This is a genomic window from Microbulbifer maximicatervae (SeqCode) (assembly GCF_056232625.1).
On the sequence record NZ_CP174324.1, the window covers coordinates 925,245 to 982,915 of the forward strand.

Genomic DNA, 57,671 nt, shown 5'->3' on the forward strand with positions numbered 1-57,671 from the left:
GTGACGGAATAGAGAGGGAGTACCTATTTGAACTGCTAAAAGACGTCACTTAGGTGGTTTTCCCATCAGAATTTAAGCGCAGCTTCTGTTGTTTCTTGGATAGAATAGATCTTTCCATAAGACGTGGAGCATCGTCATTAAATATAAATTAGGGCAATTTCCGAATTATGAATGTCTCAATTTACATTGAGTGCTGAACGTTTGTGCTAGTTAAAGAGCAATCTTAGTTCCTCTAGATTTTACTTCATCAGACTGGCTAGCTTTGGAATTCTAGAGAAGCGTGATATATAGATGCTTCACTTGAATTAACCGCCAAGAGTTAATAATTGCCACCTAAGGATTAAAAATGACAAAGTACTTGATAGTTATAATTGCGATACTTGTTACAGGTTGCGCTACAGTAGCTACATCTCATCGACCAAGCGATTACTATAAGGCTGGGGGTAATGAAGCGAATAATGAGCCTCTATTTGGCTCCACTGGTGAATCGTTAGGGGATATAGACATAGACCGCATCCTCAACTATGAGTTAAAGCTTCCTGCACAAAATAGAATTGCAATACTTAAGTTGTCCAATGATAGCTACTGGCGCCATTACTCTAATGATTTTACGCAACTAAACGAAACTATTGCTAGGGACTTTGTAGGGCAGTTGAGAGAGTCTGAAAGGGTTTACGATGCTTCATTCTTACCAAGCATGCTCGTTCCAGAGCAACGTACAGTGCCTTATCTTCGAGAAGCTGCTGCACGCTACCAAGCTGATTTACTATTAGCCTACCGTTCAAGTTGCCGTACTTTTGAGAAGTATAAGTTTATTGATCCGAATGAAACAAAGGCATACTGTTCAGTGGAAGTAGTCTTACTTGATGTTCGGTCAGGTATAGTGCCATTTACGGTTGTGTCAAGTAACGAGTTCTCTGCCCGCAAAGAACTCGGTGATACTAATTTCAATGAAACCATAAAGAAGGCAGAGATCGCTGCCGTAGCCGAGTCATTAAAGGATTCCGCAACTCAGCTAACGTCATTTTTAAGCAGTATTGGCACACTGCAGCAAGAACTCTAACAACTATATTCAGGTGGCGCCTGCTTCGCACCTGAAATAAAGATTAGGACTTTCGTCGTATGCGAGAGCCAAAGGATAATTACTGATGGATAATACACAATCATCACTTAGCTTATATGCGAAGTACTTAGGTGCCGCATACTTAATTTATATCGTTTTAGGGGTGCTCAATTCATTACTTGTCAAGAAAGGAATATATGATTTTGCGGCTTTTGCTGAGACAGAGGTGAGGTTCAGGTTCGCTCAGATTATAGATATAGTTATGTTTATCGCCGTTATTTGGGCATCTTGGGCGCAGTACTTGGTTACAAAAACAATTAACAAAAATGTTGCTTTTTTGGCATTGCTTTTTAGGTTTGGAGAAGGGCTTCTTGGCTTTGTAGCAACAATTATTACATTGACGGTTATAGTAGTTTTAAGAAACCAGGAATATTCGAATGTATTTCAAGAAGAGCAGCTACATGCGTTAGCGAGTATATTTGTGAATATGAGTGGTTCGATGTGGGATGTTCTTTTAATTATAATGGGCATAGGCGCTACTATTTTCATGTACTTATTTTACGTTTCAAATTACGTGCCTAGGTGGTTAGTTCTTTGGGGGGCTTTCACGTATATATCGATGGTGGTTTATGGGTTTTCAAATATTTTGTTACTCGAGCCGCCCCAAATATTGAAACACTTCATGCTTCCAGGTGCGTTTTTTGAAATCACATTTGGCCTATGGCTGTTAATCAAAGGAATTAACATCAAACCTAGTTCAGTCGATGCTCCAGGTTTATACAAAAGTAATGTCTGAGTAAGCACTAATGCATGACCGACAAGGCTGTGCAGTTTTTGTACAGTAATCGTATCTTGTTACCAAGCAAAGTTTAATTTCACCAGAGAGGGTTTGGCTAGGGCCTCCTCTCTTGGGGAACTTGCCTTTAATGTCCCATTGTCTAATATTTGGTCGATTCTGATATGGGCATAGATCTCTTTTCTTTGGACGCGGAGGGGTTTGGGGATGCCAAGCCTAACGTGACTTCTTTTCATCTCTATTGTCTTGACTGAGGCATGCTCTCAAACTTTTAGACGTGCGCCAGTAGTGCTCTTTGTGAAATTTGAGCGTAGGTGAGTATTCCTGATTGGGAAAGACTGATAAATTAAGTTTGATGGAGGAATGGGGTACGGGGTCGCAGAATAGGAAAAAGCAAATGCCAAGCTGCAAGAGACTTGGGAATCCCTCTATTTGCTAACTTCTGGGAGTCATCGGGCTGACTAACTTTTAAGTTATGGGAAAGTGTGATATTTAGATTGTGCTATTGAACAAACTGCTATCACTTATAGTGTTTCAATACTGGGATTCAGCTTATGTTTCATTTACTGGATCAAGTCCAATGGCTGTATGAAAAACGGACTGCGAGTTGCCCTCACTGTCGAGCTGCACACGAGGAGCGTAGATTTGATTGCCATATTTGCGGTACTGATTTCAGCAGCGAAGAAATTGAAGCAATGGATGAGCAAAGGATAGAAAATTTCAGGCGTTCGGCAATTTTTGGTTTGCTATTCTTCCCTATTTTTATTGCCTGCTTGATTTTATTAATAGCGAGTTATCGATAGCTTGTGTTGCCGACTTGCTTAAATCTTTGTCGGCCAAAAAAGCTACGTTCTCGACTGAGATTGCCTCTACAGGTTCTGAGTGCTGTTTAGAAGAGAGTGGAATGTCTTTAAGAGATTTATGAATAATTTAGAAAAATTTGGAAAGATTATCTCTCAAGAGTTATGGGATAGATCATTAAATCGATATCTTGACTTAGAGGCAGGAAATCTCAAATCTCCAGAGTTAAAGGAGCTAATATCAAAGCTTAGTGAGTTCACTGAAGAACAAAAAATAGTAATAAGAAAGCTACTTACAGAATGTGTAAATTCTGGAATTCATGGTTTCCTATTTGCTATCGAAGAAGAGAAAGAAGGTATTAGCATAGCAGTAAATGGCCAAATTGCAGCCAATCAGTCAGATGGTTTGAGTGGTGAACTCTATTCTGAGGATGGCTGGCTTGAGAAGTATAGCGAGCATGGACAAAATGGAATTTAACAAGTGACCAGGCCCCTCCACGGTGTCATTTTGTGAATTTTTCAATTCAAAGGGAGTACTCTTATCAGTAAAGTGCTAGAAAAGCTTAAGTTGACGAGTGACTGATGTCTAAGCTTTAGATGGCCTTATATGTTGCGCTCATCCCTGAGCTTATTATCTATAGACTTTTCAAGCTGGCTGATGTTGCACAGGAATAGTTAGTTACTCAAGAAGCGCCAATAAATAAAGTAAAAGCTAAAACCTATCATTAGGCACAGGCAGGCATAAGTGTAAACTAAGTACCATCCCTTTAAGTGATGTTCTCTTGGTACCCATTTCCCGTTCATAACAAGAATGTTGAGTAAAGCAAAGATTGGAGCACAAACGAAAGATAGAGTAGTTACAAAGTCGATTAAGTTCTTTAGCTGGTTGGCAAATAGGGAAATAATAAACCAGCTTATGAGGCTTAGTATAATAAGAGTGGATACGTAGACTCTATTTTCGGGAATCTTAATACTACTCGATGACCTCAAGGCACTTCGCCAAACTTGAGGAAACCCATCGGAGACTGCAAAGGTAGTTGAGAAAAGCGCGATAAAGCAGATAATACTGATTGTTAAATGGCTCCAGTCACCTAGAGATTCGGTATAAATATTGATTAGCTGACCAGCAAATATGCCTGCAGATTGAGATAGTTCAATATCTTTCCCAAACATTACTAATGCGCCTAGCCATACAAATACAATAGCTAGAATCAAGCTGGTGAAATAACCAACCTTAAAGTCAAATACGAGGGATTTCTTGGCAAGCCCTCTATCCGGTCTCTCCTTTATCCTTCGCTCCGACCAAATAGAGTGCCAAACAGAAACTTCAATTGAAGTTGGCATCCATCCGACTAAGGCGACAACAAATGCGATACTCACAGCTGGTGCCATATCGGCTGTTAAATAGGATTTAGAGGGAAGAAGCCCATATTGACTTATTGCGGCAATGAGAGTGATCAAGCTGGCAATAGCCAGAATGAGGACCATCCACTTTAAGCTTTCATTCAGCCATTTAAATTGGCCAGCAATCAATATTGCACATGTAATGACCAAAATGATGGCAGACCACTCTGAAACATTTAAGATATCGCCAAATAAATTGAGAGCTAAAGCAGCTGTGACAATCGTAACCGCAGCTTGAACAAAGAACATTGTTAGAAATGTGAGAGCCATATAACTATAAAAACCAAGTCGACTGTGTTTTTTATAGCCTTCTAACAAACTCTCGCCGGTGATAGCAGCGTACTCTGGTCCGATTTTGAAAAAAGGGTATTTGACTAAATGAGCCAGGAAAATAAAACCAATCAAAGCGAAAGCGTAATCTGCACCTGCGCGAGTAGACTGCACGATATGAGATACGCCAATACTGCTTGCAGCCCAAATGATACCAGGGCCTAGATTTGAGAAAGTACGTTTGAATACATCCATTGAATCAGAACTGCTCGGAATGATTTTGCTCAAAATAGCTCTTAGCCACATCTATAAAGGTTTTAACCTTCAGGGAAAGTTCGCAGCGATGAGGGTAGAGCGCAAAAATAGTTAGTGGCTTTATTGTGAATCTAGGTAGAATCTCAGTGAGCTGGCCAGAGTCGACATAAGATTTGACAGAGTAATAAGGGGCTTGGATTATTCCTTGTCCCTCAGCAGCTGCCTCATTCAATAGCCTCCCATTGTTAGATTGCCAGGCCCAGGGAAGTTTGATTTTTTTTGTTTCTTTTTTGTCTTGAAATAGCCAATGATCCCCTCGAATACTGTGGTTAAAGAAGAGTAATTGATGCTTCTTTAATGACTCTATGCTTTCAGGGAGCCCATTCTTCTCTATGTAAGAGTCACTTGCCCAGAGTGCTAGCTTAGTTTTTGCGATAGATTGGACGATATAGCTAGAGTCTGGCAATTCTGGTGCGATTCTAAAAACGAGATCGATTTTATTATCGAGTAAATCGAGTGGGTCATTGCTGAGATGAAAATCCAAGAATACTTGAGGATATAGATTACGGTAATTGGCAATCAATCCTGAAAAATATTGACTGCCTAGCTCTATACTGGTCGATATCGATAGTCTGCCTCTAGGCTCTTGATTGTATTCTGACATCGCCTGGTCGACGGAGTGGAGTTTTTTTAGTATTGGTGAAACCTGTTTATAGTAATTTTCGCCAGCTTCGGTTATGGATACTTTGCGTGTATTGCGCATTACCAATAGGCAGCCCAGCTCCTCTTCTAACTGCTTAATGTACTTACCGACCATTGCTGCTGAAATGCCGAGCTCGCGAGCAGTAGCTGCAAAGTTTTGCTTTTCGCACACTAAACAGTATGCCTCAAGGGCGTGTAACTTGTTCATTGACTCCCCTGATGGCTAATCCGCTTCTCTTCTTACGGTGGGCATTAGCTGGAGTATACAGACAAACATAATAAACAAATAGTTTATACACTATAAACCAAATCTACATTTAAAGTGCATCCTAAATGACGCAAAATTTTGCTAGTAGATTAAAAGTCCCACGGTCTCACATTAGATAAGTACATGAAAATAAAACAAATTTTTATTCTGGCGGTTCTACACATTGCTACCAGCGGCGTTGTATCAGCAGAGGATGGAAAGCTAGAGCAAGTTTTGCTTATTAACGCCAATATAGTGGACGTTAATGCGCTTAAAGTTGATGAAAACCAGTCGATTCTTATCGAAGGAGATAAGATCAAGAGAATTTCTTCAACGAAAAATCTCTCCAAGGTAAGGGGGGCCAGTGTTGTCGATTTAAAAGGGAAGTTTGTAATCCCTGGCCTGATAGATGCGCATGTCCACCATGCGACAGATCCGGATAGCTGGGATAATTTGTCTATCACTACTGAGCGACTTCGATACCTGCTTCGTGGTGGTGTCACATCTGTGAGAGATATGGGCGGTGATGCACGAGCGTTGGCCTACTTAAAACGTCAAGCAGAGATCGACTCCATCGCTTCGCCAGACATCTACTTTTCAGTCATTATTGGTGGAGAATCCTTCTTCTCGGACCCGAGAACCATTGCCTCAGCTAAAGGGCGTACTCCAGGCCACACAACATGGATGAGAGCGGTAGATCAAAATTCAGATATGGATTCAATAATGCTCCAGGCCATAGGCGCTGGTGCAACAGGCATCAAGATATATGCTGATGTTGAGGCCGAGACGGTGCCATTACTCGCAAGTGCAGCCAAGAAACATGGTTTAAAAGTCTGGTCGCATGCATATATAGGGCCCTCCAAACCTTTGGATGTTGTCAATGCTGGTGTTGAGACTATTTCACATGCCTCAGATATGTCTGCTCAGCTAGTTGATAACTTCAAGGCGTGGCGCAGAAAAACTGCTGAGTTCGATGATTTAACCTGGGAAAAAATGCTGCAAAAAGATAGCTATTTAGACCTTTTTGATGCAATGAAAGAGAACGGTACAATTTTAGATGCGACGCTTACAGTATTTGAAAGAAGGAATACCTTAAACGAAAAGTACAGGCAACTTGATCAGCTCAGTACACAAATGACACAATTTGCCTATCAAAACGGCATCACTATTGCTGCTGGCACGGATGCATTTAGTGACCTTGAAAATGACACTACACCGATGATTCATCATGAGCTTAAGCTGCTCGTAGATGAAATTGGTATGACACCTCTTGAGGCAATTCAAGCTGCAACTATAAATGCTGCGAAAGTGATAGGGATAGAAGGTTCTGTCGGTAGTATTGAAGAGGGAAAGAAAGCAAATATTGTTGTACTTTCAGCAAGTCCCGAAAAGAATATCGAAAATAGCCAATCGATAGCTCATGTGGTTAAGAACGGTCGTTTTATTTTTATTGGCGACGATCCACAGTTGCCTTTCTCCTCTTCACGTGAAGTGAATGGAACCATTTGGTTATCTGGGCAGATCGGTAATTACCCTTCAACATTAACCTTGGCAGGTGAAAGTCTGGAAGCTCAGATGCATCAAACAATGAAGAATATTGGCCAAGTTCTAGAAAGCAAAAACCTGGATTTTGACGATGTGGTTAAGTGTACTTTGATGCTCGCTGATATTGATGATTGGCCAGCGGCGAACGAAGTCTACCTCCAGTACTTCAACGGAAAGAAACCTGCGAGGAGTGCTTTTGCAGCGAGCGGCCTGGCACTTGATGCAAAAGCTGAGGTGGAGTGTATAGCTTCACGAAGCGCTGATTAATTCTGGAGTGGGGGACTTATGAACGATATAAATAGAAGAGCACTGATTAAATCTCTAGTATCAGGTAGTGTTGGTTCATACTTGGCCATTAACTCGGGTATATTAAATGCCTTTTCTGGAGTTGATGCAGGAAAATCAACCTGGAATCAATACGGTTCATCGATTGTAATTGATGGCCTCAGCGGAGCATTCTCACTCAGGGAGCCAGTCTCTGAAGAAGTCCTGGGAATATTCAAGAACTCGGGGATTAGTGCCTTGAATATGACAGTCCCCTATCCAGGTGATGACTATACAGAGACTTTAAGGAAGGTTGAAAAAACCAAATCTATCATCGAACAGAACTCAAACTACTTAAGCTTAATCAATTCTGCACCAGATATCCTGAAAGCGAAGCAGGAGAGTAAGCTCGGTATCATAATGGGATTCCAATCAACTGAAATGCTTGATGAGTCACTTTCAGGTATTTCAGAATTCGCCAAAATGGGCGTCAAGATAATGCAGGTATCCTACAATGGGCCCTCTATCCTTGGTAGCGGCGGTCTCGTTAAGGAGGATACAGGGATAACTCCTCTTGGTAAGAAAGCCATAGAGATTATGGAGGCGGAGAAGGTTTTGATCGACCTCTCGCATTCTGGAAAGAAGACAGTGTCTAGTGCAATCAGTCAATCAAAAAGACCGATTGTGATCTCTCATACTGGCTGCAACGCAATTTATGACCACCCTAGGAATAATGACGATACCGAATTAAAAGCTGCTGCAGACACCGGTGGCTTGGTTGGAATCTATTTAATGCCATTTTTGGAGGGTGGGGAGCATGAAATAAAGGCCGATGTGGTGATAGAACATATACTGCATGCCTATAAAGTATGTGGTGAAGATCATATTGCCATAGGTAGTGACCAAGGCGTAGTGCCGGTCAATGATGGCCCTGAGTATCGAGAAAGTATCCGTAAGGAAGTTGAGCGTCGTATTGCGGCTGGAATTTCTGCGCCCGGAGAAACGCCAAGTCGTCCACCGTTTATTCCTGAGCTGAACTCTGAGCGGCGGATGGAGCTTATTGCCTATAGGCTAAGCCAAAAGGGAATTCCTGATCGAGTGGTAGAAAAAATAATTGGTAAAAACTGGTTGCGTGTTTTTGCTTCTGTATGGAATTAAAGGAAAGTAAGATTAAATGGATAATTATCTAAAGCTTGATGGCGTTCTAATTCGATTGGTTGCTTGTATTACTCTCCTATTTTCACCTTTGCTTTTTGCTGAAGGACTTAGTACTTATTCTGAATTCCCAAAGAGTTCAAAGACTGAAGTGATTCCTTTCCCGATCGAATTTGCTTCAGATATCACCTTGAATGGTGTTGAAGAGCTTGTGTTTCTGCCTGGTATGTATAAACAAGAAAAAGAGGATTTCTTTAGTTATGCTTTTTCATGGACTCACAAGCCAGAGAAAAACCAAGTTTTTGGGAAGGTCGAAATCCAGGATTTTATAGCCTCCTACTATAGGGGGTTGTACAAGGCCGTCACTCAAGGCAAAGAATATGAGCCGGCTATTACAATTGAATGGGATGATAGCAAGTATACTGGTCAGATAAAGTGGATTGAGCCATTTGTAACCAATAAAGAGCAGACCCTTTACTTTAAAGGCAATCAAGTTAACTGTGAAAAAACTGATGAGCTTCGTTGGTACTTTATTGTTTCTCCACAAAATTCCTCTCACCCTGTATGGGCGGAACTCCAGTCGATAAAACCCAAAAACTGTTAGTGATAGAATCCAGTTGCTATCAACATTTATAAATTACATTGCCTTGGGGGCATAGAACTCGTACAGTTTATGCCCCTTGGTTTCAAGTAAGAAGTGCAATTCCCTTATGCCGGGGTTCCTTAGAGCTGCTGTGTTCCAGAGATTAATCAGTGGTTAGATAAGTTATTCCATATAAATTCATTTACGCTTTCTCTTACTGTAGGATTTCTCATGAATATAGTCTTTCAGTCTCATAGCCGAATCATCCATACTTTCAAATAAAACATATTCGCGTAATCCTGCTTTTAGGCAGAGCGTATTGAATTTTGCGGCTGGTATTTGCCTGGTTTTCATAATATAGCTGGAAATATACAGGTCTTTTATCCCCCATTTTAATCTGCAAATGGGTTTCCACCTCCATGGAATTAGACCTCTCATGAATACAACCTGTCTATTAAAGTCTATTTTGGTCTGCATAGGAAAAAGAAGCCCCTTTAGACCAACTAAGGCGGAAAACAATATGGGAGATACGCAAAGAACAACCCACTCAGGACCGAAATCTATAGTGAGGCTAGCTATATATAAAATTAGCAGGCTTAAACCCGCTAAACAAGTAAATATTTGTAAATATGAATTCCTAATAATGATTACTGTGCCATCAGCAATGATACATTTTTTTGATAAATTCATGATCTTAAAACTACTAAGATTTAAAGTGTAAAGTCTTCTGCAAAAGATTTTTAGCCATTTCTACTCGTAAATAGACATAAGTAGCTGACCCGATTAGGCCTGCCACTATGTTTTAACGGGTTATAAATTCGCTGGACAATTTTAACTTGCTAAACGTGTGTTATACATCTTTGTGATATTAGTACCGAATGCTTGTCCTTAAGCATAATGCAGCTCCATAATCGTCTCATCGAATTCATCCTGATCTACGATTTTAAATCCAAAACGCTCGAAAAAGGGTTTCATGATATCATGTCCTTCAACGTAACAGATGGATATAGAGTTAAAGCCTTTAAGTTTCTTTATTTCTGCTAAAACAAGTTCCACTGCAGCAGAACCATAGCCTTGACCTTGCAAGTTAATATCGATCAATAATTGATCTATAAAGATCTCGTTTGGCTTTCCGTTGTTGTGATTTGGGTAGTATTGGATGAATCCAATTGGTTTATTCCCAAGATAAATACCTCGATTGATATAATGATCATAAAACTTAGATGCGGCAATAGCCTCTGATGGGAGAGCCGCGAACCTTTCCTGTTCTTTTGTAATATCAAGATCAATCATATCGACCCAGTTATCTTTTGTTATTTCACGTAAATTAACGTCCAATGATTATTTCCTTTTTACGTTCAATAGGGGAACCAATATAATTTCGCAGAGATGGAATACAGAGTGGAGAATACTTCTGTTTTACCCCCGAATTTTGATCAAACGGCCAGATTTCATTATATGGGCTAAATACTTTCTTTGGCTATTAGATTTTTCGGAAGCCTTACCATTCAACTTAAAATTATCACAAGTCCTAAATCAATTTGTTTGAATAAGTATCAGTCCTGTGCCTGCTACATTAGGTTAGTGTCCAGAATTTCTGTTAACTGTCAGATCAATCCTGAACCACTTCACTTAAAAAGAGGTCACATCCAATCGATATGCTTAGTTTTAGTAGGCACGTATCTTACTTGATGTGCTTCCCCTGGCATCTTCAAAACCATTAATAAGCATATAGCCAGAAAATTTGTTAAAGAGTTAATGGATGTTGGCATTATCCTGTATGTAGTAGCCTTGAGTTGGGGGCTCCTGCTTGCTTAGAGGATGGTATTGGTTATTTTCAAATATTTAGCTGTGGATTTGAGTTTGGTTTCGATGCTGAACCATCGGCATCCGGTACAAAAATTGACTCTGTCATTGGTAATTGGGAAGTTAAAAGGCACCTTAAATTGCAATATTTATCTACCAAATCCGATCAATACAAAGAACTGCTAACAAATTTAAAGTGTATTTGTATTGAGCAAAACACATAGCAAAGGCATGCGTCTGGCTTTCGTCGGGTGACTCCGACGTAGTGTATCTTAATTGGTACCAACATTTGACCTAAAACAGACTGCTTAGCAGATCTTCAGCGTTTGTGTGCAGTAACTTGAAACGAGCTATGGAGCCTATCAAACCAATAGTTGAATACATAGGTATATATCACGATGTAAATCACCATGACTATCTCAAGCATAAATGCTTCTAGGATAGTCAGATTAAAGCTCCAGGCGATTACTGGCAACGTCAGTACCAACATACCCCCTTCAAACAATAACGCATGCATGGCTCTAACGATAAATGTCTTCTCAGGGTTTTTACGTATATTCAATAAGTACCAGTCAAAGGCGTGATTGAAAACCATATTCCAGACCAGTGCAAACAGTGATAGTCCAGCAGCAAGTACTAGCGATTGGTGTACCTCCAGATCAAACACTGGCACCACCAGTAAGCCACCTGTCAGCAGCAGAAAAAACTCGTAGGAAACCGCATGGAATAAACGATTCTTCAATGATTTAGTCATCAGCCATACTCACTCTGGTTGAGAAAATATGCCTGAATGATATATAGTTATTTTAGGTGGGATAAGTTAGATACTATACCTTAAACAGATAGGTTGGGCGCGTGGCAGTTTCTATTGAGCAACTGGAAGCATTTGTAGCAACCGAGCAGGCTGGCTCGTTCTCAGCGGCTGCACGTAAATGTGGAAAGGCGCAGTCGGTAATCAGCTCACTGGTATCGAACCTGGAGGTTGACTTGGGAGTCAATCTATTTGATCGAAGTCAACGATACCCGCGATTGACGGACGCTGGTGAGTCACTGCTGGAACGCGCACGGAATCTTATCGAGCAACGCGAGCGTTTGATGGCGATCGCACAGGGGTTGTCTCTGGATGTCGAGGCCCGGTTGACGTTAGCTATTGCCCAGCATGTGCGGATTAAAAACCTGGGTGGACTCTTTCAAGAGTTTCAGACCAAATATCCAAATGTTCAAATTACGCTCAGAGCGGGAAGTGTTCAGGATGTACAGACCTGGGTCGAACGGGATGTGGCCCAACTCGGGATTATTACGCAGCAAGAAGATGTGCCCACTGGGTACGATTTCAGAGCCCTGGGCCATCTGATGCTCACTGGCGTCGCCTGTGCTGAGCACCCGATAGCACAACTTACTGAAGTAACCTGGGAAGACCTGAAACAATACCGACAAATCTTATTGCAGGAGTTTGAGATATCCAGCCAAACTCGCTGGCTGGTGTCTCCCGACGTGTGGAGTGTGTCACGTGTCGATGATGCACTTGACCTTGTCGACGCCAATTTGGGCTGGGCAGTATTGCCACTACACGTGGTTGCGAAGGGGATAGCGGCGAAAAAACTGATACAGCTCCCTCTGGTATTTGAGCAGGAGAAAGAGCTGTCACACGGCGTAGATATTATCTGGTCCAGTAAGCGTCCACTGGGTCCTGCAGCCACTGACTTGATGAAGCGGCTGAGCACAGAGGACGCAATACTGAACAAGGATCAGTCGCTATGAAGCGTTTGACAGATCTCGGGCAAAATCTGTGATAGTTGTATCTGGCTTACCTAACACCTGCCAAGTTTTTTGACTCACTGGTTGCTCCTTTAGCTGTTCTACGTAAGTCAGCATATGTTCCATAAATACTGCCTGCTCCTCGGGCAGTCCCATTTCTGCAATGGCCGCGATAGGGTGAACGGCAATTTCTGTTCCCGGAGAATATGCCTCTACAAACGTTCTGGCCGCCTCTGGTAAAGACATCCCCTCAGTACCCTGAACTGAAAAACTCTGGTTGTAGGCCATCTCATTCCCGATAGCATTACCGATCATCTCTGCCAGATCTGTTGTATTGGTGTAGTAGATAGGGTGGACATGATCGCCGATGATAGAAAATTGGTCGTTCTCGATGAATGTGGGGAAAGAATCCAGGAAGAATGAACAGAAGAAGAAAGTGAAATTAATGCCCGAATTGCTAATGGCCTCTATGCCCGGTTTACGGATTACATTGGTCTTGTACTCAAGCCCCTTGCCCGCAAACTCTGGGTGGAGATAATCAATACCAGCAATCTGCATGATGTGTTGCACACCATTGATCTTTGCAGCCTCCACGATATTAATCACACCTTCACGCTCACTATGAAAGGGTAAAGTCGGGTCGAGTGACGTGGTATTCAGGGTGATATAAAGTGTTTTGGTACCAACTAGTGCAGACACAAGGTTCTCTTTATCCGAGACATCTGCCTCGATAAGCTGGATACTCTCTGGGAGGATAGTGCGAGCACTAATTACGTCCCTCACGATCGCAGTTACCTTTACACCTTTATGATCCAGTTTTCGTGCTACCTGACGACCTAAATGGCCTGTGGCGCCAATAATCGTAATAGTTTTCTGCATGGTTCAACCTTTAAAGCAATGAAAGAGGTAGCCCATACTTTGCCCAAGAGATAGAAACTCTTACAGTTATGTTCCATCTATCAAATAGATACTACAGCAGGGCTCTCTAGTCCTACTTTTTGTTCATGATTGATACGCACGTAGATGTCTCCTCGATAGATGACAAGGGGTTATGGGTGGGAGGCATAACTTAAGATGCTGAAAAAATTGTCGATTTTGCTCCGTTTTTAAGGTATTGATGACAGTTTACTTCTATGAGTACTAAAGTCTTATTCGCTTCTCCATTTGGTGAGTATTCAGAATTATCACGATAAGTAAGACTCTAGTATCAATTTTTAGTCTAGGGATAGAAATACCCTTCGGCTACTCCTTTTTGTCCTTCAGAAGCCACACCTGTAAAGTTGATAATGTTGGATAAGTCAACTAATAATTATCAAATCTTTAAAATGAAAGCATGTGAGTCTTTAAACAGAGGTCTTAATTAGTGATATATTCAATAGTTGAGAGACGCTCTTGTGCGACTATTCTCCATAAAATCGATAAAAATAAGAGGTAACATGAAAAAGTTAATATTCGGTGTAGTTCTGTCAGCTTTTAGTTTAAATGTATCATTTGCAGATATGTTGGAAGTTGAACAAAAAATTATGAAACTATTTTGGCAGAAAATATTGATATAGATGAGCCTGGTGTGGCCGTTATTGTTAGTAAAGATGGACGAGTGGTTTTCAAGGGGGCTCGTGGCCTTGCAAACTTAGAACACAATATACCTTTAACAACTGACAGTATTTTTCGCTTGGGCTCTTTAACTAAGCAGTTTACTGCAGCAGCAATAATGATACTGCAAGAGCAAAATAAACTTTCATTAAAGGATAATATTCACAAATATGTATCGGATTTTCCAACCGAAGGTAACGATGTAACTATTGAGCACCTATTGACCCATACTTCTGGTATTGCAAATTATACTGAAGATGAGGAGATTTTTGCTAAAGAAATACAGGTGCCGACCACCATAGATGATATGCTGATTCGGTTTTCCAAGCACCCAATGAAGTTTAAACCAGGCGAGCAAATGCGTTATTCGAATACGGGCTACGTTCTTCTGGGGAAAATCATCGAAGTTGCTAGTGGGCACTCATATGCTGATTTTATCAATGAAAATATTTTTAAGAAAATCGGTATGAAATCTAGTCACTATGGTGGATCTAAGATTATTCATAATAGAGCTAATGGCTATGATATGTCGCCCAGTGGTGTAGTTAATGCCATGTATATTGACATGATGTGGCCTCATGCCGCAGGAGCTCTTTTGTCTACTGTGGAAGATCTGAATGTGTGGTTTACAGCACTTCGTAATGGTGCGCTTGTATCAAATGCTAGCTATCAAAAAATGACTGAGCCGTTTAAATTAAGCGATGGCTCAGTATCAAATTATGGTTATGGATTAGGCATCGGAAAGATTAATCAACATGTTGTTATTGCACACAGTGGCGGTATTCCTGGTTTTGCTACCGATGCATTTTATATTCCATCAGAAGATCTATATATTGCTGTTTTAAGTAATTTCAGCGGCACTAATCCAAACTTAATTAGTAAGCTTTTGGCAGCTGAAGTGCTTGATATACACGTTCCCAAGTTTGAGCCATTCAAATTAAATGAAAGAAAAGTTAAGAGCTTCTTGGGAGATTACAAGGTGGATGAAAGCACCGTCCGAACCTTGTCTATGGAAAATGAAAAAGTTTATTATCATAGAAATGATGGGCCAAAGTTTGAAATTATTCCGATGTCTGAGAATAGCTTCTATTTTGAAAACACATTGACTTATATTGTCATTGATGAGGATGAAGAAGGTAAGCAGCTAAAGAAATTTTATAGCGATCTTGCTGTATCTCCACAACACGCAACCAAGCTATAGTAGTTTTTTACACCCTTTCTCAGGTGAGTGAAGAGAGGGTGTAGTTTTTTCAAAGTAGATCTTAATAACGGAAAGTTTACTTTGGAGGTCTTAGAAATTCTGTGATGGTTCTAGATATCCCAACAAATGATACCTGAGATCTCCATAGCGACATTATGGTGATATTCAGGAGCTGTCTAATAAGATCTCACCTTGTATTGATGTGAAGCCTCGGAATTACCTGGGGCCGCTTCTCGAATAATCTGAACCAACGCCTTCCGCAGCCTGTATTTTGTACAATTTTGATGCACATATAGATCCTCTTACTAGGATTGAGAGAGGGTTGGGAGTGTATGTATCTATCTTTACTCGATTGCCTTCTACTACCAGCACTCTGATTGGGACACTTGTTCCAATTCTTGGGTTTGGCTGTTTCAATGCTTTGTGGTTAACCTATTTGCTTCACGATGATTCCCAGGCCGTGGGTGGTATTCCTTAATGGACGAGTTTGGTAAGTGACGCTTTTCGGATTGAGAAGGTTTGTGGCGGAGCAGAATAGGGGGCTAGTCCCCCGGAGCTAGCGAACCGAATTAACTTGTTGAACTTACATCGTCTTGTTAGTTTCAATAGAAATTCTCTCATATGGCTACTGCTGTCCTTCTCGCCACTCTATTAGGTGGGGGGCAGAATTGTTGACCCTAATTTTGAGGGATAATAGGGATTCCCAACTGCCACGTATGCCGCAGGCAAGTATTTTGTGATGGCAGGTTTTAATAAGTGATTCTTGTGGATAAATATCAGGTTGTAGATTAAAAATACGTACTTCTAAATTGATAAATCTATACCAATAAAAAGAGAGAATCTATATGAGTAATAAAGTTTATTTGTATGTCGCAAGCCTATTTTTCTTTATGTTGGTAGGCTGCGCTGCCCCCACCTATAAACCGAATTTAAATGAAGCTGGGGAAATATCAGACGATATCGCCCTCGTAGTGTTAACTCATGGAAGAAAGGACAAAGGAATAGGGGGTGTTTTTGTGAGCTATGATTTACTCCGCCTTGATGATAATAATCAGCTAGAAAAGGTGGCTTTCCTTCAAGCCGAAAAAGTTCGCCTATATAGGCCCACGGGTGATTTAGATAAAGGCTACTATGGCTTTATGCATATATTGGAAGTTCCTGAAGGAATCTATTACTTATCGGGTCGTAGTGGACGCGGTTATAACTCAATGGTCGCGGGAGGCGGGATGTTTGTTTCGCTCCCAGATAGCAATGAAGAAACCCCAATTATGATGAAGATAGAGCTGGAGGGAGGAAAGCTAAACTACCTAGGAGAAATCGTAGCTTTGGATAAGCCATTGATTAATGAGAATGTAGTACTTGCTAATAGATGGGATAGGGACGTCAATACTGCGAAAAAAATGATTCCAGGACTAGAAGAGTTTGAAGTTGTCTACTACCAACCCCTGAAAGTGGATGCAGATAAAACGAATAGCCCCTAGTTTTACCTTGAGTTCTACCTTGTGTTCGCATGAAATTTCCCATTCAGGTAGAAGCTGAGCAATGCATTAGAGCGATGACCACAGATGTACATTTTGCCGTCCAAAAGGTCAGCTACCACAGGAGTGATTGCACAGGTGGTAGCCTCCTTCCTTGGAGAGCCTATCCTCAACGCCTTCAATTGCCTAATTTGTGCTCTCTTTTAATGCGCATATAGATCTCTTCACGATGGACGGGGAGGGATTTTGGGGTTTGGATGTCTATCTGCCCTTGATTGCCTTTCACTTCCAGGGCTGTAGTTGAGATGCCTTTTCCAATTCTAAGACTCTCGTCGATTTAGCGAACCTACTTACTTCCTGAAAATACTCAAACCGTGGATGGGTATTCCTTGATGGGGAGCTAGGTAAGTTGCACTTTTGAGATGGGAAACGGTTGTGGTGGTGCGGAATAGGGAGGAGGGGTAGTCTTCCTGAGTTCGTATTTCACTACAAGGTGTTGAATTTAAATTACTTTTATAGTTCCAATACTAATTTTTTCATTGTGCTGCAGTTGCCCTGCCAGCCTCTCAGTTCAGTGGGTGTCGAGAATTGTATTGAGGTGCTGCAATCAAACCTCTACCTGAGCATTCCATCAGAGAGGTTTCCTGTAAGCTGGTACTATAGTTTGGCTCCAGTGATTTCACTTTAAATCAACAAGCTCTACAAGCCTACTGCACTATTGTGAGGATCAATAAGAGAGTTGATCGGTGGTGAAAGTATGGTATTTTGCCCTGTCAATTTATTGGCTGGTATACAGGAGGCTATCTGGCAGAGAGAAGTTATCCTGTTCAGTGCGCGCCAGTTATAGCTAGATCAAACAAACTCGCCTAATCCCTCCGTGGCTAGGCTAGACAGCCTACGTGGCGCACTTTGCACGCAAGCGCTCCTAGTGGCAACCCTGGCACTATTAAGAAGATAGGATAAATAGAGTGAAGTTAGAAAAGGCATTCTCGGACGATATTAAATCAAATATTACTGCCCAAAAAGCAGATAAACATTTTGCTGAAGGAAGTATAAAGTCCAAGTTCAACTTCCAGTGCCCAAGTGAAAACTGCGACGCACAAGTTACCTGTGCGAATCTTGATCGCCCAAAGGAAAAAAGGAAGCGCGAGCCTTATTATAAGGTTGTTGGCAATCATAGTTCTGAGTGTGATTTAGCAAAAGATATCGATTTTCAAAGAAGAAGATCAAGCGCGATTATAGATATTTACAGTGACAGTGATGAATATTTTGAAAATGCTATCCGTTTGAACCTGCAACCGCCGTGTACCAAAAGACCTGAATCAATTGATGGTATTCAAATTTCAGATGAAACAGTCGGTAGATCTCAACTGGGTAATTATCCTGAATCAGGTAAACGTAAAGTCCAACGTTCAAAGACATTGTCATCGTTAATAGACTCCTTTAGAGCAAAAGAGTCGCACATGGTACAGTTACCTGAAGTTGGCTTAGTTGAAATTAGTGATTTATTTGTCGAAATATATGGTCAGGATTTATCGGATCTTGATGATGAGTACAGGATTTATTATGGAAAAGCCTGGTTTAACGAAAAGGAAAATGGCTATTCCATTGTTTTTGATAGTAATCTCAGATCGGGGGATATTTCTAAAAGACCTTCAACTTATATATCAATGGATAAGCTTAAAGAATCTGGCTTCAAACGTTTTAATGTCAACACACTAAAAAAAATAGCCGATGTAAAGCCAAAGATGGTATTTATACTTTCGGAAACAGGGCCATATCTGAGAAATGGATATATCAATATTTGGTGTGAAGGCCCAGAGTATTTGGATTATCGCTTGTGATCCAAAAAAACAATCTTTTGGGTGTGTGCTAGCAAAGTATTACAGTGGGTATTCGCTGAATACGTTGTTAGCGAAAAATGAAAAAAACCGCATCAAGAAAATGAATAATTATATTAATATTGACTCTGCACAAAGAAACAGAAAAATCTACCGTATATTAACGGTAGATCGACTGCTTGAAATGTTTGAGACAAATAAAAACGCTTTGGTAAAACCAAGTCTATGGGATGACCCCTTCGAAAATTTTTTATTCAATACCCCCATTCCCCAAAATAATGGGGGAGAATACGTTTCAGTGCTGAGAGACAGGGCATACGGACAGTGTTGGTCACTAAATGTTGAGAGTGATGCCATGTGGAGAATATACTCGCCCGGAAAAGATGGGGTTAAAATTCAAACAACTATAAGCAATTTATATAACTCACTATATCGAAGTACGCCTGAATATCCAAAAATATCATGCTATATAGGTAAGGTTGATTATCACCCTAAAAGTAATTTAACCGCTTTGGCCAAAGAGGTTCGGGATAATGGTAAAAGTATGACTGGAAGCTATCACCAAGCCAGATCTCTATTGATGAAACGTGTTGCTTTCAAGCATGAAGAAGAGATTCGCTTAATTTACCTTGACCCGAAGAACTGGCCAGACAGCAAAATACACCAGTATCAATTCGATCCACTGGAACACGTAAAGGCTATGACATTTGATCCTAGAATGAGTGAAAGCTTATATCGGGTATATAAGAAGCATATCGAGAGCATGGGATTTGCAGGGAAAATCATTCAGTCTGGGCTGTATAGAGAGATGAGGTTCTTTTGAATTACCTTAAAGACAATCATTATAAATATCTCAATTGCTATAATCGCGCCTGCGTTTTTTACGCGGACACTAAGTGTGGAACAATATAAAGGTATTCCTAGATAGTAACGTGATTCAACATTCTACGACGACATATCGAACGTTGGATATACAGTTTGGTGGAGTTAAGCCAGGCGAATCATTAGTAAGAGAGGGGCCTGTCCAAATATTTGATAAGAAGCCGATAGAAAATAAAAATCTTAAGGAACAAATTGATTGTTTGAGGGAGTTAGCCTATAAGTTGAATGCCATAGAAGCTACTCTTGTCGTAGATTTCGATAATATCTACTCCGAGGTACGTAGAGCAGGGCGATTTAGGCAAGATTACTTTTATGGTAGTGATATTGAATACGCGGAACGACCACCTGAATTTAATACACTTTTGGGTGCGCCAAATTGGTTGAATCCAAGTCCTACCGACAAGCAATTCCATAATTTTCTTCATTGCTTAAAGAACCCTAGGTTCTTAGAGTTGGCGAAATTTGCGGGTGCATTGCAAGGAAAGAAAGCTAATTATAATCAACTTGCCGATGCATACTTCTTGTGGTGCGCAGAGATAAATGATGCGGACTATTTTCTTACATTGGATTTAAAATTAGAAAGATCAATAAAACAATCTAGAAGTCTCGTGTATAGCCCCAAAGTACTATCAGCCAAAAGATTATTAGAAGAATTAGAAAATGCCTAGTAAAGCCAAGCATAACTATCAAAACAATAAGTGCTCTGGCTGGGCCTTGCCAATGTCTGGCTTGAGGTGGCGGCTTTAGTGCGATAATCAAAGCTTGAATTATTTAAAGTTTAGCTTCTATAACGTAATCAAAGCTAGGAGCTCCTTCCATGGAGAATTTTTCCTCAATGCCTAGTTTTTGTTCCTCTTTATGCGCACATAGATCTCTTCCCGATGGACGGGAAGAGATTTGGGGGCACGGATGCCTATCTTTACTTGATTTCCCTTTACTTCCAAGACTGTGATCGAGACATTCGTCCCAATTCTTAGGTTCTCGCCTGTTCGACGCTTTAGGATCAACATGTTTTCTTCCTACCGATACTCAAACTGTGGGTGGGCATTCCTTGCTGGGAAAGCTTGGTAAGTGATACTTGATGGAAGAGTGGGGTGGGGCGCGGGGGCGGTGGGCGCAGAATAGGAAAAGGCGGGCGCTAGGCTCCCAGCGCTTGGAGAATCGCTCCAAACTGTTGATTGTGCTCCACTTTATTGAAGACGAGCGGGTTTCTAGCGTAGTATGCATACAGCCATCTTGATATCGTGTTTATCAATTTGGTTAGCTGGCCCCTGGTGTTGCAGCACCTTGGGTCAGCGCCTTTCTCTATTCTTACTTCACGCTGTTGTTCTCCTGTTGAAGAGGTGGCTCTTTTTAGAAAATTCTTGGGTCTATTTTTAGGGTAGACCTTACAGAGTTTGCCTGCCCGCAGTCCCAATTTTTGATAATTATCAGTCAATTCTACGCAGAATTGATGCTTAGAAAAACCTAATTAATTTTAATAAGACAATTTTTGCGCCTATAATTTCTATGTGTTCATATTGGAACTATCAATTTCTCATTGAATAGTTAGTGTTTTAATTGCACGATTCGACTAAGTTGAAATATGCCTGTTTCCACATTTTGTATATTGCTTGATAACCTAGCAGAATGTTTACAGAAGCTATTATTGTGCTTGATATCGCCGATGTTTTAAACTTGATACGCCTGAATGAAATCGAGTTACAAAAAATATAGGAAGAATTAGAGTCTGAAGGCGCAGAAACACGAAACAATGCCGGTCAAATTATAATTTAGACTGAAAATTTTGGGAAAAATCTCAAGCAGATGTATGAAGATAAGGGGCCTGACTACTCTGTATGTCTAAAATCTGTTGAGCGTTATAATACCAATCTAAACCAAGTAGCCACATTTAGCGAGTCACTACAAGATGCTTGTTTAATAATCAGTACTAAGCCGTAGGGATTGGAGAGATCCTAATTGAAATTAAAGCTAAATAAAATTACAGAATGACAATCGATTTTCTATTCAGGAGGGAGCCCCCCTGAATAGAAAGGCTAATTACAATCGGTCCCAGCATCTTGGGTCCCAGAAAGGTGGCGCTGAGCCACAGGCTGCGTTAGTGGTTGGTTCAGTAGATTCGCTAGACTCCTCAGCATAAGTCATTTGCGAAAGCGTAAAAACAAGTGCGCACAATACAGATATATTTTTTATTTTCATAATGCATTCCTTTTGATTTATTATGCGCCAACCAACTTATACATGCCTCGTTTCTTTGTCAATGAACTAAATATTTATTGGCATCTAAAGCATCCCCTGATAGGTATAATTAGGATTTAGCCAAGAAAATAAACCGCTATTTTTCATGGCTAAATGAGCTTAAGTCCTGTGCAAATATCGTAAAGTATACAGGTTTTCTGATATATATCTTGAGTTTGAGGCTCAATACCCAAAAAATAATTAAGCTCCTGGGTTGTCAACATAAGCAAAGCATGCTTGCTCATCAAGAATTTCAGTTGGATAAACTAATTTAGCATTCTCTTTGGTTGAGAGTTTATTCGACACTTTGTATAACCAATACGGCTTTTGGGTATCTTGCCAATTTCCACTCTATTCGGAAAGGAATGCAGTAATAAGCCGTTAGTGTTTTAATTCAGTCCTTGCTCTCAAGACTGATAGGGTTTCGTGGACGGATTAATAATGCTCCAACAATTTGCATGACTATCCTTTTACTCTTATTTGGTACTCTGTGTGCAAGTACTAATTTTGATGCGCACTCAACTAGTGAAACCAGATAACCATTTTGACACATAGGCTTTATTGTAACTACGGGTGTCAGATCTTGCCATTTCTGGAATAAATTACTAATGGATTTTTTTGGGGAAATATTTAAGAAATGAAGTCATTGACGGTAGGGCCACAAAGCTCTTGCGGACAATTTCTGCTAAAACTGAGTAGCTTTAAATATAAATTACTTTTAGTTGCTTTATAAAAAGTACAGGTGCACGCCCTGTACTTTACTAAATTCGCTCTAATCCAACTCCACCAACCTCTGCATCAGCGGAAAATACAAAGCACACCGAATATTCCGCTCCCCCCGCGCATAGAAAAGCTTGCGGTAATTCTCCAACTGATTCCGATACTGCTCCAGCTGAGCTGCAATAAACTCTTCCTGGCTTTCTTCACCACTGGGCTCCGCCGTTTTGTAATCGACAATCCAGCGGGTACCTTCATTATCGATAAAAGTGCGGTCCACAATGGAGCGTCTTAACTGTCGGCCACCGCTGTGCAGTTCCAGCTCGCAGGCGGACTCTCTCAGTGAGCCATCCAATAGCCAGCGGCCGGTGGGGCAGCTGAGGCTGTTGCGTACGGCGATCTCCACTTTCTCGGCAGCGCGGTCCAGGCTGGTGGCGGATAGCCCTAATTGTTTCAGGCGCAGTTGCCATAGGGGGCGTTGGGCTTCCAGTTTGGTGGGTGTCCAGTCGTTATTATTGGTCTCGGCAATGGTGGCCAGGGTTTCGTGGGCTACGGTGCCGGCGTGTTTTAACCAGCGCAGGGCTACCTGGCCCAGTTCGGGAATATTGTCTTCTTCCTCTGTTTTGGGTTGGTAGTCTGGCATGCGGTATTGGGCCAGCCATTCCTGCCGGGGCATGGCTTGGGGTTGCCATTGGTTGGGTAGGCGCAGTAGGTAGTCGTGATCTCTGCTGGCTTCTTCCTGGTTGAGCAGGGGTTCTTCCGCTTCCAGCCAGTGGCACCAGTCGCTTTCCTGATGGTGCAGAACGCTGGGCCAAATGCCGGCGAGTAGGGCGGCGCTGCCGGGGGCTTTTAGGTGACCCTTTTTTTCATCCCGGTTGATACAGGCCAAAAGGTGCAGCGAGCGGATGGCGCGGGTGCAACCTACATACAGCAGTCGGGTGCCTTCCAGGCGTTCGCGCTCGCTGTTGTCGTGCTTCAGGTATTCAAATACCGGGTCGCGGCCGCCGCGCGCATTTTTGGGGGCGAGCAGGAAGCGGCTTTCGCCTTCGCGGTTGAGCCATTCGCTCCAGCGCAGCAGTTGGTCGCTGCCGGGTTTGCCGCCTTGGTCGAGGCCTGGGATCAGTACGTGTTCGAACTCCAGCCCTTTGGATTTGTGAATGGTCATCACCTGCACTTTGGCATCCTGGGCGGGGCGGGCGTAGAGCTGTTCCAGGGCGAGGGTGAACTGTTGCCAGTCGGTAATGGCTCCGCCGGTATCGAAGGCTTCTAATAATTGCAGAAAATCCTGCACATTATTTAAGTCAGATTTTTGCGCAACGGTGGCGGGGCCGCCCAGTTCCAGCCAGAGGCCTTCAATCCAGGTGCGCAGGGGTTTGCGGCCGCGCTGTTGCCAGGCGTGCAGCAGTTTGGGGGCCACTTGGGTCAGGCGCGTGCGCCCTTCATTGCTGAGCAGGGCGATATCGTCCACTTCCTGCAAGGCCATTAATAGTGGGCGCGCGCTGGTGTCGGTTACGGTGATATCCCCATTGCCCCAGTTGGCCAGGGTGTAAAGGTCTGGCAGTTGCAGTCCGCACCAGGGGGCGCGGAGTACGGCCAGCCAACTGATTCGGTCGCTGGGGTCGAGCAGGGCGCGGGTGAGGCTGAGTAAATCTAACACCACCATTTTACTGGCGAGTGGCGCCAGCTCTGGGGCCTGGAAGGCGATATTGGCGGCGCTTAGGGCCTGCAGAATTTTTTGCAGGTGTTTTTTCTTGCGCACCAGAATGGCGATACGGCTTTCTGGATCTTGCGCTTGTAATTGCTGCACCAGTTCAACCGCTTGGGTGGCTTCACGGTTGCGGTCTTCGTCATCAATGCAGCCGTAAAAATTCACCGAGGGCTCGGCCCATTTGCTGCCTTTAAAAGCTTCGGATTGCAGATAGCGTACGGCGCCGCGACCGATATTGTCCGCTTGCGGGAAGGCCCTTTGGAAAGTCTCGTTGACCCAGTTCACCACTGCGCTTTCGGAGCGGAAATTTACCTGGAGATCGAGGGCTTCCAGGGGCACTTCACCGATACCGCGTTTGCGCGCATCCAGGAAAATACCCACGTTGGCATTGCGGAAGCCGTAACAGGACTGCATGCCATCGCCGACAATAAATAAGGTACGGCCGTCTCCCTGCTGCCAGCCGGCAGTGAGTTTTTCCAGCAGTTGTAGCTGGGTATGGGAGGTGTCCTGGAACTCGTCCACCAGAATATGCTGGGTTTGTAGGTCCAGTTTTAGGGCCAGGTCTGTGGGGTTATCGCTATCGCCCAGGGCGATCAGTGCGGCTTGGGCCACTTCGGTATAGTCGGTGGCGCCCAGCTGTTGGAATACCAGCTTTAATTCGGCGACTAACTTGGGCAGTACCTGGGCGAGCCCTTGCAGCAGTTGCCATTGGCTCTGTTGCAGTCCGCTGGGGAGCTTGCCCACTTCTCGCAGGGCGGAGAGCAGTGGTTCGTTGCCGGCCAGTTCTGCCAGCAGGTCTTTCATGCGCTGTTTGTATTCTTCGGCGATGGGGCGCTCGGGATCTTTTTTATCCGGCAGGCCAAAACCGAGTTTTTTATTGATGCCGCCGCCTTTGCGCAGATCACCGGTGGTGGTGAGGAGCAGGCTGCCGAGGGCGAGCCAGGCGGGCAGACCGCTGCTATCTGTGCTGGGGAAATCGTCCAGTTCGGCGAAGAGGCACAGGCCGTGGCTGGGGTTTTCCTTTTGTAAATTGCCGCCGGCATAACTGGCCAGCTCCAGCAGTTCCCCGGCGTAACTGCCGAGGGCTGTGGTGAGATCTTGCAGTTTTTCTGCTACCAGTTCGTCGATGACAAAATGGAAATAGTCCTGGGCGCCATCGAAGTTAACGCTCAAAAGTGGGCCGAGCCATTGCTCGCGCTTGTCCAGCAAAATACGCAGCAGCTTATTGAGTTGGCCCAGGTCGTTGTCCAGGTGGAGCAGTAGTTGCTGTAGGTCTGCGTCTGGGGTTTCGCCATCGAGATGTTTGAGCAGGTTCACTACGGCCAGTTCGAAGGCAATTTGGGTGCGCTCCAGGGGTTCGCCCGGTGCGCCCAGGCCGCTTTCGATCGGCAGTTGGCTGGCGAGGCTGCGGCAGAGGCCGTCGATGGTTTGAATGCGCAAGCGCTGGGGTGTTTGCAGTAGTTCCCATTCCAGCTCGCGATCCCGCTCCAGCAGGGCGCGGGCCAAATCCCAGGTGATGGCATCGTGGGGGTTATCTGGCCGGGCTTGGTCGCGGGCGCTGTGCAGGGCGTCGATCAGGCGCTCGCGCATTTCACCGGCGGCTTTGCGAGTGAAGGTAATGGCCAGCACTTCTTCCGGTTGCTGGCAGGCGGCGAGCAACTTTAATACGCGCTGGGTGAGCAGGCCGGTTTTACCGGAGCCCGCCGGGGCGGACACGGCAAAGCTGCGGCTGATGTCCAGGGCTTGGCTGCGGGCGTCGGCATCAATGGGGCGGCGCAGGGCGGGAGTGGTCACGACTTCGTTCATTCGGTTATTTGCTCCCTTTCCGGCCAGCGGTTTAGGGGCCAGAGTTCACTGTTGTTGTCGGTGGGGCGATCAAAGGCGAGGGTGGCTACACCACTGCGATATTCGGTGGCGAGGGATTCCAGGCTGTAGCGCCAGTGCTCCACCAGATTGCTCCAAGTGCCGTAGGGGGATTCCTTTTCCGTATCGCCCACGGCTTTAATGCCGGTGATGGGGTGCTCCAGATCTCCGCAGCCATTCCATTTGCAGTCGCCGTTGCGCACCTGGCCGAAGGCGATGGCGTGGGCGTCCGGTTGGAACAAGGCGTAGAGCGGCAGCTGGGGTTCGCGGATACGCTGGGTAAGCCAGTCGCGAATACTGGGGACGCCGGTTTTGTAATCGATTACCAATTGTTCGCCGCTGGCGAGTTGGTCCAGCCGGTCCAGGCGCAGGTTAAAGTGCAGCCCGCCGATTTCCACGGCTTGTTCCCATTCGACTTTTTCTACGGAGAAGTTGGGCCTGTCCAGTTCCACGGACAGCCATTGTTGCAGCAGGCGCTCCAGGCGCTGCTTTTCCATGGCCCAAAATCCGATCGGCAGGTGATTGTATTTTTTGCGCACACTGCCGAGGGAGCGCTCCACCGTGCGCTCGATTTGCGCTTGGCGTTGCTCATCGTCCATGGCTTGCAGTTGTGTGAGGGTGCCACACTGTTGCCAGAATTCCGCCAGCACCTGGTGCACCACATTACCGCGCTCGGCGGGGCCGAGGCCGATATCCGGTTGGGTAAAATTACTGGCGCCGAGGCGGAAGCGCAATTGCGCATTTAACGGGGACAGGGCTTGGGCCTTGAGCACTGAGGCACCGCCGCGCACCCGTTCGCATTCGGCGGGGGTGAGTGGCGGTAGCTTTTTGTCTTCGATTTTTTCCAGCTGACAGGCTTGCGCCAGTTGGTTGTAGTGATTGTGCAGGGCGCCCGCGGCAAAGTGTTGGGCTTGTTGCGGGCTTTCAAACAAGCTGCTCAGGCCTTGCTGCACACCGTCTTCTTCACAGGTGTAACTCACGACGATATCGCCGCTGGCATTGAGCAGGTCGGCGGTGAGTTCGCGGGCCAGTTCCAATTCCCGCTCGGCGCTGGCGCGGGGCATCTTCCAGTGTTTTTGCCATTGAATTGGCAACAGCGGATTGGGCGCCGGTGCCGGTGGCCATTGCTGTTGGCCGAAGCCGACCAGGCGCAGGTGATCGAAAGCGAGGCCGCCGGCTTCCAGTACCCCGAGAATTTGCAGGGGGCCATCGCGGGTTTCCGCCTGGAAGGGGGTGCGGCTGGCAATCTGACGCAGCAATTGCAGGGCCTGGGTGAGGGTAAGGTTGCCACCGCAGGCGCTGAGTGCGGCGAACTCTTCCAGGATGGATTCCCACTGCATCAGCTGCTGGTATTCCTGGCTGTCCGGGTTGCGGTTGCCGGGCCAATTTAATGCGCTAAGTGTTTCGGAAAAACGCGCAGCCCAAATTTCTGCGGGGGCTCGCTGCCAGCGCCGGGCGCGTTCGGCCATTTGTTCCAGCTGGCGGGGTAGTTGCGGCGATTCCAGGTGGAGCACTTCTGCGGTGCGCTCGGCCCAGTAGCGCAGGGTGGCGCCGTCGATGCGGCGAAGTTCCAGTTTTTGTAAACGGCGGAATAGGGCGCTGCGCAGCCAGGTTTCACTGTCGTCACCCCAGAAGGGGCTGAACAGGATATTTTGCAATTGGGGGTAATCCCATTCGTCTTGCAGTAGCGATAGCAATTGTAAGGCGGCGCTGCCGACTGGTGTTTGCGCCAGCGGCGTACCGGCAGAGAAGTTAAACGGCAGTGTGTAGCGCGGTTGCTGGGGGTCCAGGTATTGGGGTTCGAGCACGCGGGAAAATACCGCTTCCACCTGGGTGCGGCACTGGCCCAGATTATTCACCACTATGCCGACGCTGTGGCCGGGGTTTTCAGCGAGTTTCTGCCCGGCCCAAAGGGCTGCCTGATAGAGTTCTTCATCCAAATCGGCGCAGGCGGCTACGGACAGCTCGCTCTGCTGGGTAAGTCCCGGCCTTTCATTAACGGCTGTTGCACCTGCGTGAATCAGGGCATTGGCGAGGGGCGAAATCTGGGCAAAGCCGGCGGTATCAATTTGCGGCAGGGGTTCCAGAATGCCTTCCTGGAATGCGCGCAGGATCAATTGATCGCGCTGGTCTGGCGTGATGGCGCTGTGGGCCTGAAGCTCAGTAGCAAAGGCCTTAATCATGGCGCACAGCGGCAGTTCGTCGCTGCGCATAGAGAGTGCGAACTGCTCCAGTAGGGGAGTTAGCGCTTCATCTGTTTGCGAGAGATCGGAAATCAGCTGCCATTGGAGTAGCTGCGCCAGGGCGCTATCGGCATCTCGGCACAGTTGTTGGCTGTTGAGCAGTTGCCGGTCCAGGGATTCATCCAGGGCGCGCTGCCAGAGTAACTGCCGTTGCTCGCGATTCAATATCTGCTGCAAGGCGGGCTGCCAGTTGCGCTGTTGCAGCTGGAACCAGAGCTTGTCCAGCCAGCTTCGCAGGGACTCCACCGGCGGCGGCATCCAGCAGGCACCGGGCGACTGCTGCGCGGCAAACACCTGTTGGCAGCGGTTGCGCAGACGGTTGTTGGGGGTGAGCAGCAGTCCTCCGGGGGGCAGCTGCGCAAATATTTCGAGAGCGGGAAATGCCGGCTTCAGCATGAATTCGGGTACCGGTTAGGGCTTGTTATTCGGGGAACGGTCGCGGTTTGTGACGGAGCTGTCAACTCTGTTGCGCGGTTCTCATCATTTAATGGCTTGTTGTTAGGGGTTAGGTGCGAGGGGTTCGGCAACTGGAGCGAACTCGTGGAAGGCCCTTTCTATATTGCCGGTTAGGTCAACCGTGCTGGTGATCAGGCGGCCAGTATTTGGGGCATCCGGCAGCATCAACTCAAGTTCTTCCAACCACCAGCGTACGCGCCGGGCGATGGCTTCGCCGGAATCCAGCCATTGGATTGAGCGTGGGGCGAACTGGTCCAGTTCTTCCCGCAGCAGGGGAAAGTGAGTGCAGGCCAATACGGCAATATCCACTTGGTCGCCACCGGCGGTGTGGAATACGCGGTGTAATACCGGCTCCAAATCCTCTGCGGTGATGGCTTCGCCGCGCAGTTTGCTTTCCGCCAGATGCACCAACTCCGGTGCGGGCACATTAATTACCCGGTTGCCGTTGGCAAATTGCTCGATCAGCTCGCGGGTGTAGCGGCGATTGACGGTGCCCTCGGTGGCAATCAGGGCAATAGTGCGGGAACGGCTGGCGGCAGCGGCGGGTTTCACCGCGGGCACAACGCCCACTACGGGTTTCTTCAGTGATTCGCGCAGCTGGGGCAAGGCCAAGGTGCTGGCGGTATTGCAGCCCACCACTAAAATATCGGCCCCGCAGTGCTGCATCATGGCCTGAGCCTGCTGGACGATCCGTGGGCGCAGCTCCTCTTCCCTTTTATTGCCGTAGGGATAAAAGCCGTTGTCCACACCCAGGTGCAAGGTCAGGCCCGGCATCAGGCGGCGGATCTCCCGCGCAATGCTGATGGCGCCCACGCCGGAATCAAAGATCAGGGCGCTGGGAGCTGGGCTATCTGGGTGGGCGCTGTGTTTGTGCATGCGTTCTGGAGTACCAACATCGAAACCAATCCTCCAAGAATACCTAAAACCCCGTAAAAATTCCCGCTGGGTCTTCTCGGGCGCAAACCTATCCCTTGTTACTGAGGTTATCGGCCGGGCTGGCGCGGGGTACTTTCCAGGGGCAAGCTGGTAGAATGGCGCCTTCGCCTGGGTGGTATCCCGGGCAGGCCAGCGGGCGAGGCCCCTGGCAAAATCCTGATTTATCCATCTCTTTCCAGGTCTGGGAGTACCACTCTATGCCAGCGTTCCCGCTGCAATTGAATGCCGATCACGCGGTGATGGCGGCTGTTGCCATCTTGTTTCTGTTGGGCTTGGTGTTTTGGTTGGCGCGAGCCAGTAGCCGCCGCGCTTTATTGCAGAGCGAAGCCGCTTTGCAGGTGGCCCAGGCGCGTATCGAAAGCAGCCGCGAGCGGGAGTCCCAGCTTGGGGTTGAGGTGGAATCCCTGCGTACCGAGCTGGCGGACAAGCTGCAACAGCTCACGAGAAGCCAAGTGTTGGTAGAAAAAGGGGAGGCGGCCCTGGCGGAGCAGCGCAAGCTGATGGAGCAAATGCGTATTGCCATGGGTGAGCAGTTCGAGAATCTGGCCAACCGGATTTTTGAAGAGAAGCAGCAGAGCTTCGTGCGCCGCAGTGAAGACAGCCTGCGCAAAAGTCTCGATCCGCTGGAGCGCCAGCTGGGGGATTTCCGCAAGCGGGTGGAGCATGTCTATGATCGTGAAAATGCCGAGCGCAATAGCCTGCTGGGGCAGATCAAAGCGTTGCGCGAGCAAACCCAGCGCATCAGCGATGAGGCCCTGAACCTGACTTCGGCCCTGAAGGGAGATCGCAAGATCCAGGGTAACTGGGGTGAAGTGGTGCTTGAGCGTTTGCTGGAAGAGTCCGGCTTGCAGAAGGGTCGCGAGTACGAAACACAAGTAACCCTGACGAGCGATGGCCGCAGGCGCCAGCCGGATGTGATTGTGCGCCTGCCGGAAAACAAAGACCTGATTATCGATTCTAAGGTCTCCCTGGTTGATTACGAACGTTACAGCTCGGCGGAAACCGATGAGGAGCGCACCCAAGCCCTGAAACAGCATGTGAATTCCCTGCGCGCCCATATCACCGGCCTTAACAAGAAAGCCTACGAGCAGCTGGAGGGTGTGCGCACCCTGGATTTCGTCTTTATTTTCGTGCCCATTGAAGCTGCGTATATGTTGGCTATGCAAGCGGACCCGGACCTGTTCCGTTTCGCGTATGAGAAGCAAATTGTCCTGGTGAGCCCCACCAGCCTGATGGCGACCCTGCGCACCGTCGAGAATATCTGGCGCTACGAGAAACAAAACAAGAACGCGGAAAAAATCGCTGACGAAGCCGGCAAGCTGCACGATCAGTTTGCTATGGTGCTGGAATCACTGGATGTTCTTGGTGACCGCCTGCGCCAAGCGGATGACGCCTACCAGCAGACCTACAAGCGACTGGCGACAGGCCGTGGCAACGCGGTGAAGCGTATCGACAGCTTACGTAAGCTGGGTGCTAAAACCCGTAAACAGATCTCTGCGGACTTAAGGGAACGAGCGGATCAGCCTGAGGTAAAGGGATTGCCACAGGCTGAGGAAACTGCTGCGGAAGAATAACTTTTTATGGAAAATCTTGTATTCGCGCTATCAGTCACAGGGCCGATTTTCCTGATGATTATTGGCGGATACCTGCTCAAGTATAAAGGGATAGTTCGGGACAGTTTTATTGATGATGCTTCAAGGCTTGTTTTCCACGTAGCCTTGCCTGCATTGCTTTTTATTAATATCTATTCCTCGGATACCAGCCCCGCGCAAGAAATAGACCTACTGGTAGCAGGGGTTCTCGGCACTTTTGTAATGCTCCCGTTGGCATGGTTGCTGGCACGGCCGGTAGCGCCAATGGATCGCAGTGCATTTATCCAGGGAGCCTTTCGTGGAAATGTGGCGATTGTCGGCCTTGCCTGGATCGAAAAAGCCTACGGAAGTGAGGGTGTTTCCAATTCCGCAGGGTTGGTCGCGGCACTTACGATTCAGTTTAATGTTATCGCCGTCGCTCTTTTCGTGCTTTACAATAAGGACAGAAAATTTGGCTGGCGGGTGATGCTGTGGGAGCTGGTCAAGAACCCTCTTATCCTCGGTGTAATCGCAGCCATTGTGTGCCGTTTGTTGGCTGTAAGGTTGCCGGAGGTGCTGCACGATACCATTCAGTATCTCGCATCTGTGGGCTTGCCATTGGGGCTTATTTGTATTGGTGCCAGCATGAAAATGCGAACACTGATGCGCAGTTCCCCTACGGCGCTGGCGGCCTCATTACTTAAACTGGTTGTTGCCCCGATTGTCTGCCTGTTGATTGGTTTGGCATTGGGCATGAGCCCTGAGTACTTGGGATATTTGATCCTGATGAAGGGTGCTCCCTGTGCGATCTCGGCCTTTGTAATGGCCCATGCGATGGGCGGGAACAGCCAGCTTACGGCGAATATTGTGGGGCTCAGCACATTGCTTTCTGTTGTTACTGCCAGTATCGGGCTGGCATTGCTTAAGGTGTACTTTTAATGACCGTTTTCCCAACCTGGCTGCTTATTCTTGCAGCAGTAATCATTTTTGCTCTCGCTATTGTGGCTGGCTACTATCTGCGCAAACTATCAATAGCGCAAAAGAAACAAGCTGAACAACTGGCGGAGCTAGAGCAAGCTGCCGAAGATCAGCGCGAAAGAGTAAACGACAGCATCCAGATTATTGCCCGCACCCTGTTGGATGATGGAGTAGGGCTTACCGAAGCCTCGATTCGTATTCGCGTTCTTTTGGATGCACTTCAGGTGGAAGATAAAGTGCGTGAAGAGTTTGTGGCCTTCTACACCATCGCAGAGAAAACCAGTCATATCCCAATTCTCAAAGACTGGAAAGAACTGCCGCGTAAAGAACAGTTCAAGTATGAGTTGGAGATGGCGCAAGTAGAGGCGGACTATAAGGATTTTGCGATGGATGCTGCCAAGCGGATTTTGGGGCGTTCTTTTTAGTACTGGGTCATTTCCTGTTTGCGGGTGGCGTTTTGGATCAGCGGGTAGGGGGCTGCCTGCTGATTTATAAGCTTTGTCTGATCCTGTCTTGTCTGTGCTTGCTTCGGTTTTATATTTACAATAGTCATTATCAATTGGCGCCTCTACTTATACGAATTGACTTCAAGTCTCGCATTTTCCATTTCTTTGGTTTATTAGACTTATAACAAGATGTTGAATACTTTAGTGAAGGGGTGGCTGATTGACTTTTTAGTGGATGGCAATATGATCGAGAGTGGATGGTCCTGAAATAGTGGCTATATATTCACGTAATGGAATCGCTCTTGGTGTTCTTCGTTTATATTGCTATGGATTGATTTAGGGGAATAAGCAGAGTGAAATATAGGTGCGCGGTATAAATTAACTATTAATATGTCTAGGCTATAATTACATATAATAAAGGTTGGCAGGCAAAAAAATGAAAAGGATCTTTGTCTTTTTGATGGTTCTGATTTCAGGGTGTGCAATATATCCGGATAGGGGTGAGTATGAAAGTAGGCTTAGATCTACCTCTAGCTCGCTTCAGTCTTTTGATCAACTTGAATATACACTTTTGACACCAGGTGAAACCAATAAGTTTGAGTTGGGCGATGATGGTAAAGTATTCGACTTCGGCAATGGACTTTCCTTTTACAAAGGATTTTCTTTGCCCGAAATTGAATCCAAAGCTACAGTTGAAGTGATTTCCTTGTTCAATACTTTCGCCCAAGCTTTGGGGCATGTTCCATTTGTGACTATATTGGTGTTGAATGAAGATTATGAAGAAGTTTTTCGCAAAGAAAGTAGTATGAAGCCAGGTTCAGAGTGGGATGGTTCAACTCATTTTAAGGATTCATTTTCTATAAGCGAAGAAGCTAGATCTATCATCGTATACGTAGATCCTAGCAATATAGATAAATTGATACCTTGGTATTATGATGCCTTTCACATGGGGCCGATAGGAGAAGTATTTTCTCATAATTCTAACGCCAAGGTAGGCTTTGGTGGCCCAATGAAGTTGAAAGTAAATTTATAAAAAGTTACTGTATTTAACTCCCGGCTTATTCCCTAGAGAATTTTTTCAAAATGTTGTGTAAGTGTAAATTTGATGTTGAGTGTATTTGAAGTATGAAGAAAATATCGGGGGATTCGTTCTTTGTGAAAATTCTATTTCCTGGTTTGTGGTTTGTCTTTCTCGCACTTATTGCTTTGGTGGGCGCAGTTAAAGAGTCATCTCTAGGCCACTTGTTTACTCTGTTTTTTATGGCTGTATTTGGTTTTCTTTTTTTCAAAAAGATGGTGTGGAGCCTGACTGACGAAGTGTACGATGAAGGGGAATCGCTGCTTTTTCGGAAAGGGGATAGAGAGCAGAGGGTCCACTTTGAAGATATTATTCATATTAGTCATTCAAAAGTGAACTCATCAGAGAGGATTAAGTTGCATGTCCGCACAGGTGGTGCTATTGGTAAGGAGCTGGTGTTTATGGCTCCAGTTAAAATTTTTGACATTTCTGAGGGCTTCGTGAGCGCTGGCTTAATTGACAGGATGGGTCGCGCTAAAAGGGCTGGTTAGTGTCATCTACAGGTCAAAGAATTCGAACTTAATTTCATAGTGGCGCAATCCTTATTGTTGTGTGGGGCCAGAGAAAGAGCCCCGGGAATGTTAGGCGGCTTAGTTTAGGGGGAGGGCTGTGCAGTATTCAGTTGAGAGGCTCTTTGTCTATTTCTGCTTTTGATTTTTATGAGAGTGAGGTTGAAATTTCGGAAGCCATAACTTTCAAAGCACCGGATCAGTGACGGAGCCAAAGGCTCTTACTTTCTTGAGAAAAATTGTGTAGAAGTGGAGTGCTATACGTGACAGATGAAGAGTTAATAACATTTATAGGTAAGAGTGTTGTTAATAACTGGGAATATATTGTAGGTATTTATTTTGCGTTACTAAGTGGCGGGGTTGCGTTGTCTTGGATGATTTCCAATCTGATCCACAAAAAGGAGATTAAAGTCCTGCAGCTAGAGATTGCCCATCAAAAAGAAAGGTTTTCTCAATTTGAGTCAATTATGGAGCAGCGGATAGCATCCATTCAGTCAGAGGCTGAAATGCTGCAAAGGAAGATCAGCTTTGTTAGCCCCGCAGTCCCTGCGGCAATGCCACTGAGTGACCCCTTTGGCGATATTGAGCACAGTATTAGCCCAAATATTGATTGTTTAGAATCTGTGCAAGGACAGGATGTTGAATATTTGGATATCCCTGCGCCCTTGAAACGGTCAGCTCCACTTAAAGTTCGAGAGAAACACTTGGAGAAGGGGTATGTATCTGATGATAAGATGTTGTCCTTGTTGGATAAAACCGATGCTGTTAATAGAATCCTTCGGGAAATAGAAGTTCCCTCTTAAGTCCTTACTTTACTGGTTGACGAACTTCATTCGTTTTGTCGGTATTTTTTTGGGGGGTGGCTGCCACTACTGATACCGGTTTTGGGCATGTATAATTGGTGGATGCCTATAGCAAGTAACGGAATGATTTGAGGGGGATGTATGGAAAAAATTTATAGAAATGGACTCGGTTCACGTGAGTCTGCGAAAAAGATCTTAACTGTCAATCTTGGTATTATAGGTATTGCATTACTAGTTGCTCTTATCTTTACACGTATGTTTGGCTCTTCAGCCGAGAGCGGTGAGTCAGATCTTACTTTTTGGACTTTTGTGATTTTAGGTTCATTAGGTGTTATCGTTTATATATACCTTTCTTTGATACGATTACTTCCACTTGCAGAAATTAATGGGAATACACTAACGGTTTATACCGGAGTCTTTATAAAGAAGACTGTAGACCTTGATAAGGTAGAGAAAATAACGTTTCAATATAGCTCTGAAAAAGATCAAAGGATGAAGGTTAAGTATCCGCGAAAAATTGCAGAAGAGTTTACGATCAAGCAGTCAAATTGTTCAGTTAAGCAACTTTCCGAGTTTATTACCAATCGCTTTGATGTGAATGTTGCCTATACATAGTGGTACGAGCTTCTATGGTCCCTCTATTGCTGGATAAGCCTACAAAGCGGAACACCTTTTGGTGAGGTGTTCTGTCCAGTGTAGGAGTAACTCAATGCTTAATTATCTCAGCTCTTAGTTCCCCAGGATTTATTGTTGAATTTCTTGGTTGGTATAAGAATGCCGGCCAAGTCAACGCTGTGTAATGCGATTGTCCTTTTGGTATTTATGGCCCCCTTTTGTTTGGTGCGGATGTGCCGCAAATAGAGTGATCACTTTTAGTGGTGCGTTGTCCTGGGGAAAAGTATGATCTCAAGGCCTTCCATAAGGAGTTCTTCAGTTTTGGTGACGCGCCAGTGCCAATTATCCAAAAATCAATGCTGGCAAGATTGCAGGAAGAAGATTAAGGTCAAAAGCAGAACCTAGTGCGTAATAAAGTACAAGTAATCTACAAGCTATCAGTCGCGAAAATCGTCAAAGGAATCCTGCGGCTCCCAATAGAAAGTGCCTAATAAAAGGTCGAATAGTGGAAAAGTTAAATTGAAATTATAAACTTTCATTAGTTTACGGTGATGATGAATTCTGTGTAAGTGGGCTAACTCACGAAACACTGGCACTTTATGAAACCAGTGACTCTTGGGTTGGTGATAACCGATATGCATTAGCTCATAAGACAGGTGATTTAATATCATGGTTGCCGCTGTGATATATCCCATATTACCTGAAGCCACCCAGGATAGAAAAAAACCACAAAGTGGTGCCAGAATAAAAGTGATAACAGCTGTTAGATAGATTGGAAACAGTACTATACGCCAATCACGAGTTGACTCAAAAGACAGTAGAGGCGCAGAAAAGAAACTGTGGTGATCGCCAGTATGCCTCTTGTAAAACAGTTTGGTAAATCTCAACTTATTATGCCCAGACCAGCGATGGGCGGCATACTCTACAGCGTTGTAAGCAAGAATTCCCAGTGGAATTATTAGCAGTTCATGCGACCTCAGCTCACTTATCTGAAAAATACAGTAAATAGCGCCGATTAGGCTGATCAGTAGAATACTCCCTAAATGGAACCAGCCGCTATAGCGGCTATGGGCATAGGCTCTATATTGCTCTCTGAAAGCCGCCGTATCATGCATGTTCGACATATTTCACCTGACTTTTTATAGTATTTACGGTTTTTCATGCTATTGACGATAAATATAATTAGGGACATCATGTATCGTCTAATAAATAATTATTAAATGCATTATTCATCAGGTTGATAATGTCTACGCATCTTAGATCACTGGATTTAAATCTGCTTCCCGTCTTTGAAGCACTTATGATTGAGCGAAACCTGACCAGAGCTGCAGTAAAACTGCATATGAGCCAACCGGCCGTCAGTGCTGCCCTCAAGCGGTTGAGAGCTACTTATGAAGATGAGCTTTTTATACGGACCGCTAGGGGATTGCGCCCCACTGAACGCGCACTGGCACTGCACCCCTCTATTCACCAGGCACTCAACACCGTCCGCTCAGGCTTCCAGCAAGCGTCTTTTGATTACCGGAAAGCAGAGCAGGAATTCTCCATCGTTATGCCCGATGTGGTGGAAACTCTGATGATCCCCGGCTTCTGCAAATGGCTGCGAGAATTTGCACCCGGCATCGGGCTTACTGTACTCCCCGATGAGTCAGAAATGACAGCCAGAATGGTGAGTAATGGGGAAGTAGACCTAATCATTGACTACCTACCTGTCAATTCCCCCAGCTATATTAACCAGCCTATCGCAGAAGAAGAGCTTGTGATTATTGTCAGCAAACATAATAAAAATGTGGGTGAGACAATCAGTGAAAAAAAATTCCAATCGTTGCCACAAGTATCCCTATTAAGAGGAAACCCTATGGGCTCTCCAATGGAAAGGCTAGCCAGGCCCAGAAAGTTACAGCGTAATATTTGTTTGCGAGTCCCACACCTCTCGTCTTTCCCCTATGTGGTTTGCACAACCGATTTAATTGGCGTTGTACCAGCAAGAATGATGATTTCAAGCTATTATAAAGAACTTCCCATACGTATGCTCAAACTGCCAATGGCATTTCCAAAGGTAGTACTTCAGCTCACCTGGCATAAGTCGCAGACAACAAACCCAGCTCATCGATGGCTAAGGGAAAAAATTTTGGAGCTTTATCCGAGTTTATAAACGCTGTGTAATACGAGTGCCCTTTGATATTTATGGCTCTCTTTTTTAGTACGGATGTGCTGCAAATAGAGTAATCCTTTTCGAACGTTCTTATAAGGGTACTGTCCCACCTAATGAAAGCTAGAGGCTGATTTTTTAGTTTTTATAGGTTCTGTTATTTCTGAGTGATCAGTTTTAAGTGGTGCGTAGCCCTGGGAAAGGAGTTTAGGGAATGAGTAGGTTTAGTTTTAAGAGTGCGGTAAGAAACAACCGCGGTGCAATATTGTTTCTATTTCTTATGTACTTTTTCAAGTCAGCGTATGCCGACTGGTCTCCAGTACCAAGTGGGTCTATGGAGCCTACTATTCATCCTGGTGACTTTTTGTGGGTAGATAAGACGAGTTATGGGCCAACTTTATTTTTCTTCAATAAGCAGGTTGCTCAATGGGGGAATCCTTCCAGAGGAGATGTTATTACCTTTTTGCCACCTCACACTGATCAACTATATGTTAAGCGTGTAATAGGCGTCCCTGGTGATAGCTTACGTATTGAAGGGGCGAATGTGTTTGTTAATGGAGCTCAGCTTGAGTATCGCCTGGAAAGTGGGGTGGGCTCGGACATCCTGGGTAGGGAAGTCATTGATGGCAGGGAGCATCAGTTCAAGCTTAGTGGTAATAAGACATTGCCATACATTGGGAAGACTATTGAGATCCCTGAAGGTAAGTACTTTGTCATGGGAGATCATCGCAACGATAGCTTGGATTCGAGATATTGGGGCTTGGTTGACCGTGATAGGGTTATGGGCAAAGTTACATCTTTAGCGTTTTCCTTCTCTAAGGAAAGAGATTTCTTTAGTAGTGTGGCGATGCCTCTCAAGTAGGTAGTCAATAACACTTCTTTAAAAGGGTGTAGCTGTTCACTGGCAATACTTGTGTTACCAGAGAATAGAGGGGGGATAAGTGCTTCTCCTTCCCGGTTAAGGATTTCAATAGCAGGGAGTTGCTAGCATGAAAGTGATTGATGTTTGGGCCCAGCATCCTACAGAACGTTTTCTTGCTGAACCTTTCTTTGATACTTTGAAGCGCTGGATGGGGCAGGATTTTAAAGAAGTGCCCCTTGAGTGGACCCTGTCAGCTATGGATATGGCAGATGTGTCCAAGGCATTGATTTCTGCTTGGCATGGGCCGAGCGGAGCCTTGATTAGCAACGATGAAGTACTGGATCTTACTTTAACTCATCCTGACAGGTTTTGCGGTCTGGTATCAGTGGACTTGCGAAAGCCAGTAGAGGCTGTGCAAACCCTGCGCAAGTACGTTTTGGAACATGACTTTAAAGGGCTGCGCATTGTGCAGTGGCTCTGGGAGTTGCCTTGTACTCACCCTTTGTATTATCCGCTATATGCGGCTTGTGTTGAGTTGGGTGTGCCAGTTTGTTTGCAAGTGGGCCTTACCGGGCCGTTGCGTAGCTCTGATTCTGGCCGTCCTGCCCATATTGAGCGGATTGCTCTCGATTTTCCCGATCTAAAGATTGTCTGCGGCCATATTGGGTATCCTTGGCACAATGAAATGATTGCTTTTGCGACCAAGTTTCCCAATGTCTACATAGATACTTCTGCTTATAAGCCAAAAAGATACCCCCGAGAGTTGGTTTCATTTATCAAGTCTCACGGTAAGAATAAGGTGATGTTCGGGACTAATTATCCCATGCTGACACCGGAGATGTGCTTAAAGGAAATGCACCTTCTGGATTTGGATGATGAGGTTGCGGAACTCTTCTTGTATAAGAATGCAGAGAGAGTGTTTAAGCTTTGATCGACTGTTTGTCACTGTGGTTGATTCTGGTGGTTAACTTAACTGCTCTATTGGAAGAGGCTAAGAGGTTTAGTCTCTTCTCAGCTCATCCTTGATTGCAATGGGGTTGGGAAAGTTCATCACAACAATGTAAGACGACACCAGGAATGTAAGAATCGCGGTTGCCTGGATTAAATGTGATGCTGCGCTGCCAATCAGGTTTTGCGTATAAGCGAGCAGAGCGATTAACAGGGAAAATTCACTAATTTGCCCAAGTCGAAATCCAATATCCCACGAGAGCACTTTGTGCTCACTGCGATTTCCAAGCAGGAAGTGAAATACAACGGGTTTTATTACCAGAACTGCGGCGGCTGTGACCAGGGCAGGAAGTAGAATTTCGGGCAGCATGGCCAGCTTGAATTGCGCTCCGAGGCTGAAAAAGAACAGGATCAGGAAGAAGTCTCGCAGGGGTTTAAGGCTGAGGGCGATGTACTGTGAAATCCGGCTGGCAGCCAGCGTGATACCACCAATAAATGCGCCGATCTCTCTTGAAAGGCCAACAACTTCCGCCAGCTCTGCCATTCCCATGCACCATCCAAGTGCCATTAAGAATACGTATTCGTGGAAGCGGTCAAAGCGGGTAAAAAGTGGCAATAAAATATATTTTACTATTAGCCAAGCAAAAAGTATCAGCAGTGGCAGCGATCCAAAGGAGAGAGCCAATTGCCAAATCTGTTCGTCACCGGTGTTATCACTCAGCAGTACCATTAGGCAGACTATTGCCACAAAGTCCTGAAAAAGAAGAAGTCCCACCATAAGTTCACCCAAGTGCTTGTGGTGAAGTACGGTCGTGGGAAGCAGTTTGATACCGATAATGGTGCTAGAGAACATCAGCGCCATGCCAATTACCCAGGATTCAACGGTAGTAAATCCAAACAGCAAGCCTATGCCAAAGCCAAGGCCGAGGAAGATCGCACAGCTTACAACCCCCACAAATGTAGCTTTGCGCAATACAGCTACCAGCGCTTGAGGTTGCATATCCAGCCCCAACAGGAAGAGCAGGAAGATAATCCCAACGCTGGACATATCAGATAGAAGTCGCAGGTTGTCGATTACTGCAAAGCCGGATGGGCCGAGTAAAACACCGAGAGCGATGTAAGCGACCAGAAGCGGTTGTCGTCCAAAAAGAGCCAGTGAGGCAACAATTGCTGCGCCACTAAAGATCAAGAAGAATGATTGGAAAAGGGAGCTGTCCGCCACAGGCCATCCTTGTGTGTGAGCGAGATTTAACCATTATCCATAGATGTGCGAACAGCTGAAAGGTCTATGTGCCTACCAAGTGGTTGCGCTGAGACTTTACTCACCGGATGGAATCGGTAACTCGGTAGTGCTTTTGATCTGTTCCAAGGCAAAGTTGGAGACAATATCGCTAATGCCGACATGCCGGATTAACTCCTTGTAAAAGCGGTCATAGGCCGTGATATCGCTAACTACCACTCGCAACAGGTAATCGTAGTCGCCTGCCATACGGTAGCAAGCCACTACCTCTGGCAACTGTGCCATATGTTCGGCAAAGTTGTCGGCCCACTCCGGTGTGTGCTGGTCAGTTTTAACCTGGGCAAACACTGAGACCGGAAGTCCTAAAATCTCGGCATTAAGCAAGGCGACTTTGCGTCGAATGATGCCGCTCTTTTCCAGTTTCTGCACCCTGCGCCAGCATGGGGTTTTTGTCAGGCCCACACGCTCCGCCAGCTCCTCGATCGAAAGGCTGACGTCAGATTGCAGAATCGCAAGAAGTTTTCTATCAATCGCGTCAAGTGAGGACATAGTGCTATGCGCTCCCTATAAGGTAGGGGTTTTGTGTCCTTGCGCTGATTGCATTGCCTCCCTGGCTACCCCTAACGGTATTTGGGCGAGTGGGTGTGGGGGCTATTGGATGAAAGTCATCGAACTACCATCACACCTACTGCAGATACGATAGGCTCAGGGGGAGAGTGCTGGTAGTGGAATTTCCCTAGATGTGCAACGCTTCTGGGGGAGCTTTTTAGCAGAGGTAAGATTGGGCGGAAGTTGGCCGCCCAATCTTGAATGCAGATCAGGCTGCGTCTTTGGGCGGGAAGCGGGGTTCGAATAGTCCCAGCTCAATGGCCTCGCGGACCTTGGCCATCAGGTCAATTTCTGTCAGTTCCTGCAGCTGTTGCAAGCTGTTGAGAACATAGTAAATGGGTTGAACAATATCGATGCGATATGGGGTGCGCAGTGCGGTAACCGCATCTAAATCGTAGCGCTCTGGTCGGTGACTCAGTGCGTAGAGTGTCTCTTTCGGGGAAGACAGAATGCCGCCACCGTAAATGCGCAAACCATCGTCGGTGTTCAGCAGGCCGAACTCCACTGTAAACCAATAGAGGCGGGCTAAATAGGCGCGTTCTTTAGGCGAGGCTTTAAGGCCCAGTTGTCCGTATTTTTGTGTGAAGTTTGCAAATGCTGGGTTGGTGAGCATGGCGCAGTGGCCAAAAATCTCGTGGAAGATGTCTGGTTCTTGCAGATAATCAAACTCTTCGGGAGTGCGTATAAAGGTAGCAACTGGGAATTTGCGATCCGCTAGAAGACCGAAAAAGGTTTCGAAGCCGATAAGAGCGGGAACCCGGGCGACTTCCCAGCCAGTTTCCCTGCGCAGCACGCTGGAGATTTCCTCGAGCTGGGGGATGCGGTCTTTCGGTAGGTCCAACAGCTCCAGGCCGTGCATATATTCATCGCAGGCGCGGCCAGGTAAGACATCCAGTTGGCGTTCAATCAGACGCTGCCAAGTTTGGTGTTCAAGGTCGGTATACTCGATAAAGCCGTCTTCATTGGGCTCACGGGCAACGTACTTGCTTGCCTTCTTTGCTTCTTTCTTCATGAATGTCTCTCCTGCGGCTCGGTAGCTCTCGCTGATTCCCAGTGCCCAGCACCTGCCGCTGAACCTGTTGTTGTTATGTTTCGACCTCTATTTTTAGCCAGGCGTGCCCATGGTGGGGAGAGGTAGAGGCGAGCTATTGCGCCTTCTGGGGAGTTCAAATTACACTTTCTGTAAACATTTCTTTACAGGTGACGCTGTGCGGGTAGAGATTACTTGTGCAAATCGTGTCGGCATTTTGCACGAAATAATGCAAATTTTCGGTAAATATCGGATAAATGTGACCTCTGGTGAGCTCGGGGGTGACAGTGGAGATAAGGTCTATCTGATAGCGCCCGGGATGCTTGCCACTCAATACCAGACAATCGAGAAGTCCCTGCACCAGGTTCCTGGAGTTAAGCGGGTGCGGAGGATCTCTCTACTGCCCCTGGAGCGACGTCATTTCGAGTTGGACACTTTGCTGAGTCATGTGACTGATCCGGTTCTTAGTGTGGATCGCGAGGGCAGGGTGGTCGCTGCCAATCTGGCAGCGGCAAGGGCCTTCGGTGTGAGCCTGGACAAGGTGCCTGGTCTTCAGCTGCAGAGATTCCTGCCGCTTATGCAGGTCGCAGAATTGCTGCGGGATTTTGCAGTGCCTCGCTACGGACTGCCTCTGGTGGTAAGGGGGCAGAGTTTTCGTGTGGACTGGTCCCCGATAACTCTGGAGGGAAATCCCGGAGCGGTTGACTCACTGGCTGGGGCGGTACTGCGTTTACAGCCTTGGGATAGCAGCGAGTTTGTCACTGAGCTGCCGAGACCGATGGTGTTGTGGGATTTTGATTTGCGTCGAAGGAGTTGCCTCCAGTTACAGGACTTATCTGAACTCAGTGCACCGCTGTTGATACTGGGTGAGCGGGGCACAGGAAAGACAGCGTTTGCCTGTGCGGTGCATTACCTCTCCCCATCGGCCTCAAGGGCTGATTGCTATCGAATTATCCCCCGTGACGGCACTATGCAGCTGCCTTCACATCTTCGTCGAACGGGTACTTTGATTCTTGAGGATATACATACTCTCAAAACAGAAGCTCAAGTTGATTTATTGAGAAAACTCCGCAATTTGCCGGCATCGCTGAGATTGGTGGCCACCGCTATTGATAGGGAATCTATTGCGCCGCCACTTGCGCAGCTCTTTTCGTCGTTAGCGATGTCCTTGCCCCCGTTGCGAAATATGCGACCGGCTCTGCCGCGCTATGCCAGTACTTTAATGCGCCAGGAGTCTCCAGAGGCTAGTGAGCTCAATTTTGATAGCGAGGTCATGGAGTTGATCAAACTCCATGACTGGCCGGATAACTTCAACGGCCTCAGGGACTATTTAATGGCCGCATCCAGTCAATGCTTGATTAGAGGGGCGGCGTCGATCAGTTGTGCGGATGTGCCGGATTTAATGCTTAAGGCGGAACTTCCCTGGCGGGACTGGAGCCGTGGACTTACCTATAAGGAAATGATGGAGCAGCTGGAGAGGGCGTTGCTGGCGGATATTATCAAAGGTCACTCCTCAACCAGGGAGCTGGCTAAGGAGCTGGGTATCTCTCATACCGCTGTGGCCAACAAATTGCGGAAATACGGTTTGTCGGCCAAAAAAAAATAGTTTGTTTAGCGTTCGATTCGTCCGATCAGCATATCTTTAAACATAACAAAGTCCCCGATAAAACTGTAGAACGGATACTTAAAGGTTGCCGGGCGGTTGTTTTCAAAGAAAAAGTGCCCGATCCATGCAAACCCATAGCCCGCGACAGGAGTAACTGCTAGCCACAACATATTGGAAGTTACTACAGCCGCAATTATTGTCACGAACACCAGACTGGTACCAAAGAAGTGCAGCCGACGACAGGTGAGGTTGCTATGTTCCTGTAAGTAGAATGGATAAAACTCGCGAAAAGATTCAAATTTTTGCGCTTCTATTGCGGCCATGCTGTGCCTCCTTATTTTTATTGCACAATCTGGGGAGCCGCTGAACAAAACCGTAATATCTCTGCGTTGCGAGTTCTTGCAAGGTCCAGGCATTGCTGCGAGGTCGCGCCTTAACTATGAATCGCTCCGTAAGCTAGCCGTATCGCGGGTTTATTCAGAGACTCCTAAGTTTAAGACGAATATCTACAGACGCCAATCAGGGCGCGGGCACAATTTATCTGTTAGGCTGCCGCAAAAATATGCGGTTAACCCGCAAGTAAGCGATATGAGGAAGTTATGGCAGGTCCACTCGCACACTTAAAGGTACTCGATTTAAGTCGTATTCTCGCCGGACCCTGGGCTGGGCAGGTATTTGCTGATTTTGGGGCTGAGGTTATTAAAGTAGAGCGCCCGGAACGAGGGGATGACACTCGCCACTGGGGTCCTCCCTACCTAAAGGATGAGAAGGGAAATGACACTGCTGATGCCGCTTACTACCTAAGTGCCAATCGCGGAAAAAAATCAGTTACCGTAGATATCACTACTGAAGATGGCCAGGCCTTGATCAAGGAGATGGCAGCCCGATGCGATATTCTTCTTGAAAACTACAAAGTAGATGGGCTGAAAAAGTACGGCCTGGATTATGAATCCATCAAGGCGATCAATCCTGGTGTTATCTACTGCTCGATTACAGGGTTTGGGCAAACTGGCCCGTACAAAAATCGAGCAGGCTATGATGCGATGATCCAGGGGATGGGTGGTCTGATGAGTATTACTGGTGTGCCGGAAGGGCAACCGGGTGCGGGCCCGCAAAAGGTGGGGGTGGCCGTAGCGGACCTGATGACGGGGATGTACGCGGTATCTTCTGTATTGGCAGCTGTTGTTCACCGGCAGCATACGGGCGTTGGCCAGCATATCGACCTCGCCTTATTGGATACCCAGGTTTCATGGTTGGCTAACCAAGCCCAAAATTACCTTACCTCTGGTAAAAGCCCTGAGCGACAGGGTACCGGCCATCCCAATATAGTCCCCTACCAGGCAGTCCCTTCAAAAGATGGCTATTTTATGTTGGCAGTGGGTAATGATGACCAGTTTAAACGCTTCTGCGGAATCGCAGGTGTAGAAGAACTGGCAGAAAATCCTGCCTACGGGACTAATTCAGCGCGGGTTATGGCCCGTGAAGAATTGGTGCCGCAGATTGAAGCTGCGACTCGTAAGCACGAATCCGCTTGGTGGCTCCAGCACCTTAGTGATGCTCATGTTCCCTGTGGGCCTATCAATACATTGGAGGAGGTTTTTGCTGATCCTCAAGTACAGGCCCGGGGTATGGTGGTTGAGCAGGATCATCCGGAAGCTGGAAAGGTGAAGACCGTGCGCAACCCTGTAATCTTCTCCGAGTCCGCACTCGAATACGCCCAGGCGCCGCCAGTATTGGGTGAGCACACTGAGGAAGTATTGCGAGATTTGCTTGGTAAAAGTGACGAGCAAGTAGAAGAGTTGCGGAACAAGAGTATTGTGTAAGTTATAGATAGATAACTTGCTGATAATCAGGCACAAGGATGTGCCTTGTAAATTAGGGAAAACAGATGGAACTCGACCACGTCAATATTACTGCTCCTATGGAAACCCTAAAGCGGGTACGGGACTTCTATGCCCAGGTTCTCGGTCTGACCGAGGGTGAGAGGCCAAATTTCAAGCGTAATGGATTTTGGCTCTATGGCAGTGGTAGGGCTATTTTGCATTTAATAGACGGTGAGGTGAGTGGTGACCAGCCTGAGAAACCCTACCTGGATCACATAGCTTTCCGTACAGATGAGCTTGAGCCGGTTAAGCAGCGTCTGGATGCGTTGGGAGTCGCCAATCACCTAATGGATGTGCCCGGACGCAATGTACGGCAATTAGTATTTTTTGATCCGGTAGGAATTAAAGTTGAGGTTAATTCTCAAGTGTGATCATGTCCGAGATATACTAATCGCTATTGCATCTGCTATTAGCAGTATTTGTTGACTATATGAGTACTTATTAGGCTCAAGAATAGTGCGCTTTTTATGGGTAAAGCTAATGCTCTAAAAAGTACCCCAAATAGCTATCGTTGTAACTAATGAAAAGCTGCAGCAATCTAATATTTAAATGATCTTCTGAAGTTTCTATTTTGTATATTATAAAACTTATCAAATAGAAAAATTCTCAATTTGCTCTGTTTTTTGGAACAATATCTTTATGGGTAATATGTTCCTTTTTGTAGGATTTTGTTAGATCTTAATACTTCACCTAAAAACTCTGATCGGTGCTTGAGTTTAGACTTGCCATTCACTGATGCGAAATTTTGTGTCTTGTATATTTCGCCTTTAATAGGCTGAAAGTGCTCACCACTAATTTAATCGTGAATTATTTTCTGCGCTTAAATCTTAAGATGGGTTGTTTTTTTAGTAAATACTCTATTAGGTTTGTTGGTCATGAGCCTGAGGGAATTAATAGTTATAAATATACTTGCCTCAGCTGGATGTATTTCGTACATTGCGCGGCTTTGATGTTTAGAGCTAACTTTTTCTTGTTAGTTCATAAAAATATGTTTTGGGGCCGGTTGTTCCGGGTTTGACTCTATGCGTTCCGTTATTGGTCTCCTGTGCTTATTAGTTACAGGTATGCTTTCTGTTACTGCAAATTCTTCAACTGGAATACGGGAGAATGGCTATAAGATTTACCTCGGAGACATTGATGGTGACGGACGCGAAGATCTATATTTTGAATACCATCGTCCGGTAATTCTTTTACATGGGGACATTTCCACTCCGGTAGTGATGCCGCAGTTGCCGAATTTTGTTCTGTACTTAAAGTTTGGTAGTGAAGATTACGAAGATCCGAGAGAAATAACATTATCTGAGTCGGAGGTCGCGGATCTCCAGCCCTTAGATGATGATCTTTCTGTGGTGGGGGATTTTAATGGTGATGGTCTTTCTGACTTATTAGTGCTAACAACCATGCCATTGGTTATCCATGCCGAGGGGGATGGTTTACCTGAGCTAGTTCAAGTCTTATCTATCGAGAGCCGTGATGATGACATCTCTTATGCTGCTGCAATCCTTACTAATGTAAGCCCGAACTCTATAGCTGTTAAGGATCATAATAGTGACGGTAGGGATGATATTTCTGCTGGAAACTTTCTATTTGAAGCGGATGAGAGTGGCACTTTTAGTAGCTATACGACTCCAGACAATATTCGAACTCCCAACATGGCAGGTGCCTCTGGCGGTCAGTTTAGGGTGAATGAATCTGGTGCTGCTACTTACTCTGTTCCGATAGCCACCGCAGCGGGCACCGCTGGTGTTGTACCTGAGGTTTCGCTGAACTATAGCAGTAGCGGGGGCAATGGTCTTGTTGGTAAGGGCTGGGCTATTGGTGGTCTTTCGGGTATCTCCCGATGTCGACAAACCCTATCTATTGATGGCAATGTGGGACCAATTAACTGGACCGAATCCGATAGATTTTGCCTTGATGGGCAGCGCTTAATAAATGTAAGTAATTTGCAATATGGTGCTGAGGGTGCGGTTTATAAGACAGAAATGGACTCCTTTGCAAAGATTACCTCTATTGGTGGCAGTCTTGGCAAGCCAGCTTATTTCAAGGTGGAGCGTAAGGACGGATCAGTTAGCTACTATGGAGAAAGCAGTGATTCGAAACAACTTGTGGGAGATCACGTTCTTACCTGGGCGCAAAGTCGTTTTGAAGACAGTGTCGGTAATCATATCGAGTTCCTTTATGACGGTAGTTCGGAAACAGGGCATCGCGTTAAGTTCATTCGTTATGCTTATGGCTCCGGCACCTATCAGGCAGAAATAGAGTTTGTCTACGAAGCTCGCCCTGAGTATCTCCGGGGCTTTACTTCAGGTTTTGAACTGACTACCACTAAGCGGCTGGAGAAAATTATTTCAAAATCCAGCGAGAGTGTAATTCGCGAGTATAATCTGGAGTATAAACCGGTTCTGCCTTTTATTCCTGACGATAATTATAACGATAGAACCTCATTACTAACATCATTACAGGAGTGCGTAAATTCTAAATGCCTTCCGGCAATCAGTTTCGATTGGTTGCAGGCACCGTGGCGACAATATGGCCCTCAATCAGAAGCAATAGACTTTTCCCCAACTAAAAATCGTTTTTTAAGCGATTATAAATACGCAGACTTTAATGGCGATGGTAAGCAGGATATCGTTTGGATTGAGGGATACAGTGACGATGGAAGTGACACTGATATCCGTGTTAAATACGCAATTTCGAACGGTTCAACGTTTGTTAAGCAGAGTTTTACCGGTGGAGTGTTTAGCTCTGAATACTATACCAGTTCTAATGTTGGTAAGGGTTTTGCCGTTCGAGTATTAGATTACAATGGTGATGGCCGCCATGATTTAGCAATTTATAATCCCCGTACAGCCTATGGAATTTCTGGTAATTACTGGCATATTTTCTTAAGCCGCTACGATAGTGGGAGTCAGCGCTGGAAACTGGATTCAAGGCCAATCAGTACGGGAAGATCCAATAAAGATGTAATTTTTGCCGACTTCAATGGAGATGGTTTGGCGGACTACATCTCAGTTTCTTACAGTAGTAGTTCTGGAGCAAAAGTACTCGTTCGTTTGCTCGAGGCTTCTGGAGAGGCGGCTTTATCTGACCGGTATTACAAGTTCAGTGATGATTACATCACCTATCCATTAAATATTTCTGGCGCCAGCAATATGAATTCCGGCAGCCGTGTTCCAGATACCCTGGGGGATTTTAATGGCGACGGTGCAATGGATATTGTGGTGGCAACCTCTGAGGGGTTTGAGGTTGCAACTTTTGATCAGGATGCTGGGGAGTTCAACTCCATGGGCATCCTTTCAACTACCAATGCGACCAAAAGTCCAATCGCAGTAGACATTAATGGTGATGGCCTTACTGATATTGCCTATACCTCGGATTCAGGTAGCTTACACGGCCAGTTAAGTACCGGTACAGGCTTTGTTTTCTTGGGCTATCTGGGCGGTAGTAGAGGTACTTTTGTAGACCTTAATAACGATGGCTATCAAGATTTTGTCTGGCCTTCTTCCAGTAGTGATATGGTTTATGCTCGATTCTTCGATGAAAATACTGGCGACTTTGTTGAGTTAGGTGATCGTAAGAATTTTGATGCTGTTCCCCCCTGTTTCTCTTCACTCATAGAGCGTAATCTTGCCTGTGGCGGCCTGGAAGATAATGATTTAATTTGGTTTGCAGACACTGACGGCGACGGAGAGCCTGATTACCACCGATATGATAATTCTAGTGGTAAAGTCTATACCCGATTGGATAATACCCTTGACTCCCAATACAAAAATACTCCGCGAAACGTTATTAATAAAATTGATAATGGCTTAGGAAATATTACCCAAGTCACCTATGAAAACATGGTGAGCGATGGGGTCTACTCTCGCCTGGATATATCGACAGAAGGCAGTAATGATGCTTTTTATACTGCGCTAAATGGAAATTGGACACTGCCTAGTGGCAGTCATACCCTAGGTAAGGATAAGCCGGTATTAGATATATTGAGTCCCATGTATCTGGTTTCTAAAGTTGAGAGTTCCGCTCCAGCCGCCAGCGCCGCCCCTGGCTCAGTAAACCAGACTTCGTTAAGTTCGGTGTCCTATCACTACCATCAAATGAAGCTCCAGGCAGCGGGCCGGGGTATGCTGGGCTTCCAGAAAATTAGTACCACCGACAATCAAACAGGTGTGGTCACGGAAACTACATACCGTCAGGATTTCCCATTTGTAGGTATGCCGCTGCAAACAGAAACCCGCTCAAAAGAGGGGCAACTTCTAAGTAAGGCTGAGAACAACTGGCGTTTGCAGGGCTGGAGTGGCAGTGGTCAACCGCAAGCACCTTACCAGCCGTATATTTATGAGGCGGTAGAAGAAACCTACGATCTTAAAGACGAAGGTGCCGCTCAGGGAGACTTACTGCAAGTCGTTACCACTACTAACAGTTATGATGCCTATGGCAATGTGCTCAGTATTACCTTAGTCACTGAAGACGGTGTCTCTGGTGAGCAATTTACCAAGAAAACAGAAAATACTTACGGAAGCTCTACCTGGGAAAAAGAGAAAGGCCGACTTGTTAGCTCAAAAGTGACAAACACTCGCCCTGGCATGTCTAGCCATATACGGGAATCGGCATTTACTTATTACTCATCAGGTATCCACCAAGGGCTGTTGAAGACTGAAACCATTGAGCCAAATCAATCACAGTACAAGCAGACAACGTCCTATGAATATGACGATTTTGGCAATGTTAATAAAAAGACAGTAGCGGCTTCCGGTGAAGAAGAGCGTAGTGCAACTACGGTGTATGACCTTTCCGGTCGATTTGTATCGGAAAGCTATAACGCGCTCGGCCACCTGACAGAGAAAGTGGTTTCTCGCAATCAATTTGGCGCTCCACTGGAAATTCAGGGAATGAATGGTCTGGTAACGGTATTTGCCTATGATCAATTTGGTCGGAAGACGATTAGCCGAAGCAATACTGGTGCTGACAAAATCACTGAATATGAGCGCTGTGTAATCGGATGCCCAGCTGGTGGCCAATACATGGTTACCATCAGTAGTAGTACTGGCAGCTGGAGCAGGGAGTACTTTGATTCGTTAGGCCGTTCTATTCGTACTGAAACCAAGGGGTTTAACCAGAGAATCTACGCCGACAAAGAGTACGACAATCTAGGTCGGGTGAAATTTACCAGCGAACCTTACTTCTCTGGTGATACACGACTATGGTCTGAGATGGAGTATGACCTGCTCGGCCGTCCAACCCGAGTAACTACTCCAGATGATGCTGAGTCGACTATTTCATATGCAGGTCTTAAGGCCATTACTACAAATGATAAAGGTCAGCAGAAATTTGAGATAAAAAATGTCGCTGGAGAACTGATTGAAGTTGTCGATGCTATAGACGGCCGCCTTACTTATGAGTACGACAGTCAGGGTAATCTGCATAAAGCCAAGTCATGGGGTAAGGTGAATAGTGCGGGTAGTCATATCGATGAAGGCGATGATCTCAACTATCCCATTGTGGTCACCATCGAGTATGACGATCTAGGTCGTAAAATCAGCATGGATGACCCTGATAAGGGAGACTGGCAATACGAATATACGGGTTACGGTGAGCTTAAAAAGCAAACCAATGCAAATGGCCATACTGTAGAGTTCACCTATGACAAGTTGGGTCGGCAGTCGACTCGTACCGAAAAGTTGAAGGGTGACTCTGCTCCAACCAGCGATGTCGCTTGGTTCTATGACAGCGCTACCAATGGCCTGGGACAGGTAGAGATGGTCATGGACAGCGTCTCAGGTTACCAGGCGGTGTATCAGTATGACTATGTTGGTCGAAACCATATTCAGGCCGTGGATTTTGATGGGGATGGCTCTCAACCCTCCTATATTTCTACCACTGTGTTCGATGGTCATGGGCGTATTGAATATAGCTATGATGCCCTGGATAGCATGCTCGATGATGGAAAGTCGGGTATTCAGAACTTTTACAATACCTATGGCTATTTATACAAAATTGTAGATCTTGCAACTGGGGACCTAATCCAAGAGGCAAAAGATCAAACCGCGCGTGGTCAGTTGAAAGAACAGTTGCTTGGCAACGGTGCCACCACGAGCTTTAGCTACGAAAGCACGACCGGTCGATTACTGAACCAGACTTCCACAGTATTGGGCGCCTTTGGCATTCAAAATATCACTTATCAGTGGGATACCCTGGGCAACCTTACTAGCCGCCACAACCAAAGTGGTAAGAAGGATCTACGTGAGAGTTTCTGTTACGACAACCTCAACCGCTTGATCAAAACCCATGTCGGTAGCAGTAGCTTTAGTTGCAGTGGTCTCAGTACCTCTGAACAGGATATTCGTTATAACGCGATCGGCAATATCACTTATAAGGCTGGCGTAGGGGATTATGTCTACGGTGAGAATGGGGCAGGGCCACATGCCGTGACAACAGCCGGCGGCGTTAGCTACAACTACGATGCCAATGGCAATATGACCGCAGATGGTTTCGACGGTGGTCGGACTATTAGTTACACCACTTTCGATAAAGCCTCCCTGATCAAAAAGGGCAACAGCACCACAGAGTTCCTCTATGGTCCTAACCATAGTCGGTATTACCGCAAGGACAGCAATAGTAATAATGGCGAAGTGACGGAGACCTGGTATATCGGTGGTATCGAGCGTGTCCAAAAGTCCAGTACTCCCAATGAAATTGAATGGAAGCGGCACTTGGGTGGTACAGCTATCTATACCGTAAAAACGGATCTGGATTATAAGGTGCTATCCAAGGACAAGCTGTTCTTGTACAAAGATCATCTGGGTTCCATGGATCTGATTACCGATGAGGCTGGTACTGTAGTGCAGGAGATGTCCTTCGATGCCTGGGGGCAACGTAGGGATACGACTAGCTGGAATGCACTCTCTCTCACAGCGCTATCGAGCTTCGATCACAGCCGAACCACCCGTGGTTACACCGGCCATGAAATGCTGGATGAGGTGGGCCTGATTCATATGAATGGCCGCATCTATGATCCGCGTTTAGGACGCTTTATGCAGGCTGATCCATTTATTCAGGCTGCTGCGGATACGCAGATGTATAACCGCTATAGTTATGTGCGGAACAATCCGTTGAATGCTTCTGATCCAAGTGGATATTTTGTAACTTTAATTGCGGCCGCGGTAGCAATTGCATTGGATGTGCAATTAGTAACTGCTGCGATCATGGTTGGAGTTGCTGGCTTTACTGAGGCGATGATTAATGGTGCATCGTTTTCTGATGCATTGGTTTCAGGCATATCTTCAGCAGCGTTAACCTATTTGGGTGGTGGTGGAGGTGGATATATTGATCTGCTAGGCGCAACAGGAAAGCAGTTCTTAATTGAAGGTCTTAAATTTGGGGTTGCAGGAGGTATTACGTCGATCCTTCAAGGTGGAAAGTTCGGGCATGGCTTCACATCTGCTTTTGTCGGGGGAATTACAGGTGGAATACCAGGGCTACAAGGAAATGGCGCAATACAAATTTTTGGCAGAACCGCGGTTGGCGCTGCTGTCGGGGGAACTATCAGTAAGGCTACTGGTGGTAAGTTTGCAAATGGAGCGAAGTCGTCGGCATTTAGCGCATTGATCACAGGTATTGCTGGTCGATATCAAGAAAGATTGGCTAACCTTGCGGAACAAAATAGACCTCGGGTAGATTTTGGTGAGATAGAGTTAGAAATAGGTGTCAAAACTGTTGATATGGCAGTGGAGCTAGATATTTCACCTTCGTATGATCCGGAGTTTTCAGTTCCGAATACTGTAGGGCACAAAGAAGTCCCACAAACAGATATGTCAATACCAAGTTGGGGCTCCGCAAAAGTTGGTGATAGTTTTGGAATTCCAGATCCATTTGGGCCTAGAGCAAATACAGGACTCCTAGGTACTGAATTACAATTAACTGGTTGGAATCAGCGCTTGATAAATCAAGCACATTCACAAGTTGTAACTGTTATTGCTGTAGCAACTTCAGCTCCGCTAGTAATCGGTGAAGGAGTTGGCGCTGGAGCAGTTTATTTGGGAAGTCCTACGGGAAAGATCGCTGCTTACCGAGCCTTAACTGCTATGGCCGAAATCCAAGGTGTTCCTAATGTGGCGGCATCTGGGACATATATGGGGGAGGTATTCTTTACTGCTTCACAGGGGGGCGCAGTGATAGGGGGTGCAGCAATTCCAAGAGTAGTGGCGCCCGCTGTTGGGGCCGTATTAGTGGCGAAATAAAGATTATGAGTTTTAGATTGAAATTGAAGATTTTATTCTATCCACTTAAAGGGTTTTTTAGCTTGTTGATATTTTTCCTAGTAGCTGTTTTTGCACTGTTTATGGCATTTAACTCGACAAGAAATTTAGCGCCAGGTAAGTCTTTTATGGTGGAAGTTGTTTTATCTCATGGCACTGGCCCTGCTAGTGGGGCTAAGGGACTGCCAAGATTTTTCCTGTCAGTGAGGAGAGCAGGAAGTGAAATAAACGATGTTTGGTCAGATCGTTTTTTCTCTACTGGTTCGAGGGTTTGTATTCAAGAAGTGCTTAAGGATAGTAAGGTTGTCGTGCGTTACAAGGTTGTAAATGAAAGTAATTGCGATGCTAACTAGCGAAGCATTTTTTTGAGGGGGTAAAGTTATTCTTAGTGTATAGGCTCGGCTATTGAAGTAAAGGTTGTGTTGAGTGTAAGCCGGCTGCTATCTCAGTTGCTTTAAGTGATTTTATTGTTTGAATAATTGCGCAAGGTGTTAATAGTGTATGAGATAAAGAGATATTTAATTTTCGGGATGCTTTTTTAAGTATTTCAGCGGTCGCCTATGAAGGCCGATATACTACTGATGGCTTCTCCTTGGGCTAGGGTTGCATCTAATGTAAGTGCGTATTTTACTCTATGCCTGCTGCCGATCGTTGTTTTGACGGTAAAGTCAATGTTGTTGATGCAGAGGGTCCAGAAATAAAGAGCATGGTGATGTGTTTAGTTCTTACCATAAATTTTTTTTTGGAAGTAAAATGAATTTTGGGCTGGGGTCGAAATTGGTGAAACTGTAGATGGTTCGTGATAGGAAGTGCGCCCTTTATACTATTTGCTTTTGCCTTATGCTGATACGTGCGCGGCTGGTGTATTACGCGATTTGATAGCTTTGTTAAGAGATTGCTATTTTATATACCGTGTCGAATTCAGGACACCCATAGATCAAGAGAAGTATAAGAGCACCTTGATAGTCATCATTTCCTCTTGGCTATAGCCTCAGGGGACTGCGGTTGGCGCTTTTCACCTTCCTACACCCGCGAATTTGCAGCTCCTTATACTGTTGGGCCAAAGAGATTCCACAAACAGATATGTCAATACCAAGTTGGGGCTCCGCAAAAGTTGGTGATAGTTTTGGAATCCCTGGTCCGTTTGGCCCAAAAGCTCCTCCAGGTACTCTAGGTAAAGATATGGTTATGGGAATCCCATCAAGCTTAGCGGAAAGTATTAGACATGAGACTTTGGCTGTAGTTGGAGCTCCGGTTTGTGTGGTTAATGTTGGGTGTGTTGCTTCAGTAGGCAGCAGCATGTTGTATGACTCATGGATGGGGAACCCCGTCTCACTAAAAAGCGCAGTAATTAGTGGAGGGGCGTCTATAGCAGTTGGGCCAGTTTTTCGAAGGCAGGATCGGCTACTGGATCTGTGGGAGGTGCTGCTATCTGGGAGCTAAATGGCTTTACTTCTGGATTTGGTACCGGTAGTGCAATTGAACATGTAATAGGTAACTGAAGATGAATTTTATCTTTATAATTTTTGTGTTGTTTTGCGTCTTGTTTGTTCCTGCTTTTCTTATTGAGAAAGGAAAAAGTTTCTCTCTAGGTATTAAGTTGTTTTTTGTTATATTTATTGTTGTTTTTATTTTTCTTTATGTGATTAATTTGGCTTCGCGTGATGGTGTTGACTTCTTTAAGAATATTTACAGTTATATGCTTCCTTTGTTTGTGGCGTCTTGCTCGTCAGGTAGGTTTTTTTATTTAAGATGGATTAAATTGGGATAATTAAAATAGGGAGGCTCCATAAGGCTCTAGTGAGAAAGGTGACATGTATTCACTGTTCATGAAAGATTTTCAGAATGTGGAAGATCAAAAAAGTGAAGCTGCGGTTGTTACATGCTGGATTAAAATCTTCAGGTCGTACAGTTGACTAATCATGCTGATATTCAGTCAAAGGGTGTGGCAGATTGGGTACCGCAATAAGATCTATAGGAAAATAAGGATATGAAGTCAACTAAAGGTCGCCCCGATGGAACAGATCTTGTTTGTGATATAGAAGATATGCTCGCCGCCGCAGAAAGAAAATCAAGAAGCTAGTACGTAGCTCTTCAATGGCAGCGGCTAGATTGACCTGCTAAAAAGGCCGAGCGGTTCTTTTACTAAAAAGTAAAGCTCTTGGGAAAATCGAGAGCAACCATAAGGGGGCGATGTCAATAAGCTATGCAGCTTACTCGATGTATCGAAGAGTGGTTTTTACATTTATACGTGGTGACCTCTTGATGAGTTAGAGTTGTGCAAGCATAACCATCACCTTATACGGATGCATTGCTGAGCTGTACTAGGGGTGGGGGAGATGAAGCGTGTCAAATGCATCAGCACACAAGATGTAAAATCTTATCTTGTAATGCTAGTGACTATTTATGAATTGGAATCAACTATTTACTTGCGCTTACAAAGTAGAAGAGGAGTGGCTGCGATTTTATTAAAGTCAGAACTGGCTTACGATGAGTGAAAATTAATTGAATTCAGCCTCCCTCAGAATAGTGTCGTAAGGGTGGTCCAAAACCCATAGATGACCGAATATATTTCGAAGGTACCTTGTGGGTTTTGCGTTCAGGCACACTATGGGAAGGTCTTTCATCCTATTATCTATCATCGAGAGTTTTCCGGAGAAGGCTTAAGTTTTAGGAAGAACAGGAGCTTTGCTATATGCATGGAGAAAGTATCTAGAATGGTAGGATCAGCAGCCTTTTCTAAATAGGGGGTTTTCTTGTGGTAGCTTTGTGCCTGCAAAAGGGGAGTTAAGAATAGGAAATCTAAACTGGCGCTGTTACTAATTTTGAATTTGCAGCAGGTTAGCTTCGCCTGCCGCTAATCACTTTCTTTAAAGAGGGTAAGTTCAGTATTTATAATTAAATATACCCATATTCTACCGCATAAATTCTGCAGTAGCTGTTTGATGATCCGCTCCACAAATCATCATCGTAGCCGCGAATAGTGATTGCAAGCCCTGCATGATAGGCGGAAATCAGCAGGCTTAGATTGGAAGAGTATCCCGGTCTAGTTTCATCGATCCAGTATCCTCCTGAACAATTATCACCATTTTCTTCAAGAACTATAGAGATATCTTGATTGTGGTAGGATGTAATACGCTTAATTTTAGAGGACGGGGATCGCTCAATGCTTGCAAAGGCAGATTGTGCGGTCAAGGCAAACAATAAAACTAGAATGGTTCTCATGGTAAAAGTCACGAAAAGATAATTAATAATCCTTGATGGATAATGTGATCTGAA

The 57,671-nt window shown here is 45.6% G+C and carries 44 protein-coding genes; 28 read left to right on the plus strand and 16 right to left on the minus strand.

Going from position 1 to position 57,671, the window contains the following annotated elements; genetic code table 11:
* The first annotated feature begins 346 nt into the window (after positions 1 to 346).
* From ACJJI6_RS04075 to ACJJI6_RS04090, 4 genes are all read left to right on the plus strand, one after another.
* Positions 347 to 1,063, plus strand: a complete 717-nt coding sequence (locus tag ACJJI6_RS04075) for a hypothetical protein (protein WP_475712555.1) — start codon at positions 347 to 349, stop codon at positions 1,061 to 1,063.
* Between the two features lie 85 nt (positions 1,064 to 1,148).
* Positions 1,149 to 1,859, plus strand: coding sequence for a DUF4386 domain-containing protein (locus tag ACJJI6_RS04080; protein ID WP_475712556.1), 711 nt, complete (start codon positions 1,149 to 1,151; stop codon positions 1,857 to 1,859).
* A gap of 554 nt (positions 1,860 to 2,413) precedes the next feature.
* A complete protein-coding gene (locus ACJJI6_RS04085; protein WP_445359758.1) occupies positions 2,414 to 2,662 on the plus strand; it encodes a hypothetical protein in 249 nt (82 codons plus the stop codon).
* A 118-nt stretch (positions 2,663 to 2,780) separates the two neighbouring features.
* Complete coding sequence (locus tag ACJJI6_RS04090) at positions 2,781 to 3,137, plus strand: hypothetical protein (protein WP_444905459.1); 357 nt, start codon at positions 2,781 to 2,783, stop codon at positions 3,135 to 3,137.
* Between the two features lie 197 nt (positions 3,138 to 3,334).
* Here ACJJI6_RS04090 and ACJJI6_RS04095 read toward each other — a convergent pair whose 3' ends face one another.
* Together ACJJI6_RS04095 and ACJJI6_RS04100 are read right to left on the minus strand one after the other, a co-directional pair.
* A complete protein-coding gene (locus ACJJI6_RS04095) occupies positions 3,335 to 4,621 on the minus strand; it encodes an NRAMP family divalent metal transporter (RefSeq protein ID WP_475712557.1) in 1,287 nt (428 codons plus the stop codon).
* Positions 4,593 to 5,498, minus strand: coding sequence for a LysR family transcriptional regulator (locus tag ACJJI6_RS04100; RefSeq protein ID WP_444957496.1), 906 nt, complete (start codon positions 5,496 to 5,498; stop codon positions 4,593 to 4,595). The genes ACJJI6_RS04095 and ACJJI6_RS04100 overlap by 29 nt, the downstream gene beginning before the upstream one ends.
* A 183-nt stretch (positions 5,499 to 5,681) precedes the next feature.
* Here ACJJI6_RS04100 and ACJJI6_RS04105 point away from each other — a divergent pair, with 183 nt between their 5' ends.
* From ACJJI6_RS04105 to ACJJI6_RS04115, 3 genes are read left to right on the plus strand one after another with little or no spacing between them, the layout of a single operon-like run.
* A complete protein-coding gene (locus ACJJI6_RS04105) occupies positions 5,682 to 7,349 on the plus strand; it encodes an amidohydrolase family protein (protein WP_475712558.1) in 1,668 nt (555 codons plus the stop codon).
* Positions 7,350 to 7,367: 18 nt separating this feature from the next.
* Positions 7,368 to 8,504 (plus strand): dipeptidase, encoded by a 1,137-nt coding sequence (locus tag ACJJI6_RS04110; RefSeq protein WP_475712559.1) that lies wholly within the window; start codon positions 7,368 to 7,370, stop codon positions 8,502 to 8,504.
* Between the two features lie 16 nt (positions 8,505 to 8,520).
* Positions 8,521 to 9,105, plus strand: coding sequence for a hypothetical protein (locus ACJJI6_RS04115; RefSeq protein WP_475712560.1), 585 nt, complete (start codon positions 8,521 to 8,523; stop codon positions 9,103 to 9,105).
* 867 nt (positions 9,106 to 9,972) lie between these two features.
* Here the strand turns inward: ACJJI6_RS04115 and ACJJI6_RS04120 are convergent.
* Both ACJJI6_RS04120 and ACJJI6_RS04125 read right to left on the minus strand, forming a co-directional pair.
* Positions 9,973 to 10,422 (minus strand): GNAT family N-acetyltransferase, encoded by a 450-nt coding sequence (locus ACJJI6_RS04120; RefSeq protein WP_475712561.1) that lies wholly within the window; start codon positions 10,420 to 10,422, stop codon positions 9,973 to 9,975.
* Between the two features lie 787 nt (positions 10,423 to 11,209).
* Positions 11,210 to 11,644 carry a PACE efflux transporter gene (locus ACJJI6_RS04125; RefSeq protein ID WP_475712562.1) on the minus strand — a complete coding sequence of 145 codons (435 nt, stop codon included), beginning with the start codon at positions 11,642 to 11,644 and terminating at the stop codon, positions 11,210 to 11,212.
* Between the two features lie 101 nt (positions 11,645 to 11,745).
* Here ACJJI6_RS04125 and ACJJI6_RS04130 point away from each other — a divergent pair, with 101 nt between their 5' ends.
* Positions 11,746 to 12,651: a LysR family transcriptional regulator gene (locus ACJJI6_RS04130; RefSeq protein WP_445359751.1), complete on the plus strand. Its 906-nt coding sequence runs from the start codon at positions 11,746 to 11,748 to the stop codon at positions 12,649 to 12,651.
* Here the strand turns inward: ACJJI6_RS04130 and ACJJI6_RS04135 are convergent.
* Positions 12,646 to 13,527, minus strand: coding sequence for an SDR family oxidoreductase (locus ACJJI6_RS04135; RefSeq protein WP_445359750.1), 882 nt, complete (start codon positions 13,525 to 13,527; stop codon positions 12,646 to 12,648). The genes ACJJI6_RS04130 and ACJJI6_RS04135 overlap by 6 nt on opposite strands.
* Positions 13,528 to 14,182: 655 nt before the next feature.
* Between ACJJI6_RS04135 and ACJJI6_RS04140 the strand changes: the two genes are divergently transcribed.
* Both ACJJI6_RS04140 and ACJJI6_RS04145 read left to right on the plus strand, forming a co-directional pair.
* Positions 14,183 to 15,442 (plus strand): serine hydrolase domain-containing protein, encoded by a 1,260-nt coding sequence (locus ACJJI6_RS04140; RefSeq protein ID WP_475712563.1) that lies wholly within the window; start codon positions 14,183 to 14,185, stop codon positions 15,440 to 15,442.
* An 845-nt stretch (positions 15,443 to 16,287) separates the two neighbouring features.
* The gene (locus tag ACJJI6_RS04145; RefSeq protein ID WP_475712564.1) at positions 16,288 to 16,923 is read left to right on the plus strand and encodes a hypothetical protein; all 636 of its coding nucleotides are present in this window, start codon (positions 16,288 to 16,290) and stop codon (positions 16,921 to 16,923) included.
* Positions 16,924 to 17,098: 175 nt separating this feature from the next.
* Here the strand turns inward: ACJJI6_RS04145 and ACJJI6_RS04150 are convergent, their stop codons facing one another.
* Entirely contained in the window at positions 17,099 to 17,257 is a 159-nt protein-coding gene (locus tag ACJJI6_RS04150; RefSeq protein ID WP_475713437.1) for a carbon storage regulator, read from the minus strand.
* Between the two features lie 631 nt (positions 17,258 to 17,888).
* Between ACJJI6_RS04150 and ACJJI6_RS04155 the strand changes: the two genes are divergently transcribed.
* The 3 genes from ACJJI6_RS04155 to ACJJI6_RS04165 all read left to right on the plus strand — a co-directional run bounded on the left by ACJJI6_RS04155 (position 17,889) and on the right by ACJJI6_RS04165 (position 20,311).
* Positions 17,889 to 18,764, plus strand: a complete 876-nt coding sequence (locus tag ACJJI6_RS04155) for a hypothetical protein (protein WP_475712565.1) — start codon at positions 17,889 to 17,891, stop codon at positions 18,762 to 18,764.
* Positions 18,709 to 19,584: a DUF2971 domain-containing protein gene (locus tag ACJJI6_RS04160; RefSeq protein ID WP_475712566.1), complete on the plus strand. Its 876-nt coding sequence runs from the start codon at positions 18,709 to 18,711 to the stop codon at positions 19,582 to 19,584. The genes ACJJI6_RS04155 and ACJJI6_RS04160 overlap by 56 nt, the downstream gene beginning before the upstream one ends.
* 109 nt (positions 19,585 to 19,693) lie before the next feature.
* Positions 19,694 to 20,311, plus strand: coding sequence for a hypothetical protein (locus tag ACJJI6_RS04165; RefSeq protein ID WP_475712567.1), 618 nt, complete (start codon positions 19,694 to 19,696; stop codon positions 20,309 to 20,311).
* A 171-nt stretch (positions 20,312 to 20,482) separates the two neighbouring features.
* Here ACJJI6_RS04165 and csrA read toward each other — a convergent pair whose 3' ends face one another.
* The 4 genes from csrA to murI form a co-directional block, all read right to left on the minus strand.
* Positions 20,483 to 20,653: a carbon storage regulator CsrA gene (gene csrA, locus ACJJI6_RS04170; RefSeq protein ID WP_475712568.1), complete on the minus strand. Its 171-nt coding sequence runs from the start codon at positions 20,651 to 20,653 to the stop codon at positions 20,483 to 20,485.
* Positions 20,654 to 22,653: 2,000 nt separating this feature from the next.
* Complete coding sequence (locus ACJJI6_RS04175; protein ID WP_475712569.1) at positions 22,654 to 26,112, minus strand: UvrD-helicase domain-containing protein; 3,459 nt, start codon at positions 26,110 to 26,112, stop codon at positions 22,654 to 22,656.
* Positions 26,109 to 28,808 carry a PD-(D/E)XK nuclease family protein gene (locus ACJJI6_RS04180; protein ID WP_475712570.1) on the minus strand — a complete coding sequence of 900 codons (2,700 nt, stop codon included), beginning with the start codon at positions 28,806 to 28,808 and terminating at the stop codon, positions 26,109 to 26,111. The genes ACJJI6_RS04175 and ACJJI6_RS04180 overlap by 4 nt, the downstream gene beginning before the upstream one ends.
* A gap of 102 nt (positions 28,809 to 28,910) precedes the next feature.
* A complete protein-coding gene (murI, locus tag ACJJI6_RS04185) occupies positions 28,911 to 29,744 on the minus strand; it encodes a glutamate racemase (protein WP_475712571.1) in 834 nt (277 codons plus the stop codon).
* Between the two features lie 155 nt (positions 29,745 to 29,899).
* On the opposite strand from murI, the gene ACJJI6_RS04190 reads away from it, so the two are divergent.
* The 7 genes from ACJJI6_RS04190 (at position 29,900) to ACJJI6_RS04220 (ending at position 35,804) form a co-directional block, all read left to right on the plus strand.
* Positions 29,900 to 31,378, plus strand: coding sequence for a DNA recombination protein RmuC (locus ACJJI6_RS04190; protein WP_475712572.1), 1,479 nt, complete (start codon positions 29,900 to 29,902; stop codon positions 31,376 to 31,378).
* 6 nt (positions 31,379 to 31,384) lie between these two features.
* Positions 31,385 to 32,314 (plus strand): AEC family transporter, encoded by a 930-nt coding sequence (locus ACJJI6_RS04195; protein ID WP_475712573.1) that lies wholly within the window; start codon positions 31,385 to 31,387, stop codon positions 32,312 to 32,314.
* Positions 32,314 to 32,778, plus strand: a complete 465-nt coding sequence (locus tag ACJJI6_RS04200) for a DUF2489 domain-containing protein (protein ID WP_475712574.1) — start codon at positions 32,314 to 32,316, stop codon at positions 32,776 to 32,778. The genes ACJJI6_RS04195 and ACJJI6_RS04200 overlap by 1 nt, the downstream gene beginning before the upstream one ends.
* A gap of 457 nt (positions 32,779 to 33,235) precedes the next feature.
* Positions 33,236 to 33,832 (plus strand): hypothetical protein, encoded by a 597-nt coding sequence (locus tag ACJJI6_RS04205; RefSeq protein WP_475712575.1) that lies wholly within the window; start codon positions 33,236 to 33,238, stop codon positions 33,830 to 33,832.
* Between the two features lie 92 nt (positions 33,833 to 33,924).
* Complete coding sequence (locus ACJJI6_RS04210) at positions 33,925 to 34,368, plus strand: hypothetical protein (protein ID WP_475712576.1); 444 nt, start codon at positions 33,925 to 33,927, stop codon at positions 34,366 to 34,368.
* A 281-nt stretch (positions 34,369 to 34,649) separates the two neighbouring features.
* The gene (locus tag ACJJI6_RS04215; protein WP_475712577.1) at positions 34,650 to 35,189 is read left to right on the plus strand and encodes a hypothetical protein; all 540 of its coding nucleotides are present in this window, start codon (positions 34,650 to 34,652) and stop codon (positions 35,187 to 35,189) included.
* Positions 35,190 to 35,330: 141 nt separating this feature from the next.
* A complete protein-coding gene (locus tag ACJJI6_RS04220) occupies positions 35,331 to 35,804 on the plus strand; it encodes a hypothetical protein (RefSeq protein WP_475712578.1) in 474 nt (157 codons plus the stop codon).
* A gap of 437 nt (positions 35,805 to 36,241) precedes the next feature.
* On the opposite strand, the gene ACJJI6_RS04225 is transcribed toward ACJJI6_RS04220, so the two are convergent.
* Positions 36,242 to 36,928: a sterol desaturase family protein gene (locus ACJJI6_RS04225; RefSeq protein ID WP_475712579.1), complete on the minus strand. Its 687-nt coding sequence runs from the start codon at positions 36,926 to 36,928 to the stop codon at positions 36,242 to 36,244.
* 119 nt (positions 36,929 to 37,047) lie between these two features.
* Here ACJJI6_RS04225 and ACJJI6_RS04230 point away from each other — a divergent pair, with 119 nt between their 5' ends.
* The 3 genes from ACJJI6_RS04230 to ACJJI6_RS04240 all read left to right on the plus strand — a co-directional run bounded on the left by ACJJI6_RS04230 (position 37,048) and on the right by ACJJI6_RS04240 (position 39,749).
* Positions 37,048 to 37,959, plus strand: coding sequence for a LysR substrate-binding domain-containing protein (locus tag ACJJI6_RS04230; protein ID WP_475712580.1), 912 nt, complete (start codon positions 37,048 to 37,050; stop codon positions 37,957 to 37,959).
* Positions 37,960 to 38,170: 211 nt separating this feature from the next.
* Positions 38,171 to 38,818: a signal peptidase I gene (gene lepB, locus ACJJI6_RS04235; protein ID WP_475712581.1), complete on the plus strand. Its 648-nt coding sequence runs from the start codon at positions 38,171 to 38,173 to the stop codon at positions 38,816 to 38,818.
* A gap of 127 nt (positions 38,819 to 38,945) precedes the next feature.
* A complete protein-coding gene (locus tag ACJJI6_RS04240) occupies positions 38,946 to 39,749 on the plus strand; it encodes an amidohydrolase family protein (RefSeq protein ID WP_475712582.1) in 804 nt (267 codons plus the stop codon).
* 69 nt (positions 39,750 to 39,818) lie between these two features.
* On the opposite strand, the gene ACJJI6_RS04245 is transcribed toward ACJJI6_RS04240, so the two are convergent.
* The 3 genes from ACJJI6_RS04245 to phhA form a co-directional block, all read right to left on the minus strand.
* On the minus strand, positions 39,819 to 40,988 hold the full coding sequence (locus tag ACJJI6_RS04245) for a cation:proton antiporter domain-containing protein (protein ID WP_444897120.1): 1,170 nt from the start codon (positions 40,986 to 40,988) through the stop codon (positions 39,819 to 39,821).
* 96 nt (positions 40,989 to 41,084) lie between these two features.
* Positions 41,085 to 41,555 (minus strand): Lrp/AsnC family transcriptional regulator, encoded by a 471-nt coding sequence (locus ACJJI6_RS04250; RefSeq protein WP_108733441.1) that lies wholly within the window; start codon positions 41,553 to 41,555, stop codon positions 41,085 to 41,087.
* Positions 41,556 to 41,823: 268 nt separating this feature from the next.
* Positions 41,824 to 42,627: a phenylalanine 4-monooxygenase gene (gene phhA, locus ACJJI6_RS04255; protein ID WP_475712583.1), complete on the minus strand. Its 804-nt coding sequence runs from the start codon at positions 42,625 to 42,627 to the stop codon at positions 41,824 to 41,826.
* Positions 42,628 to 42,823: 196 nt separating this feature from the next.
* On the opposite strand from phhA, the gene ACJJI6_RS04260 reads away from it, so the two are divergent.
* On the plus strand, positions 42,824 to 44,251 hold the full coding sequence (locus ACJJI6_RS04260) for a TyrR/PhhR family helix-turn-helix DNA-binding protein (RefSeq protein WP_475712584.1): 1,428 nt from the start codon (positions 42,824 to 42,826) through the stop codon (positions 44,249 to 44,251).
* 5 nt (positions 44,252 to 44,256) lie between these two features.
* Here ACJJI6_RS04260 and ACJJI6_RS04265 read toward each other — a convergent pair whose 3' ends face one another.
* Positions 44,257 to 44,574, minus strand: a complete 318-nt coding sequence (locus ACJJI6_RS04265) for an Mpo1-like protein (RefSeq protein ID WP_475712585.1) — start codon at positions 44,572 to 44,574, stop codon at positions 44,257 to 44,259.
* A 276-nt stretch (positions 44,575 to 44,850) separates the two neighbouring features.
* On the opposite strand from ACJJI6_RS04265, the gene ACJJI6_RS04270 reads away from it, so the two are divergent.
* The 4 genes from ACJJI6_RS04270 to ACJJI6_RS04285 all read left to right on the plus strand — a co-directional run bounded on the left by ACJJI6_RS04270 (position 44,851) and on the right by ACJJI6_RS04285 (position 54,745).
* Positions 44,851 to 46,074, plus strand: a complete 1,224-nt coding sequence (locus ACJJI6_RS04270; RefSeq protein WP_475712586.1) for a CaiB/BaiF CoA transferase family protein — start codon at positions 44,851 to 44,853, stop codon at positions 46,072 to 46,074.
* Positions 46,075 to 46,139: 65 nt separating this feature from the next.
* Positions 46,140 to 46,505: a VOC family protein gene (locus tag ACJJI6_RS04275; protein ID WP_475712587.1), complete on the plus strand. Its 366-nt coding sequence runs from the start codon at positions 46,140 to 46,142 to the stop codon at positions 46,503 to 46,505.
* Positions 46,506 to 47,156: 651 nt separating this feature from the next.
* Positions 47,157 to 54,374: an FG-GAP-like repeat-containing protein gene (locus tag ACJJI6_RS04280; protein ID WP_475712588.1), complete on the plus strand. Its 7,218-nt coding sequence runs from the start codon at positions 47,157 to 47,159 to the stop codon at positions 54,372 to 54,374.
* Positions 54,375 to 54,391: 17 nt separating this feature from the next.
* On the plus strand, positions 54,392 to 54,745 hold the full coding sequence (locus tag ACJJI6_RS04285) for a hypothetical protein (protein ID WP_475712589.1): 354 nt from the start codon (positions 54,392 to 54,394) through the stop codon (positions 54,743 to 54,745).
* A 2,545-nt stretch (positions 54,746 to 57,290) separates the two neighbouring features.
* Here ACJJI6_RS04285 and ACJJI6_RS04290 read toward each other — a convergent pair.
* Complete coding sequence (locus ACJJI6_RS04290) at positions 57,291 to 57,617, minus strand: hypothetical protein (protein WP_475712590.1); 327 nt, start codon at positions 57,615 to 57,617, stop codon at positions 57,291 to 57,293.
* Between the last annotated feature and the right edge of the window lie 54 nt (positions 57,618 to 57,671).

Excerpts from the sequence above, each read along its gene's own strand:
- ACJJI6_RS04125 (WP_475712562.1), bottom strand. The coding sequence starts at position 11,644 with ATGACTAAATCATTGAAGAATCGTTTATTCCATGCGGTTTCCTACGAG.
- ACJJI6_RS04205 (WP_475712575.1), top strand. The coding sequence starts at position 33,236 with ATGAAAAGGATCTTTGTCTTTTTGATGGTTCTGATTTCAGGGTGTGCA.
- ACJJI6_RS04290 (WP_475712590.1), bottom strand. The coding sequence starts at position 57,617 with ATGAGAACCATTCTAGTTTTATTGTTTGCCTTGACCGCACAATCTGCC.
- ACJJI6_RS04090 (WP_444905459.1), top strand. The coding sequence starts at position 2,781 with ATGAATAATTTAGAAAAATTTGGAAAGATTATCTCTCAAGAGTTATGG.
- ACJJI6_RS04265 (WP_475712585.1), bottom strand. The coding sequence starts at position 44,574 with ATGGCCGCAATAGAAGCGCAAAAATTTGAATCTTTTCGCGAGTTTTAT.
- ACJJI6_RS04190 (WP_475712572.1), top strand. The coding sequence starts at position 29,900 with ATGGCGCCTTCGCCTGGGTGGTATCCCGGGCAGGCCAGCGGGCGAGGC.
- ACJJI6_RS04100 (WP_444957496.1), bottom strand. The coding sequence starts at position 5,498 with ATGAACAAGTTACACGCCCTTGAGGCATACTGTTTAGTGTGCGAAAAG.
- phhA (WP_475712583.1), bottom strand. The coding sequence starts at position 42,627 with ATGAAGAAAGAAGCAAAGAAGGCAAGCAAGTACGTTGCCCGTGAGCCC.
- ACJJI6_RS04220 (WP_475712578.1), top strand. The coding sequence starts at position 35,331 with ATGGAAAAAATTTATAGAAATGGACTCGGTTCACGTGAGTCTGCGAAA.
- ACJJI6_RS04175 (WP_475712569.1), bottom strand. The coding sequence starts at position 26,112 with ATGAACGAAGTCGTGACCACTCCCGCCCTGCGCCGCCCCATTGATGCC.
- ACJJI6_RS04115 (WP_475712560.1), top strand. The coding sequence starts at position 8,521 with ATGGATAATTATCTAAAGCTTGATGGCGTTCTAATTCGATTGGTTGCT.
- ACJJI6_RS04250 (WP_108733441.1), bottom strand. The coding sequence starts at position 41,555 with ATGTCCTCACTTGACGCGATTGATAGAAAACTTCTTGCGATTCTGCAA.
- ACJJI6_RS04275 (WP_475712587.1), top strand. The coding sequence starts at position 46,140 with ATGGAACTCGACCACGTCAATATTACTGCTCCTATGGAAACCCTAAAG.
- lepB (WP_475712581.1), top strand. The coding sequence starts at position 38,171 with ATGAGTAGGTTTAGTTTTAAGAGTGCGGTAAGAAACAACCGCGGTGCA.
- ACJJI6_RS04195 (WP_475712573.1), top strand. The coding sequence starts at position 31,385 with ATGGAAAATCTTGTATTCGCGCTATCAGTCACAGGGCCGATTTTCCTG.
- ACJJI6_RS04110 (WP_475712559.1), top strand. The coding sequence starts at position 7,368 with ATGAACGATATAAATAGAAGAGCACTGATTAAATCTCTAGTATCAGGT.
- ACJJI6_RS04085 (WP_445359758.1), top strand. The coding sequence starts at position 2,414 with ATGTTTCATTTACTGGATCAAGTCCAATGGCTGTATGAAAAACGGACT.
- ACJJI6_RS04225 (WP_475712579.1), bottom strand. The coding sequence starts at position 36,928 with ATGTCGAACATGCATGATACGGCGGCTTTCAGAGAGCAATATAGAGCC.
- ACJJI6_RS04145 (WP_475712564.1), top strand. The coding sequence starts at position 16,288 with ATGAGTAATAAAGTTTATTTGTATGTCGCAAGCCTATTTTTCTTTATG.
- ACJJI6_RS04160 (WP_475712566.1), top strand. The coding sequence starts at position 18,709 with ATGGATATATCAATATTTGGTGTGAAGGCCCAGAGTATTTGGATTATC.
- ACJJI6_RS04080 (WP_475712556.1), top strand. The coding sequence starts at position 1,149 with ATGGATAATACACAATCATCACTTAGCTTATATGCGAAGTACTTAGGT.
- ACJJI6_RS04210 (WP_475712576.1), top strand. The coding sequence starts at position 33,925 with ATGAAGAAAATATCGGGGGATTCGTTCTTTGTGAAAATTCTATTTCCT.
- ACJJI6_RS04200 (WP_475712574.1), top strand. The coding sequence starts at position 32,314 with ATGACCGTTTTCCCAACCTGGCTGCTTATTCTTGCAGCAGTAATCATT.
- ACJJI6_RS04180 (WP_475712570.1), bottom strand. The coding sequence starts at position 28,808 with ATGCTGAAGCCGGCATTTCCCGCTCTCGAAATATTTGCGCAGCTGCCC.
- ACJJI6_RS04280 (WP_475712588.1), top strand. The coding sequence starts at position 47,157 with ATGCGTTCCGTTATTGGTCTCCTGTGCTTATTAGTTACAGGTATGCTT.
- ACJJI6_RS04240 (WP_475712582.1), top strand. The coding sequence starts at position 38,946 with ATGAAAGTGATTGATGTTTGGGCCCAGCATCCTACAGAACGTTTTCTT.
- ACJJI6_RS04105 (WP_475712558.1), top strand. The coding sequence starts at position 5,682 with ATGAAAATAAAACAAATTTTTATTCTGGCGGTTCTACACATTGCTACC.
- murI (WP_475712571.1), bottom strand. The coding sequence starts at position 29,744 with ATGCACAAACACAGCGCCCACCCAGATAGCCCAGCTCCCAGCGCCCTG.
- ACJJI6_RS04075 (WP_475712555.1), top strand. The coding sequence starts at position 347 with ATGACAAAGTACTTGATAGTTATAATTGCGATACTTGTTACAGGTTGC.
- ACJJI6_RS04135 (WP_445359750.1), bottom strand. The coding sequence starts at position 13,527 with ATGCAGAAAACTATTACGATTATTGGCGCCACAGGCCATTTAGGTCGT.
- ACJJI6_RS04270 (WP_475712586.1), top strand. The coding sequence starts at position 44,851 with ATGGCAGGTCCACTCGCACACTTAAAGGTACTCGATTTAAGTCGTATT.
- csrA (WP_475712568.1), bottom strand. The coding sequence starts at position 20,653 with ATGTTGATCCTAAAGCGTCGAACAGGCGAGAACCTAAGAATTGGGACG.
- ACJJI6_RS04230 (WP_475712580.1), top strand. The coding sequence starts at position 37,048 with ATGTCTACGCATCTTAGATCACTGGATTTAAATCTGCTTCCCGTCTTT.